This is a genomic window from Sphingomonas chlorellae (assembly GCF_056485145.1).
Map to the genome: position 1 here is coordinate 495,845 of NZ_JBQXXM010000002.1, position 57,671 is coordinate 553,515.

Genomic DNA, 57,671 nt, shown 5'->3' on the forward strand with positions numbered 1-57,671 from the left:
TCTTGTCGGGGCTCCACGGAAAGGCGCCCGCAGGCAGGATCGAGCCGAGGATCACGCGGATGCCGTGCGCGCGCGCCAGTTCGGCCATCGAGCGGATATTGCCCTGGACCACCGCCATCGTCGAGGCGCCGGTATTGCCGGCAATGTCGTTGGCGCCGGCAAGGATGTGGACCGCGCGCGGATGCAGCTCGATCACGTCCTCGCGGAAGCGCACGAGCATCTGCGGCGTCGTCTGGCCGCTGATCCCGCGATCGACCACGCCGCCGGTGAACAGCGACGGATCGGCGGCGATCCAGCCGTCGGTGATCGAATCGCCCATGAACACCACGTCGACGCGCGTGCGCGCGGCGCGCAACGCCGCATTCTGCGCGCGATAGCGGCAATGCTGGCCGAAATCGCGCGTGAGCATGTGGAGATTGGCGATCCGCCACGCATCCCCGTCGGCGGGCGCGGGATGCACGGGGCAGGGATCGTCGACGATCCCCGACGGATCGGCGGCATAGGGGTCGCCGTCGACGCGCGTCTGGGCCGCAGCGGGGGCGGCGAGGCCGAGCGCGAGGCCGGCAAAGGCCAGGGCGGCGGTTGCGACGGGGCGGGAAACGGGCATCGGCGATCCTTTGATTCGGGTTGCGTGCCGGCGCCTTACGCGGCCGCGGCGGCGGAGAAAACGGCGTGGCGGACGCCCCAGGCGTGGAAGAGACCCGGCCATTGCGACGCGGGCATGGCGGGCGACAGCCGCGTGCCGAAGCCGTGGCCGCCCTCGTCGAACAGGTGGAGCGCGGCGGGACGGTGCGCGGCGAGCATCGCCTGATAGAGCAGGATGCTGTTGGCGACGGGGACGGTTGCGTCGTCGCCGGCATGGACGAGCAGCACGGGCGGCGTGTCCGCACCGACGCGGCGTTCGACCGACGCGGCCTGTTCGCGCGCGGCGTCGGGCGCGGCGCCGAGCAGGTTGTTGCGCGAACTGCCGTGCGTGTAGCCGGGCGCCATGCTGACCACCGGATAGACGAGCCCGGCGAGATCGGGCCGGGCCGACAGCGCGTCGGCGGCGTCGACGGGGGCATAGCAGCGTTCGTCGAACCGCGTCGCGAGCGACCCCGCAAGATGCCCGCCCGCCGAGAAGCCGAGCACCGCGATCCGGCGCGGATCGACGCCGAAATCCGCGGCGCGCGCGCGGATCAGCCGCATCGCGCGCTGGGCATCCTGAAGCGGCACGAGATGGCGGTTTTCCCAGCCCTCGCCCGGCAGGCGATAGAGCAGGATGAAGGCGGTGATCCCGCGCGCGTTGAGCCAGTTCGCCTGTTCGACGCCTTCATTGTCGTAGGAGTTGAAGCCATAGCCGCCGCCGGGGACGAGCAGCACCGCCGCCCCGTTGGGGCGCGGCGCGCGGCGGACGACGAGCGCCGGGCGGTCGATGCCGCGAATCCAGCGGTCGGGGCGCGCCGGATCCTTCGACTGGTCCTCGACCCGGCGCCGGATGACGGTGCCGCGCGCGCCCGGAATCGCGCCGGGCCAGAGCGGGACGAGCGGATCGGCGAGCGCCGCCTGATCGGTATGGACAGCGGTGTCGGCAGCGGCCGGGGCGGGGGCCGCCGCGAGCGTGGCGAGCAGCCCGGCGCCGCCCGCGCGGAGCACGCCGCGGCGCGTTTCGACCTGGTCCATCCGCCCCCTCCCATTTCCTACGAATCGGCGATTTTGGTAACGCTAAACCATCGGAAAAGCGCCCTCAATGGCAGGACGGATCGTGCATTTTCGCGCAATTCGGTGTCAATCGGCGTCGTGATCGTGCTTTTCGACGCCGATCCAGATCACATGCGCGTCGATCTGAAGACGCAGAAGCGCACGGTCCGATTCCACCCGTGCGGCGATTTCCGCCCGGCGCGCCTCGGTCGCCTGACGCCGCGCATAGAGCAGTTCGGCAAGGTCGATCTGGCCGAGCGCATGGCCGCGCGCGATGCGGGCGACGGCGGCGTCGGCGCTGGTCACCGCCGCCTCGGCCCGGCGCCACGCGGCGATGCGGTTGCGCGCGTTGGCGAGATCGGTGTCGGCGACCGCGTTGACCCCGCGCTGGACGACGGCGAGTTCGAGCCGCGCGGCATTGGCCTCGGCGCTCGCGCGTTCGGCGGCGGCGCGGCGATGGCCCCCGCCGATCGGGATCGAGGCGACGAGCCCGGCGCCGCGCTCCATCCCGCCGCGTTCGCTGAACAGCCGCACGCCGAACGACGGATCGGCGAGGCGATCGGCGGCGGTGCGCCGCGCGACCACGCCCAGCCGCTGGGCCTCGCGGTCGGCGGCGCGGATTTCGTGGCTGCGGATCACCACCTGGTCGCGCAGCGCCGCCAGATCCTGTGCGGGGAGCGCAGGGACCGGCAATTCGGGCGGTTCGGCGGGCAGCGGCAGATCGGGAAAGTTGGCGGCGATCGCGGCGCGCGCCGCTTCGCGCGCGGCAAGCGACGCCTCGGCCTGCGCGCGCGCGCCGTCGAGCGCGGCCATCGCCTGATCGACGTCGAGCGGCGCGGCGTCGCGCAGCGCGACGCGGCGGCGGATCGCGGCGAGCGCCTGGTCGAGCGCGGCCACCGCCTCGGCATCGCTGCGATAGAGGCTGCCGGCGGCGAGCCATTCGTGCCACAGGTCGGAAAGGCGCAGCGCGACCTGGTGGCGGGCATCCTCCATCTGGTTTTCGGCGACCTCGACCCCGAGCGCGCCCGCGCGCGCATCGAGCGCGGCCTTGCCCGGCAGGCGGAAGGCGCGCGTGACGGTGGCGTCGAATTCGTTGAAATCGCCCTCGCGATCGACGGTGCGGCGGACATAGCTGCCCGTCACGGTGACTTCGTGCGTGCCGCGCGCGAGCATCGTCGCGCCCGCGCGCGCCGCCTCGACCCGTGCGAGCGCGGCGGCGACGGCGGGATGATTGTCGAGCGCGGCGATCACCGCCGGTTCGGGCGGCAGGTCGGCGCGCTGGGCGTGGAGCGGCGCGGTGCCGGCGAGAAGCAGCGCGGCGGCGGCGGCGAGCCGGGCGATGCGCGGCGCCAGGGCGCCGGGGCGGGCGATGCGCGGCGCGAGCGCGAGCGCGCGGGGGGCGGCGCTCATGCGATCCGCCCCGACGCCGCGACGGGAAGCGCGTGCCAGCGCACCGGCTGCGCACATTCGGCGGCGCCGACCGCGCGCACCGCATCGTCGAGCCGGTCCGCCGGCACGATCAGTTCGATCAGCGCGCGGCGGAGCAGGCCCGACACCTGTTCCACCGTCGTCGCATCGTCATAGTCCCAACCGCGCACGGTCCGTTCCCCGATCTGAATGGGCGCGCGGACGACGGTGCGGAGGGCATCGACCACCGCATCGGTATCGCGCCGCGCGCATTGGAAGCTGAGCAACAGGTCAGCCATTGGCGGCCTCCTCCTCGCGGCTTTCGCCGAAGCGTTCGAACAGGATCGGCAGCAGCACCAGCGTGAGCAGCGTCGAGGTGACGAGCCCGCCGATCACGACGATCGCGAGCGGGCGCTGGATTTCCGAGCCCGGCCCGGTCGCGAACAGCAGCGGCACCAGCCCGAAGGCGGTGATGCTGGCCGTCATCAGCACCGGGCGCAGCCGGCGTTCGGCGCCGATCCGCACCGTTTCGGCCATGCTGTGCCCCTGGGCGCGGAGCTGGCGGAAATAGGCGATGAGGACGAGCCCGTTGAGCACCGCGATGCCGAGCAGCGCGATGAAGCCGACCGAGGCGGGCACCGACAGATATTCGCCCGACGCCCAGAGCGACACCAGCCCGCCGACCATCGCGAAGGGGATGTTGACGAGGATCAGCGCCGCCGCGCGCAGCGACCGCAGCGTCGCGAGCAGGACGAGGAAGATCAGCGCGAGCGCGATCGGCACCACCAGCATCAGCCGCGCCGAGGCGCGTTGCTGGTTTTCGAACTGGCCGCCCCAGACGATGCGATAGCCCGCGGGCAGCCGCACCCTGGCCGCGACCGCGGCGCGCGCCTCGTCGACATAGCCGACCAGGTCGCGCCCGGTGACGAACGCCTGGACGAGCGCGAAGCGCGAGCCGTTTTCGTGGTCGAGCTTTACCGGCCCCTCGGTCCGCGCGATCCGCGCCATGTCGCTGACGCGCGCGAGCGTGCCGTCGGGGGTGCGCAGTTGCAGGTCGGCGAAGCGCGCAGGATCGGTGCGCAGCGCCGGATCGCCGCGGATGACGATCGGCACGCGTTTCTGCCCTTCGGCGACGACGCCCGCGCGGACGCCCTCGACCTGCGCGCGCAGCGTGTCCTGGAGCGTGTCGACGGGCATGCCGAAGCGGCCCGCGGCGGCGCGGTCGATGTCGAGCTGGAGATAGTCGACATTGTCGTTGGCGACGGTGAGCACCTCGGACGCGCCGCGCACCTCGGCGAGCGTGCGCTGGACCTGCCCCGCCAGATCGGCGAGCGTCGCGAGGTCCGGCCCGAAGATCTTGACCGCAAGGTCGCCGCGCGCGCCGGTGAGCATTTCGGAGACGCGCATCTCGATCGGCTGGGTGAAGCTGGGCTGGATGCCCGGCAACCCGTCGAGCGCGCGGCGCAGTTCCTCGATGATGTCGGCCTTGGTCCCGCGCCATTCGCTGCGCGGGCGCAGGCGGATGAAGGTGTCGGTCTCGTTCGGCCCCATCGGGTCGAGCCCGATCTCGTCCGAGCCGACGCGGGCGATGACGTCGGCCACCTCGGGCACCTTCATCATCGCGCGCTGCGCCGCCTGGTCGAGCGCGATCGACTGTTCGAGATTGATCGAGGGCAGCTTGGTGAGCTGAACGATCACCGAGCCCTCGTCCATCGTCGGCATGAACGCCTTGCCCACCGCGCCATAGGCGGCGCCGGCGATGACGAGCCCGAGCCCCGACAGCGCATAGACGATGCGGCGGTGCGCGAAGGCGGCGTCGAGCAGCCGGCGATAGCGCGGCGAGAGCATGCGCATGATCCACGGATCGCCGTGATGGCCGCGCCCCAGCCCGAACGAGGCGAGCACGGGCACGAGCGTGAGCGCGATGAGCAGCGACCCCGCCAGCGCGAACACGATGGTGAGCGCGACCGGACCGAACAGCTTGCCCTCGAGCCCCTGGAGCGCGAGCAGCGGCAGGAACACGAGCGCGATGATCGCGATGCCCGCCGAGACGGGGACGATCACCTCGCTCGCCGCCTGAAAGACGAGGTTGAGCCGCGGCCGGTCGGCCTCGCCCGGATGGCTGAGCCGTTCGACGATGTTTTCGACGACGACGACCGCGCCGTCGACGAGCATCCCGATCGCGATGGCGAGCCCGCCCAGGCTCATCAGATTGGCCGACAGCCCGGCGGCGCGCATGAACAGGAAGGTGATGAGCGCCGCCATCGGCAGCGTCGCCGCGACGATCGCCGCCGCGCGCCAGTCGCCGAGGAAGAGGATGAGCAGCACGACGACGAGCACCGTCGCCTCGAGCAGCGCCTCCTCGACCGTGCCGACGGCGTGGCCGATCAGGTCCGAGCGATCGTAGAAGGCGTCGATATGCGTGCCCGCGGGCAGCGTCTTTTGCAGCTCGGCAAGGCGCGCCCGGACGCCGTCGACGACCTGGCGCGCATCGGCACCGCGCAGCGCGATCACCAGCCCCTCGACCGCCTCCTCGCGCCCGTTGCGGCTGACCGCGCCGTAGCGCGTGAGGCTGCCCGTGGTGACGGCGGCGACATCGCCGAGCCGGACGATGCGGCCGTCGCGGCTGGCGACGACGAGCGCCTGGAGATCGGCGACCGACTGGATCGCGCCGACCGCGCGGACGATCAGCGCCTCCTCGCCCGCGGTGAGGCGGCCCGCGCCGTCGTTGCGGTTGCCGCTTTCGATCGCGGTGCGCAGGTCGGCGACGCTGAGATGCGCGGCGGCGAGCGCGAGCGGATCGGGGCGCACCTCGAACGTGCGGACCATGCCGCCGAGCGCGTTGACGTCGGCGACGCCGGGGACGGTGCGCAGCGCGGGGCGGATCGTCCAGTCGAGCAGTTCGCGCTTTGCCTGGAGCGACAGCGGCCCCTCGATCGTGAACATGTAGACGTCGGACAGCGGCGTCGAGATGGGCGCGAGCCCGCCCGTCACGCTGGCGGGCAGATCGCCCATCACCCCCGCGAGCCGTTCGGCGACCTGCTGGCGCGCCCAGTAGATGTCGGTGCCCTCGGCAAAGTCGATCGTGATGTCGGCGATCGCATATTTGGCCGAGGAGCGCAGCACCGCCTGCGACGGGATGCCGAGCATCTCCATTTCGATCGGGGTGATGACGCGCGTCTCGACCTCTTCGGGGGTCATCCCCGGCGCCTTGAGGATCAGCTTGACCTGCGCGGGCGCGATGTTGGGATAGGCATCGACCGGAAGCTGGGAAAAGGCCCAGCCGCCGAGCCCGGCGACGACGAGCGCGAGCGCCATGACGAGCAGGCGATAGGACAGCGAGGCGGCAACGAGCGCGCGGAGCATGAAGCGGGTTCCTCTCCGGCGATCAGCGGGCGAGCGCGAGCGCCTTGAGCGCGCTCGTGCCGTGGATGACGACGCGCTCGCCGGGGCGGACCCCGCCGAGCAGCACGACGCGCCCGTCGGCGGTGCCGCCCGGCGTCACGCGGCGGATCGCATAGCCGCCGGGTGCGGTGACGAACACGACGTCGCGCCCGTCGACCGAGGCGAGCGCCGAGGCCGGGAGCGTGACCGCCCCCGCCGGGGCGGGGCCGTGGACCGAAAGGCTGGTCGCGCGCCCCGCGACGACGCCGGGCGCGGCGGGAATCTCTGCCTTGAGGCTCGCCGAGCGCGTCGCGGGGTCGATCGTGGTGCCGACCGCGACGATCCGGCCCGACAGCGGCGCAGGCGCGGCGCCCGCATCGGCGCCGCCGGGCGCGGGGGCGGCGACGCCGTCGAGGCTGGCGCGCATCCCCGTGCGGACGGTGCCGACAAGGCGTTCGGGAAGCTGGCCGACGACCTCGTACCGGTCGGCGGCGTCGATGACGAAGGGCGCGGTGGTGCCGTCGACGGGGTTGCCCGCCTGGATCGCCGCGCTGGTCACGCGGCCCGCGATCGGCGCGCGCAGCGTGTAGGTGCCGTTGCCGCCATCGGCATTGGCCATGCGCAGCAGCCGCGCCTTTTCGCCCGCATCGACGCGCGCCTCGGTCGCGGCGGCGCCCGCCTCGTCGGCGCGGGCGCCCGCGATGATCCCCTCGCGGCTGAGCTGCGCGAGCCGCGCGGCATTGGCGCGGGCATAGCCGAGCCGGGCCTGTGCCCGCGCGAGATCGGCGCCGAGCGTGAGCACGTCGCGGCTGGCGATCACCGCGAGCGGCTGACCCCGGCGCACCGCGTCGCCTTCGACCACCAGCGTGCGCATGACGACGCCGGGAAAGGTCGCCGCGACCGCGACGCGCGCATTGGCGGGCGGCTGGATCGTCGCGGGGATGCTGGCGATCGGCACGTCCTGGGCGGCGGCGGCGGGCGCATCGGCGATGCCGAGCGCGGCGGCGTGGCGCGCATCGACGCGGAGCAGGTCGCCCTTTGGCGCGGCGGCGGTTTCGTGCGCGGCGGGCGTGTCGGACCGGGCGGGCGCGGCGGGCTGGCGCTGGGTGAACCACCAGAGGCCCGACAGCGCGAGCGCGATCGCGGCGACACCGGCGTAAAGAGCGGGTCGTTTCGGCATGACACCGCGCCTAGGCGGCGAAGCTGACGAATCCCTGACGGATCAGTCGGGAAAGCGCAGCAGCAGCGCGCGCGCGTCGGGATCGGTTTCGAGCGCGCCGCCATGCGCCGCCATGATGCGGTCGACGATCGCGAGGCCGAGCCCGGCGCCGTCGCGGCTGGCATGATCGGCGCGGCGATGGCGGCGGACGAGATCGGCGAGCCGGTCGGCCGAGAGGCCGGGGCCGGCGTCGCACACCGCGAGCAGGGGGCCGGGGCCGACGCGCACCTGGACGGTGCCGCCCGGCGGGGTGACGCGCACCGCGTTTTCGACCAGGTTGCGCAGCGCCGCCGCGATCGCCTCGCGCCGGCCGTGCGCGACCGCGGGCGCGGCGCGGTCGGCATCGAGATCGAGCGCGATCGTGCGGCCCGCGCCGATCACGCCGGGCGCCATCGCGGCGACCAGATCGGTCGCGAGCGCGGCCAGCGGCACCGGCTCGGGCGCAAGCTGCGCGGCGGCGGCGGCATCGACCTGGGCGAGCAGCATGAGCTGGTCGATCAGCCGCTGCATCGCGGCGACGTCGCCCTTGAGCCGCGCGGCATGCGGGCCGTCGAGCCGGTCGAGTTCGAGCGAGAGCAGCGCGAGCGGGGTGCGCAGCTCGTGCGCGACATCGGCGGCGAACGCCTCCTGCCGCAGCGCGGCGTCGTCGAGCCGGCCGAGCAGGTCGTTGACCGCCTGGGTGAAGGGCAGCGCCTCGGTCGGCATCGACGATTCGTCGATGCGGAAGCCGCGTTCGTGGCCGCGCGTCGCCTCGATCCGGCGCGCCGCCGCCTCGAGCGGGACGAACGCCTGCTGGATGACGCGCAGCCCGACGATGCTGACCGGCACCATCAGCACGACCATCGGCAGCCCGACATGCTCGATCACCTCCTTGAGCGCGCGCAGCGCGGCGCGGTCGGCGGGAAGATCGACGAACGACTGCCAGTAGAAGAAGCCGACCGCGCCGAGCAGCAGCACGCTGCCGACCAGGCCGATCAGCCCCAGCCCGCGCCGGAGCCGGTGCGTCACCGAGCGCCGGTGCGTCACGGCTCGACCATGCGCAGCATGTAGCCGACGCCGCGGATCGTGTGCAGGCTGCCGCCCGCGCCCGCCTCGTCGAGCTTGCGGCGCAGGCGCGACACGGTCGCCTCGACCGCGTTGGGGGTGACGGGCTCGCTGAAATTGTAGATCGCGTCCTCGATCAGGTCGCGATGGACGACGCTGCCCGCGCGACGCATGAGCAGTTCGAGCAGGTCGGTCTCGCGCCGCGACAGGTCGAGCGGGCGTCCGGCGGCGGTCGCGGCGCGCGCGGCGGTGTCGAAGCGCAGCGTCCCCGCCTGAAGCTCGGTCGGCGCGCGCGGGCCGGGGCGACGGAGCAGCGCGCGGAGGCGCGCGGCCAGCTCGTCGATCGCGACCGGCTTGACGACATAGTCGTCGGCGCCGGCATCGAGCCCGATCACGCGATCCTCGAGCGCGCCGCGCGCGGTCTGGATGATCGCGGGCGGTGCGCTGCGGTCGCGGCGGCGCGCGGCGAGCCAGTCGATCCCGTCGCCGTCGGGCAGGCCGAGATCGAGCACGATCGCATCGAAGGCGGCGCCCGCCATCGCATCGTCGGCATCGGCAAGGCTGGCGGCGACGTCGCACGCGAAGCCGCGGCGGTGCAGCCCCTCGGCAACGAGCGCCGCGAGCCGGGCATTATCCTCGACGACGAGCACGCGCATGGCGGACGGGCGACCTTTCGAACGGCGGAGCGCGCCGGGGCGGCGCGTCGGGGGGCTATAGCGGCAAAGCGGCGGCGGGCGAAGCGGGTTGGATCAAGGCCGGGCGAGATGCGCCTCGAACGCGGCGATGAAGCGGCGCGTCCGCGCGGGCACGAGCCGCGCGCCGGGGTGCACCGCCCAGACGTCGAGCGGCTCGACCGCAGCGTCGGCGAGCATGATCTCGACCAGCCGGCCCGCGGCGAGATCGTCGCGCACGCTCCATGCCGAGAGCAGCGCGATGCCGCCGCCGTGCAGGCACGCCTCGCGCAGCGCCTCGGGCGAGCTGGCCGAGAAACGGCCCGGCACGCGGCGGCGCAGCGGCTTGCCCGCAGGCGTGACGAACGACCAGCCGGGGCTGCCGGTGACGGTGAGGCAGGCATGGCCGGCAAGGTCGGCGAGGCGCGCCGGGGCGGGATGCGCGGCGAGATAGGCGGGCGCGGCATAGAGCCCGCGCGGATTGGCGGCGAGGCGGCGCGCGATCAGCCCGCTGTCGCGCAGATGCGCGATGCGCAGCGCAAGGTCGATCCCCTGGCCGACCAGATCGACGATGCCGTCGGTGAGCAGCAGGTCGACCTGAACCTCGGGATTGTCGGCGAGGAAGCGGGGAATGAAGGGCGACACGACGCGCAGCCCGAACGGCACCGAGGCGGTGATCCGCAACAGCCCCGCCGCGCCGGCGCCCGACGGGCGGATCGCGGCGCGCGCCTCGGCCTCGTCGTCGAGCATCGCCTGGGCATGGGGCAGGAACGCCTCGCCCTCCGGCGTCAGCGACAGCGCGCGCGTGGTGCGATGGAGCAGCCGCGTGGCCAGCTCGCCCTCGAGCGCGGCCAGCGCGCGCGATGCCGCCATCGGCGCGATCCCGAGCCGCCGCGCGGCCCCGGCCAGCGTGCGGGCGCGCACCGCCTCGACGAACACGGCGACATCGGCGAGATTCATTATATCACCACGCGATATACAGGACGAACACAACGGCTAGCTAATAACCGCAGCACATTCAATCTATCTGGAGGGTCCGCAATCGCAGGAGATTTTGCATGTCGAACCCGTCCGTCGCCGATCCGTTGTTCACCCCGCTGACGCTGGGCGCGATCGCGCTCGACCATCGCGTCGTCATGGCGCCGCTGACGCGGATGCGCGCGCGCCAGCCCGGCAATGTGCCGCACGCGCTCAACGCGCTCTATTACGAGCAGCGGGCGAGCGCGGGCGGGCTGATCGTCACCGAGGCGACCGACATCAGCGAACAGGCGCACGGCTATCCCGGCGTTCCCGGCATCTACAGCGCGGCGCAGGTCGCGGGGTGGCGGCTGGTGACCGACGCGGTCCACGCCCGCGGCGGGCGCATCGTGCTGCAGATCTGGCACACCGGCCGCGTGTCGCACCCGACGATGCAGCCCGGCGGCGCGACGCCGGTGGCACCGTCGGCGGTGGTGCCCGCCGGGCAGCAGCACATGGACGCGACCGGCGCGCCGGTGACGCTGGTGGTGCCGCGCGCGCTGGAAGCCGGGGAGATCGCGGGCATCGTCGCCGATTTCGCCGCCGCAGTGCGCAACGCGCGCGAGGCCGGGTTCGACGGCGTCGAGATCCACGGCGCCAACGGCTATCTGATCGACCAGTTCCTGCAGGATTCGAGCAACCGGCGCAGCGACGCCTATGGCGGGCCGGTCGCCAACCGCGCGCGGTTCCTGCTGGAAGTCGTCGATGCGGCGGCGGCCGCCTGGGCGCCGGAGCGCATCGGCGTGCGGCTGTCGCCCTGGGGCCGCCACAACGGCATGGGCGACAGCGATCCCGCGACGCTGTACGCGCATGTCGGCGCCGAACTGGCGCGGCGCGGGCTGGCCTATCTGCACGTCGTCGAGCCGCGCGCCGACCAGACGAGCGACGTCAACGCGATCGACCCCGATGCGCCCGATGCCGGTGCGCTGCTGAAGCGCGCCTTTGGCGGGCCGGTGATTTCGGCCGGCGGCTATGTCGGCGACACGGCGCGCGCGGCGCTGCGCGAGGGGCGCGCCGACGCGATCGCCTTTGGCCGGCTGTTCATCGCCAATCCCGACCTGCCGCGCCGGCTGGCCGAGGCGTTGCCGATGAACCGTTACGACCGCACGAGCTTTTATGGCGGAACGGCCCGGGGCTATACCGACTATCCCTTCTACACCGCCGCAGCGCCGGCACCGGCGACGACAGGAGCGACCGCATGACGATGACCGCGCAACCGACGGCCGCCCGCGCCGTCCCCCGGAGCGAGCCCGCGACGATCGGCGCCGGGCTGACCTTTGCGATGGCGGCGGCGGCGGGGATCGCGGTGGCCAACATCTATTACAACCAGCCGATGCTGGGCGTGATGACGCGCGACCTGCCGGGACGGGCGGCGGGGCTGATCCCCACCGCGACGCAGCTCGGCTATGCCGCCGGGCTGTTCCTGCTGGTGCCGCTGGGCGACCTGGTCGAGCGGCGGCGGCTGATCGCGATCCAGTTCGGCGTGCTCGCGCTGGCGCTGGTCGCGGCGGCGCTGGCGCCCGACGCCGCGTCGATGCTGGTCGCCTCGCTGTTGCTGGGCGTCGCGGCGACGGTGGCGCAGCAGATCGTGCCGCTGGCGGCGCATCTGGCATCGCCCGCGCGGCGCGGCGCGACCGTCGGCACGGTGATGGCCGGGCTGTTGTGCGGCATCCTGCTCAGCCGGACGCTGGCCGGGCTGGTCGCGACGCATGCCGGGTGGCGCGCGATGTTCTGGCTGGGCGTGCCGATGGCGCTGGGCGCGGGCGCGCTGATGCGCGCGCGGCTGCCGCAGAGCCGGCCCGAGGGCACGCTGCGCTATGGCGCGCTGATCGCGTCGCTGCGTCACCTGTGGGCCGAGTTTGCCGAGTTGCGGACCGCCGCCTGGACGCAGGCGCTGCTGTTCGGTGCGTTTTCGGCCTTCTGGACGATCCTGGCGCTGCACCTGCAGGCGCGTTTCGGACTGGGCGCCGACGTGGCGGGGCTGTTCGGCGTGGTCGGCGCGGTGGGGATCCTGGCGGCGCCGGTCGCGGGCCGGCTGGCCGACCGGCGCGGGCCGCACGGCGTGATCGCGCTGGGCGCGGGCCTGACGCTGGCGGCATGGGCGGTGTTCGCGCTGTGGGACCGCGTGGCGGGGCTCGCCGCGGGCGTGATCCTGCTCGATTTCGCGGTGCAGGGGGCGCTCGTTTCGAACCAGCACATCGTCTATGCGCTGCGCCCCGAGGCGCGCGCGCGGCTCAACACGCTGTTCATGGGCGCGATGTTCCTGGGCGGCGCGGGCGGATCGGCGGCGGCGACCGCGGCCTGGGCGCTGGGCGGATGGCACATGGTGGCGGGGCTGGGCATGGCGCTGTCGCTCGCCGCGGTGGCGATCCAGGCGGGCAGCCGCATCGCCGGGCGACGCTAGATCCGCCGCGCGTGCGTTGTTCCGGCGGCGGCCGCGGCGGGGGGCTTGACTCTGACATGATGTCAGACCCCAGATGTCCGGGCGCTGAAGGAGTTTCGAGATGACCGACGACGCGCGCCTGCCCCATTCGCCCGATGCAGCGCCGCCCCCCGCCGATGGGGGCGGCCATTCGGCGTGCCACGGCGCAGCGACCGCAGCGACCCCGGCGCAGGCGGTACCGGCGGCACCGGCGGCATGTTGTCACGGCCACGGCGCCGGTCACGGCCACGGCCACGACCACGGCCATGCCCATCGCCCGCCGGTGGCGGCGGTACCGGGGGCCGAATGGACGTGCCCGATGCACCCCGAGATCCGCCGCGCGGGGCCGGGAAGCTGCCCGATCTGCGGCATGGCGCTGGAGCCCGAGGCGCCCGCGATCGACGACGCCCCCAATCCCGAACTGGTCGACTTCACGCGGCGGACATGGATCGCGGCGGCGTTCAGCGTGCCGTTGCTGGTGCTGGCGATGGCGCCCGACTGGCTGGGGGTCATGCCCGTGCCGACGGCGTGGAGCGCCTGGGTCCAGCTCGCGCTTGCGCTGCCCGTCGTCGGATGGGCGGGGGCGCCGTTCTTCGCGCGCGGATGGGCGTCGATCCGCAGCGGTCACCTCAACATGTTCACGCTGGTGTCGATCGGCGTCGGCGCGGCCTTTGCCTATAGCCTGACGGCGACGCTGGCGCCGGGATGGTTCCCGCCCGCGCCGGGGATGAACGGGGCGGCGATGAACGGGCCGGGGATGAACGGGCCGGGGATGAACGGGATGGTGCCCGTCTATTACGAGGCGGCGGCGGTGGTGGTGACGCTGGTGCTGCTGGGCCAGGTGCTCGAACTGCGCGCGCGCGCCGCGACGGGCCGCGCGATCCGCGCGCTGATGAAGCTGGCGCCGCAGACCGCGACGCGGATCGGCGCCGACGGCGGCGAGGCCGAGGTGCCGCTGGCCGAGGTGCATCGCGGCGACCGGCTGCGCGTGCGCCCCGGCGCCGCCGTGCCGGTCGACGGCGTGGTGATCGACGGCCGCTCGGCGATCGACGAGGCGATGCTGACCGGCGAGCCCGCGCCGGTCGCCAAGGCCGCCGGCGCGACGGTGCGCGCGGGCACCGTCAACGGCACCGGCAGCCTGGTGATCGAGGCACAGGCGGTGGGCGCCGACACGGTGCTGGCGCGGATCGTGCGGATGGTCGCCGACGCCCAGCGCAGCCGCGCGCCGATCCAGGCGGTTGCCGACCGGGTCGCGGGATGGTTCGTGCCGCTGGTGGTGGCGGTGGCGGCGGCGACCTTTGTCGTGTGGAGCCTGATCGGGCCGGAGCCGCGGCTGGGCCATGCGCTGCTCAACGCGGTTGCGGTGCTGATCATCGCCTGTCCGTGCGCGCTGGGGCTGGCGACGCCGATGTCGATCATGGTCGGCACCGGGCGGGGCGCGCAGGCGGGCGTGCTCGTCAAGCAGGCCGAGGCGCTGCAGGCGCTGGAGCGCGTCGACACGCTGGTGATCGACAAGACGGGCACGCTGACCGAGGGGCGGCCGCGACTGGTCGCGGCGATCCCGGCGGCGGGGTTCGACGCCGACGCGCTGGTCGCGCTGGCGGCCGCGGTCGAGCGCGGGTCCGAGCATCCGCTGGCGCGCGCGGTGGTGGCCGAGGCCGAGGCGCGCGGGCTGCGCATCGCGGCGGCGCGCGACTTTGCCTCGACCACCGGCCAGGGCGTGCGCGCGACGGTGGACGGGCGTGCGGTGGCGCTGGGCAACGCCGCGATGATGGCGGGGCTGGGCGTCGCGACCGGGGAGCAGCCGCCGGCGGCGGGGGGGAACGATCCCGAGGCGGCGGCGGGGACGGTGATCCATGTCGCGGTCGACGGGCACGCGGCGGGGCGGCTGGTGATCGCCGACCCGATCAAGCGCGAGGCATCGGCGGCGGTCGCCGCGCTGAAGGCCGAGGGGCTGCGCATCGTGATGCTGACCGGCGACGCCGCGCCGGCGGCGAACGCGGTGGCGCGGGCGATCGGCGGCATCGACGCGGTGCATGCCGGACTGTTGCCCGAGGACAAGGCCGCGATCGTCGCCGAGTTGAAGGCGGGCGGCGCGCGCGTGGCGATGGCGGGCGACGGGATCAACGACGCGCCCGCGCTCGCCGCCGCCGATGTCGGCATCGCGATGGGGACGGGCACCGACGTCGCGATCGAGAGCGCGGGGCTGACGCTGACGCGCGGCGAGCTGGACGGGATCGTGCGCGCGCGGCGGCTGGCGCGCGCGACGATGCGCAACATCCGGCAGAATCTGTGGTTCTCGTTCGCGTTCAACGGCATCGGCGTGCCGGTGGCGGCGGGCGTGCTCTATCCGCTGACCGGGCTGTTGCTGTCGCCGATGATCGCGGGCGCGGCGATGGCGCTGTCGTCGTTCGCGGTGGTGACCAACGCGCTGCGGCTGAACGCGGTGCGGCTCGACGGCGGGGAGGCGGGCGCATGAACATCGGCGAGGCGGCGACCGCGAGCGGCGTGTCGCAGCGGATGATCCGCCATTACGAGAAGATCGGGCTGATCCCGGCGCCCGCGCGGCGCGAGAGCGGCTATCGCGACTATTCGACCGCCGATGTCGAGCGGCTGCGCTTCGTCGCGCACGCCCGTGACCTGGGTTTTCCGGTCGAGGAGATCCGCGCGCTGCTGGGGCTGTGGCAGGACCGGGCGCGATCGAGTGCCGACGTCAAGGCGCTGGCGACCGCGCGCGCCCAGGAACTGGGCCGCAAGGCGCGCGCGCTGGAGGCGATGCGCGCGACGCTGCTCGACCTCGCCGACCGCTGCCACGGCGACGCGCGCCCCGACTGCCCGATCCTGGCGCGGCTGGCCGGCGAGGCGGGGGCGGCGTGAGGGGTAGCCATCGCTTTCGGGCGTGAGGGCCGGGGCGGTTCCTGGCCGACGCGTCCGGCAGCCGCGCGGCGGCGTCATTTCGCTGCCTTGGCGCGCTGCTCCGATCGGGAGAATTCGGCGACGACTTCCGCGAACGCGCCGGTGCTCACCTCGGCCAGCGGATCTTCCTCGCCGGTGAACGGGATATCGTCGTCCTCGATCGCGGCGGGGGCGGCGTTGCCGGGCGGCATGGGTTGTTGCGGCGGGTTGCCGTCGCTGGACGGGGGCATGCGATTCTCCTCGGGCTGTTTCGGGCGCGCGGGCGCGCGGCGATCCACCGTACAGGGGCCAACGGTCGCGCATGACGTTTGATCCCGTCCCGGCGGGCCCATAGCGGACGCCGCCGGGTCAAGGGTCTGCGCGACGGCTATTCGTAGCGCAGCGCGCGGGCGGGTTCGGCGCGGGCGACGCGCCACGACTGGCCGATCACCGTGGCGACGGCGATGAGCGCGGCGAGGCCGGAGGCGAGCAGGAAATAGAGCGGCGACAGCGCGATCCGGTCGTCGAAGCCCGCGAGCCAGCGCTGCATCGCCGCCCAGGCGAGCGGCCAGGCGATGAGGTTGGCGATCAGCACCGGGCGCAGGAACCGCGCGACGAGCAGGCGGAGCACGTCGGCCGTGGAGGCGCCGAGCGCCTTGCGGATGCCGATCTCCTTGATCCGGCGGGTCGTGTCGAACGAGGCGAGGCCGTAGAGGCCGAGGCAGCCGATCAGCACCGCCAGCCCGGCGCCGAGCGTGAACAGCCGGGCGCGCTGGGAGTCGGCCTTGTAGTAGCGCTCGTACAGGCTCGTCTCGGCGCTGACGGCATCGAACGGCACGGTGGGGGCGGCGCGTTTCCACGTCGCCTCGATCGCGGCGAGCGTGGGGCGCGGATCGTCGCCGGCGTAGCGCGCGATCGCGCTCATCGGCCAGCTCGCCTGATCGGCCCACAGATAGAGCGTCGGGCGGCGCGGCTCGCGCGGCGATTCGAAACGCATGTCGGCGATCACGCCGATCACGCGCGCGGGGCCCATCCCCTCGATCATGTGACCGACCGCGGCGGCGGGGCTGGCATAGCCGAGCTTGCGCGCCGCGCTGGCGTTGAGCACGACGTTGGCCACCCGGTCGTCGCCCGAGCGGCCGGGGGCATAGCGCCAGTCGCTGTTGTCCTCGCCGCGGCTGCGGTCGAACAGCCGCCCGGCGAGCAGGCGCGCGCCGACGGTTTCGAAATAGCCCTCGCCGGTGTCGACGATCGAGATCATCGACTTGCGCGTCGGATCCTCGTTGCGGTGGAGACTGTCGGTGTTGGTGGTGGCCTGAAGCCCCGGCGCGTTGAGGCCGATCGCCGCGCGCGTGACGCCCGGCGTGCGGCGCAGCGCGTCGAGCAACTGCGCGCGCTGTGCCGGGGTGATCGCGCTGTCCGCCGTCGAGCGCACGACGATCAGCCCCGCACGGCGAAAGCCGATATCGGCGCTGGCGACGTGCGCGGTCTGGACGAGCATCACGACCGTGGCGATCGCGAAGGCGATGGCGATGGCGAACTGGCCGACCACGAGGCCGCTGCGCAGCCGCGATCCCGCGCGACCGCCGCCGGGCGTGCGCGACGAGGCAAGGACCGCCGCCGGGCGAAATCCCGAAAGGAGCAGCGCCGGATAAAGCCCCGCCAGCGCCCCGACGACAAGCACGAGCCCGACCAGCGGCAGCAGGATGCCGTCCCAGCCGAGATAGTCGATGGTGAGCGACGTGCCGCCGAGCGTGTTGACCACGGGCAGCGCGAGTTCGGCGAGCGCGAGCCCGATCAGCCCGGCAAGCGCGACGGTGGCGATCGCTTCGGTGAGGAACTGCCCCGTCAGCGCCCGGCGCGAGCCGCCGAGCACCTTGCGCACCGCGACTTCGCGGGCACGCAGCCCCGCCCGCGCGGTCGACAGGTTCACATAGTTGACGATCGCGATCAGCAGCGTGAGCAGCCCGACCAGCCCCAGCGTCGTCACGATCGCGCGGTCGGCCGGATCGGCGAGGTGCAGCGCGGACAGGGGGCGCACGAACTGGCGATACTGGTCCTTGGGGATGTTGCCGGTGCGGAAGGCGTGGCGATCGAGAAAAGCGGCCAGCCGCCGGTCGAAATCGCGCGCGGCGGCCGCATCGGGCAGGCGGACCACGGTGAACACCGCGGTGCTTCCCCAATGGTCGAAGAAACTGTCGGCGAACCGCGTGCGGACCATCGGCAGATAGACGTCCGACTTGAAGGTGACGTTCTGCGGCGGATCGCGCAGCACCGCGCCGACGCGATACTGATATTGCGTCGTGCCGATCACCAGCGTGAGCGTGCGCCCCACCGCGGCGAGCGTGCCGAAATATTTGCGCGCGGCGGTTTCGGTGACGATCAGCCCGTCGGGCCGGCGCAACGTCCGTTCGGGATCGCCGGCGAGGACGGGGAAGGGGAACAGGTCGAAAAAGCCGGGATCGACGATCATCACCTTCTCGCCGGTGACGTTGCCGCCCTGGAGCACCGTCACGCCCGACGGATTGATGCGCGTCGCCGCGAGGTCGGGGAAGTCGGCGCGCAGCAGGTCGAGTTCGCCGCCCATCGTATTGGGGTTGGGATCGCTCGGGTCGCCGGGGCGCAGATATTGCTCGTGGATCAGGTAGAGCTTGTCCCAGCCCGGCAGCACGCGGTCATAGCCGGTTTCGAACCTTACGTAGAGGAACAGCAGCAGGAACACCGCGATGCCGAGCGCGAGCCCGCCGATGTTGAGCGCGGCGAAGAGGCGGTGGCGGGTGAGCGAGCGGTAGAAGCTGGTCAGCGCGGAGGTCATGGCGTCACTCCCGGGTCGCGGGTCTGGGACAGGTGGCGGAGCAGGGCGACGGCGAGGAGCAGCAGCACCAGCACCGTCAGCGCGCGGTCGAGCTTCATGCCGCCCGCCGGACCGCGGACAGGATGCGCCCGTCGAGCATGTGCACGGTGCGCTTGGCGATATCGGCATGGGCGGGCGAGTGGGTGACCATCACGATCGTCGCGCCGTCGGCGTTCAGCCGGGTGAGGATGTCCATCACCTGCGCGCCGTTTTCGGTGTCGAGGTTGCCGGTGGGTTCGTCCGCCAGGATCAGCCTGGGCTCGCCGACGATCGCGCGGGCGATGGCGGCGCGCTGCTGCTGGCCGCCCGAAAGCTGGTGCGGATGGTGGTTGCGGCGATGCGCGATGCCGACGCGGTCCATCGCGGCATCGACACGCTCGCGCTTCTCGCGCGCGGGCATCGACCGATAGGCGAGCGCCAGCGCGACGTTTTCGGCGATGGTGAGCTCGTCGATCAGGTTGAAGCTCTGGAACACGAAGCCCAGCCGGTCGCGGCGCAGCCGGGCGAGCTGTGCTTCGGGCGCCTTCGCGATGTCCTCCCCCTCGAACAGATAGGCGCCGCTGGTCGGCCGGTCGATCGTGCCGAGGATGTTGAGCAGCGTCGACTTGCCGCAGCCCGACGGCCCCATGATCGCGAGGAATTCGCCCGGCTCGACGGTCAGGTCGATTTCGGCAAGCGCGGTCGTTTCGACCTCGTCGGACCGGTAGGCGCGGTGGATGGCGGTGAGCTGGATCATGGCGGGTTCCTATCGGATGAGCAGGGTCTGGTAGGGGGCGTAGGTGGAAAGCGGCGAGGTGATGATGCGGTCGCCGGGCGCGAGGCCGCCGGTCACTTCGACCTGGTCGGGATTGCGGCGGCCGGTGGTGATCGCCCGGCGCACGGCACGCGAATCGCTGGTGAGGACGAAGGCGGTGGTGCCGCCGGCATCGAGCCAGCCGCCCGACGGCGCGACGACCGCGGGGCGATCGGCGCCGAGCGTGAGGCGCACGTCGAGCGTCTGGCCGCGGTTGAGCCCCGCCGGCGGCGCCGTCCTGAAGCCGAGTTCGACGCGGAAGCGGCCGTCGGTGACCTGCGGCAGCACCTTGAGCACGGTGAGCGGCAGGCTGTGCCCGTCGAGATCGGCGACGGCGGCAAGCCCGGTGCGGACGCGGCCGAGATAGAATTGATCGACGTCGGCAGTGAGTTTCCACGCATGTTCGGAATCGACCTGGCCGACCGCGTCGCCGGGCTTGACCATCTGTCCCGGTTGCAGCGTGAAGGCGGTGAGCCGCCCTGCCACCGGCGCGCGAACGACGAGCGCGGCAAGGCCCGCCCGCGTCATCGCAAGGCTTTCGCGCAGCTCGCCCGCGGTCGCGTCGACCCCCGACGCCTGTTCGGCGAGCATCCTGCGCGCCTCCTGCGCGGCGCGGGTGAGCGCGGCGAGGCGCGCGCGCTGATAGACGACCTCGTCGCGCACCGGCGCGAGCGCGGCGGCGGTGACGATCGTCTTGTCGAACAGGATCTGCTTCTGACGCAGCAGCGCCTCGGCCTTGGCGAGATCGTTGCGTGCGGCGGCGATGTCGCGTTCGGTCTGTTCGCGGCTCTGCTGGATCGACAGGCGCTGGCCGCTGATCGAACTGAGCTGTCCCGCGATGTTGGCCGATCGGCTGGCGACATCGAGCGCGAGCGAGGGGTTGGCCAGCCGCGCGAGCGGCGCCCCGGCGGCGACCGACTGGCCGTCGCTGGCGAGCAGCGCCTCGACCTGGCCGCCGCTGACCGCGGTGACGTACACGGTCTGAAGCGGCGCGACCTGCGCCCGCAGCGGGACATAATCGGCGAAGGCGGCGCGCGTGACCGGCGCGATGCGGATCGTCGTCGCATCGACCGCGAGCGATTGCGAACCCGGCATGAACCACCAGCCGATCGCCGCCGCGACGACGACGGCGAGGCCGATCGCCGCGCGGATCGCGGCCCGGCGACGGCGGGCATGCGGGCGCTCGATCCGCCGGTCCATCGCGGCGCCGCTGGTCGGGAGAGAGGAGGCTTCCATGTCCGCCAGCGTACAGGAGGCGAGCGAACAGGGCGAAGCCGCTGCAAATAAAGGATTATCGAGAAAGTGCTGGCGTGCCGGGCGGACAGTCGCCAAGCTAGTGTCCGATTTCGAACACTAGCCTGAGGCCGTCAACATCGTGTCCGCCGAATCGCCCGCCATCCTGGTCATCGACGATGATCCCGACATCGTCCGCGCGGCGACGCTGCTGCTCGAACGGCAGGGCATGCGCGTGACCGGCGCCGCCGACCCCGACGCGGCATGGGTGCGGCTGGCCGAGGCCCCGGCCGACGTCATCCTGCTCGACCTCAACTTCGCGCGCGGGCGGACGAGCGGCGAGGAAGGCTTCCGGATGCTCGACCGGCTGATCGCCGCCGACCGCAACGCCGTGGTGGTGGTCGTGACCGGGCATAGCGGCATCGCGGTCGCGGTGCAGGCGATGCGCGGCGGGGCGAGCGACTTTGTGATCAAGCCGTGGAGCAACGAGCGGCTGCTCGCCACGGTCGAGCGCGCGGTCGCGCTGCGCCGGGCGAAACTGGCCGCGGCGCCGGCGGCGGCGGGGGAAGAGGCATTGCTGCTGCTGGGCGAGGCGCCGGCGATCGAGGCGGCGCGCGGGATCGTCGCCCGTGTCGGCCCGACCGATGCGGCGGTGCTGATTACCGGCCCGGCGGGGAGCGGCAAGACGCTGGTGGCGCAGATGCTCCACCGAGCCTCCCCGCGCGCCGAGCGCCCGCTGGTGACGCTCGACGCCGCGGTGGCCGACCTTGCGACCGTCGCCGCGCGGACCGAGGCCGCCGAGGGGGCCACGCTGCTGATCGAGGCGGTCGACCAGTTGGCGCCCGCATTGCAGCCCGAGCTGGCGCGGCGGCTGGGAAGCGTGCGCGTGCTGGCGACGAGCCGCCGCGACCGGGCGGGAACGCGGGCGGCGCTGAACGACGACCTGCGCTTTCGGCTGAACACGGTGGAGATCGCGCTGCCGGCGCTGGCGGGGCGGGGCGACGACGCATTGCTGCTCGCCCGCCATTTCCTGGCGCTGTTCGCGGGCCGATATGGCCAGCCGCTGCGCCCGCTGACCGACGAGGCGGCGCGGGCGGTCGCGGCCGATTCGTGGCCCGACGGGGTGCATGGGCTGCGCCTTGCGATCGAGCGCGCGGTGCTGCTGGGCGGCGGCGAGGCGATCGACGTCGCCGCGCTGGGGCTTGCGCTTGCCGACGAGCCGGGTGAGCCGCGCGCGATCCGTGCCGACCTGAACCTCAACCGCAGCGAGGCGGCGCTGGTCGCGGCGGCGCTGAAACGGCACGCGTTCAATGTCAGCCGCGCGGCGGCCGAGCTGGGGCTGACGCGCGCGGCGCTCTATCGGCGGATGGCGAAATATGGGCTCTAGGGGATGGCGCGCGCTGCTGCGCGGGCTGTTGCTGCTCGCCGCGGGCGGGCTGTTCGCGCTGGCATGGGCCGCGGGGCTCTATGCCAACGCCCTGGTCGCGGTGCTGGCCGCGCTGTGGGGCGTGACGACGGGCATCGTCGAGGCGCGGCGGCCGCAACCCGGGCCGGCGACCCCGCCCGCGCCCGCACCCGACACCGCGCACCGCGAGCGGCGGCTGACCGCGCTGCTCGACCTGTCGCCCGCGCCGATCGTGACGCTCGACGCCGCGCAGCAGCTCCACGCGATCAATCGCGCGGCGCGGCGGCTGTTCGGTGCGGCCGACCTGATCCCGGCGCCGCCCGCCGCGCTGGTGGCGGCGATCGCCGCCGAAGCGCCCGGCGCCGCGGGCACCGTGGCGATCGACGGGCGGCATTATGCGCTGACGACGAGCGACCTTGTCCTGGGCGGCGCGCCGAGCCGGCTGGCGGCGCTGATCGACATCGATGCCGAGCTGAAGGCGGCGGAGGCCGCCACGCTGCGCGACCTGGTGCAGGTGTTGAGCCACGAGATCGTCAATGCGCTGACGCCGATCGCCTCGCTGAGCCGCACCGCGGCGGACATGCTGGCCGACGACGCGCCGGCGCTGCCCGCGATCCGCGACGCGGTGGGAACGGTGGCGCGCCGCGCGGCGGGGTTGCAGCGGTTCGGCGAGGCCTATCGCTCGCTGGCGCGGCTGCCCGCGCCGCAGTTCGCGCCGGTCGACCTGCGCGAGCTTGTCGCGGACCTGGCGCGGCTGTTCGCGACGCGCTGGCCCGCGCTGCCGCTGACCTGCGACGCTGCGGTGCCGGTGCGGTTGCAGGGGGATGCGGACCAGCTGAGCGCGGCGATCTGGGCGTTGTTGCAGAATGCCGCCGAAGCCGTGGCCGGACGCGACGACGGTCAGGTCGGGCTGACGCTGGAGCGCGACGAGGCGACGGCGCGGCTGTGCGTGTGGGACAACGGCCCCGGCGTGCGCGGCGCCGATGCCGAGGCGATCTTTCGCCCGTTCTTCACCACCAAAGCGCAGGGGAGCGGCGTCGGGCTCGCGCTGGCCCGGCAGATCCTGCGCGCGCACGGCGGCGAGCTGAGGCTGACCGGGGGCGACGGCGGCGCGCGGTTCGAAGCCGTCCTGCGGTACCAGCGCCTTTAGCGAAGGTCAGATGCGCAGCCGTGGCGCCGGCGCGGCCTGCGACGGCGCCAGCGCAGCAGGCCGGTGACGAACAGCGCGATCGGCGCCAGTCCCGCCGCCAGCGCGAGCAGCCGCCCGGCCAGCCCGAACGCCTCGCCGCCATGGAGCGGATGCAGCCAGTTGAGCAGCACGTCGCCGCCGCTCTCGTCCAGCCCGTCGCGCACGGCGACGATCCGGCCGCTATAGGGATCGAGCCATACATTGGTGCGCGGGAAGCGCCGGCTTGGCTCGCCGGGGCGGGCGAGGTTGATGCGGATCGGCGCGGTCGGCCCGTCGGGCGTTTCGATCCAGGCCAGCACCGCGTCCGGGAAACGCTCCTCGGCGCGCCGCACCAGCACGTCGACCGGCAGCGGCGTGCCGGCGGGCGTCACGGTCATGGCAGGCGCGGTGAACAGCGGCGACATCCGGCGGAGCAGGGGCCGCACCTGATCCGGCAGGTCGAGCAGCACGCCGGTGCCGGTGACGACGAGCAGCAGCACCAGCGCGCCCACGCCCGTCAGCTTGTGCCAGTCGTAGAGCCGCCGCACCGGCGCAGCGCGGCGCTTGAAGTGCAGGCCGCGCCGCCAGCCGCCCGGTCGCGGCCACCACGCCCAGAGCCCGCTTGCGATCAGGGCCAGCATCGCGATCCCGAAGATGCCCATCGCTACGCCGCCGGGCTTGTCGAGCAGCAGCCGGTAATGGAGGTCGTAGATCCAGGTGAACGCCGTGTCGCCCCAGAAGCCGGTGCGGATCGTCGTCATCCGCACCGGGTCCACCCAGACGAGCAGCGGCGCGAAGTCGCGGCCCGCGGTCTCGCGCGGTTTGTAGTAGCGTACCGGGATCGCGCCGCCCTGCGGCGTCACTTCGATCCGCCACGCGCCGGTGCGGGCGGGATGCTCGCGATGGAGCGTGTCGACCACCGCCTGCCACGCGGCAGGCCGCGTCCCCGCCGGCACCGCGCGCAGCGCCGGCGACAGCGCGGCGTCGATCTCCGGATAGAAGACGAGCAGGCTACCGGTCAGCCCGGCAAAGGCGAACAGCGCGCCGATCGTCAGGCCGAGCCAGAGATGGACCCGCCGCACCAGCACCCGCAGCGAAGGGCGCGCCGCCGCCATCAGAAGCGGAAGCGCATCGCGCCGTAAAGCGCGCGCGGATCGGCCGGGCCATGCAGCCGCTGGGAGCCGTCGAACCAGACATATTCGTAGCGGTCGTTGGCGAGGTTCTTGAGCTGCGCCGACACCTCGACGTGCGCGTCGATCTGGTAGGCGACCTCGGCGTTGAGCACGACATAGTCGCCGAACCGCCCCTGATTGTTGGCGGCGTTGAGCTGGTAGCTCGACTGGCCGTTGCCGGTCAGCGACAGGCGCAGCTTGTCCGTCGGCGTCACGTCGATACCGCCCGAGAAGACATGGCGGGGGACGTGGTCGATATCGTTGCCCGCCTGCGACGGCGTCGCCGGATCGGGGATGACGATGCGCGCGGTCTGGTAGGAGTAGCTGCCCCACAGGTCGACGCCGCGCATCGGCTTCAGATCGAGCTGAAGGTCGATGCCGCGCCGCCGCGTCTTGCCGAGATTGTCGAAATCGCCCGAGGGATCGTTGAGGCGTCGCTTGAGCTCGCCGCTCGCGGTCTGCTGCCAAAGCGCCACGCGCGCCTCCAGCCAGCGGCCGCGCGCCAGCTTGATGCCCGCCTCATAGCCTTCGTTGATCGAAGGCGCGAGGTCGGCGGTGCGCGGCGGCACCAGATAGGCGCCCGAGCCGACCCCGATCTGGAAGCTGCGGCCATAATTGCCGTACAGCGTCACGCCGCCGCCGGGGGTGATCGCGATGCTCATCTTGGGCTGGCTGATCGTGCCATAGTCGTTGATCGGGGCGGTCGCGCCGTTCAGCCGGTTGGTGAAGTTGCCCGCCACCCGGTCGACACGCCAGGCGGGGGTGAGCTTCAGCCACGCGGTCGGTTCGATCACCGCCTGCAGATAGCCGCCATAGACGGTGAGGTCGAACTTCTGGTCGCGGGTCTGGCTGGTCAACGTCCGGCGATTGGCCAGCCAGCGCAACGACTTGTTGTCCTGCACCTGCACGTCGCCGCCGGCTTCCAGCATCAGCCGGTAGAGGAAATCGACCTGTGGATGGTAATGGAGCGCCAGCGTGCCGCCATATTGCCACTCGTCGGCGAGCCGCCGCTGCTGCGCGACATTGGCCGAATATCGCACATAGCGGTCGTCGCGCAGGCTGTTGGCATAGCCGGTGGCGTTCAGCGCCAGCGTGTCGGTGAGGCCGCTGTCGAGATGCAGGCTGTACTGGCCGATCCGCCGCGTGCCGCCATCGGTTTCCGAGATCGGATAGGCGATGCGGCGGCGGGTATAGGCATCGGCATCGGTGAGATAGCCGGGCTCCTGCGCGGTCGCGTCCGAATAGCGCACGATCGCGCCCAGCCGCGTGCCGCCGAAGTCATAGAACCATTTGCCGGCGAGGTTGAGGCGTTCGAGATCGGCATGGGCGCGGTAGCCGTTGGTCGAGCGATAGCTGACCATATAGTTCTGGCTGAAGCGGCCGCGCTCCAGTCCGGCCGAGAGCTGCCCGTCCATCGTCCCGAACGATCCGCCGAGCAGCCGCGCGTCGAGATAGCTGCCGCCGATCCGGGTGAGGATATTGGCGCTGCCGGCAATCGCGTTGAGGCCCCAGCGCGGATCGGAGGTGCCGCGCACCAGCTCGATTCCGGCGATGTCGAGCGGCGCGATCATGTCGATCGCGGTCATCGCCCCGGCATTGTCGTTGCTCGGCACGCCGTCGACGAGCAGCTTGACCGCGTTGATCTCGCCCTCACCGTTGAAGCCGCGGATCGAGAAGCGGCCGGAAGTGGTGCCCTGGTTGAAATCGGTCAGCACCACGCCGGGCAGCCGGGCGAACAGCTCCCAGGCATTGTCGACGGACTGGCGCTGGGCAACGTCGCCGCCGAGCATGTCGACCGAGGTGAGGACGTTCTCGGTCGAGCGCGCCATGCTGGGCGCGGTGACGACGATCTCGCCGATGGTGAAGCGGGTATCGCTGTCCGTCGCAGCGGGCGACGTGGTCTGGGCAAGGGCGGGGCCGGCGAACGCGAGGCACGCGCCGGTGAGCAGGATGGTCTTCAAGGTTGTGTTTCCCATTATTTGTGGCTCGTGCGGGTGTCAGGTCGCGATCGCGCGCCTGAGCTTTTCCAGCGCGGTGTCTTGCTGTTCCTGGTGATCGATGGTGGCGACGAACCGGCCTTCGCGGTCCATCAGGTAGATCGAGGCGGTGTGATCGATGGTGTAGTCGCCGCCCGGGAGCGGCACCTTTCGGTAATAGACGTGAAACGCCTTCACGATCTGCGCGATCTGGGCATCGGTGCCGGTCAGCCCGATGATCGGCGTGCCGAACAGCGCGAGATAGTTGCCGATGTCCTGGCGCTTGTCGTGGCCGGGATCGACCGAGACGAAGACGATGTCGAACTTCATGCCGTCGGTGCCGAGTTGCTTGCGCAGCTGCGCCATGCGGTTGAGCGAGGTCGGGCAGACGTCCGGGCAGCGGGTGAAGCCGAAGAAGATCGCATAGGCCTTGCCGCGCAGCGACTGGTCGGTGACCGTCCTGCCGTTCTGATCGGTCATGGCGAACGCACCGCCGAAGAGCGCGGCCGTCGTGGCGGACGGGGCTTTGCGGTGCGTCACCCGATAGGCGACCCCGCCCGCCGCCGCGAGCAAGACCAGGATGGCAATCGTCCAGCCGATCCAGCCCCGGCCGATGCTGCCTTCCGATGCGGTATCGGTGTCGGGATCGGGATCGGGATCAATGCCGGTCATGCGCCGCCTTTCCGGTGAAGCTCACCGGCTCGACCTTGAGCGCCACGGTGATCGAGCCCGCCCGTTCGAAGCGCAGCGTCAGCGGCACCATCGCACCGAGCGCGAGCGGCGCCTTCAGGCCGATCAGCATGATGTGGTAGCCGCCGGGCGCGAGCGTGAGCGTGCCGCCCGCCGGGATCGGCAGCCCGCCGACGACCGGGCGCATGCGCATCACGCCGCCGTCCATCGCCATGGTGTGGAGCTCGACCTTGCCCGCGGCGGGCGAGGCGACGCCGATCAGCCGGTCGGCTGTGCGGCCCTTGTTGGTCACGACCAGGAAGCCGCCGCCGTTGCTTTGGCCGGGGGCGGTCTGGCGGGTCCAGGGATGGGCGATTTCCAGGCTGCCGAGCGTGAAATCATGGGCCGGCGCCGGGGCGGCGGCAATCGCGCAGGCCAGGCCGGCAAGAATGGGTTTCATGATGTGTCTTCCTTCCATGAAGGGGGTGCTGACGGGCTGCGTCAGGAAAAGCTGCGGCCCGCAGGCAATGCGGACGGGAGGCGGGGGGTGACGGCGCGGCGCAGACCGAGCCAGCGTCCGACGTCGCGTTCCGATCGGCTGCCGGTTTCGAGCCGCGGCCGGAACGCGGGCAGTACGATCGGTGCGTCGGGCACGATCGCCGCGCCGATGCGCAACAGCGTGCAGGCCGCGATCAGCAGCCAGGCCGAGCGGCGGAGCCTGCGCAGCCAGGCGATGAAACGCGGCAGGGCAGGCGTGGCCGTCGCAACAGGGCGAACGCGCTTGCGACGGGCCGATGCCCGCGCCGGAACAGGATGGAGCATGGATGGCAGTCCTCGACGCCTGCCGGCATCGCGCGGGGGCGATGCCTCGATCAGGCTTTGCTACGAGGCATGACGGCAGACGATGCGGACCGAGCCAAGGCGCAGCCCCTCTTTCAGCCGGTCACGCGGCGTCGTCGATCAGCGTGCCGGTGGACCGCGCAGCGGCGGGCGCAAATAGGGGGGCGCCGCCATGGCCGGCAGCGCCAGGGCGCGGATGCCCATCGCGAGCACAAACAGGATCGCGAGCGCCAGCAGGGCCGGATCGGCCGCTGCCAGCGACGGTGCGGAGAGGCCGGAGAAGGCGCAGGGCTGCTCGTGCTTGTCGTGGTTGCTGTCGTGATCGGTCTTGTTCTGCCCGAATCCGGAAACAGCCATGGCCATCGGCCCCGTGCCCGAGCATAGCCGCACGACCATTCGGCCGTCCGCCACCATCGGCATGAAGCCGGCGGGGATCAGCAGCTTCATCACCAACGCCAGCGCAAGGACCACTCCTGCGACGACACGATGACGGGCAACAAGGCGGCGTAGGCGCTGCACACTGCGCGTCTTAGCCCCGGCGTTCGGGCTTGTCATGTGCCAACAAGGTTGGCCGAGGCGTGCCGCAACGATGCGGCCGTGCGTCGCAGGGACGACGGCGGTGGGGAAGCGCGCCCATCCTTTGCGAAGCGCTGGCCGCGACGCCCTTTCGCACGGGGCGATAGCGAGGCCCCGGTGCTGCAATTCGCATCACCTCCGGCCGCTAGCGGGGGCGAGCGCCGGCGGCGCAGCAATCGGGGCGACGTTTCGGAAACGCGGATCGCCGGACGCCGGCGGGCCGGTGCCGGATGATCCGAGCCGGTACCGGCCGCATTTTCAATCGCCCAGCCACTCGGCGGTGATCCTGCCCCGGTGCCCTTCCGGCGCCAGCGCGGCGCGGAGGGCTTCGAGCAGCGGCGGCAGCGCCTGTGTGAAGGCGTAGGGCGGATTGACGATGAACAGCCCGGCGCCGTTATAGAGCTCGGGCTGATCGGCATCATAGAGCCAATGCTCGACCGAAAGGAATTTCGGGATGCCGAGGTTGCGCAGCTTTCGCTTCCACTGCTGATGCGTCGCGCGGTCTTTGAGCGGATACCAGATCACCGTCACGCCATGCGCCCATTTGCGGTGCGCGGCGGCAAGGGTTGCGGTGATGCGGGCGCGTTCATCGGTCTGCTCGTAGGGCGGGTCGACCACCACCACGCCGCGCGGCGTTCGGGTGGGCAGCATCGCCAGCCAAAGCTCATAGGCGTCACGCTCGTGCACGGCGGCAGGCGATCCGCGCATCGCGCCGCGCAGGGCCTGCGCGTCTTCGGGATGCTTTTCGTTGAGGATCAGCAGGTCCTGCGGGCGGAGGAGCTGCGCGAGGAACTGCGGCGAGCCGGGGTAGCGCTGCGGCTCTGCCCCGACATTCACGGCCCGCACGGCGGCGCGATAGTCGTCGAGCAACGGGTTCGTGTCGGCAAAGGCCCGCAACACGCCCTGTGCGGCCTCGCCGGTGCGCTGGGCCTGTTCGCCGCCCAGATCATAGAGCCCGCAGCCGGCATGGGTGTCGATCAGCGTCAACGCCCCCGGCTTCTGCTGGAGCGCGCGGACAAGCGCGATCAGCAGGCTGTGCTTGACGACATCGGCGCTGTTGCCGGCATGGAAGGAATGTCGATAGTTCATTGAAACCCAGAAACTGCCTGCCCTTGTACACGCTCCTTGCGCGATGGAGCCGGTCGCGAGACGATGGGAGCAACCCGGCGCGCCTGTACGCGGTCGAGCCCCCCAGCGCGAGGCTTCAAATCAGCTTTCGCGGCCGGCAGCAACCGGCGGCAGTCACGGCGACGCGCCGCAGTCGCCCGCCAGACGGCGCCACAGGCGTGTGTGCCACTGGTACCATCGGCTTTAGACGCATGTATGCGCAACGGCAGGAAGCGCCCAGTTGCGGACGTTGGAATCTAATGCAAGCTTAAGCCTGTGAAGGCACGTCTCCTCCTCGCTTTGCTCTTGGTCGGTGCAGCGCCCGTCGACCGTCCTCGCACCTACCTGCTTTCGATCGGGAGCATTCCGCTCAAGGGCACCGAAAGCATCGAAGCGTTTTCCATCAAGACCTGGGGAGTTCAATTTCGGGCTGTATGTAGAATTCCCCCCGGTTGGAGGATCAAAGCGGGCAGCAGCGCTACTCCGAACGGTCAACTTGAAGGAGAAGGGAGCCAAGGCGCGACATGGTTCAATCATGGCAGCCCGAAGGAGCTTCGATCATTCGTGCTGGTCACACTCACCGCACCAGTTCAGCGTATGGGCAGAGGATCACCTGACAACGGCGTTCCTGCGACTTTTCAGGGAACCGCAACGATCAGCACGGATGACGGCGACGTACAGCGCTCGCTGACCTATAGGAATATCACTCTTACGCCGGCGCACGCCTGCCCCAGCAGATAGCGTCCGCTCTCTACCAACTCCGGACATTCGCGCGCACGGTCAATACCGGGCGTAGCCTTCACCCCTGCCTCCGGCGCAGGCCCTCCGCAAACTCCCCCGGCGCGATCCCGGCGACGGACCAGTCGCCGATCGACCAGCGGACCAGCCGCAGCGTGGGCAGGCCCACCGCCGCGGTCATGCGGCGGACTTGCCGGTTGCGCCCTTCACGGATGGTGATTTTCAGCCAGCTATCGGGGATCGACTTGCGCTGGCGGATCGGCGGGTCGCGCTCCCACAGGTCCGGCGCGTCGATCCGCGCGACCTCCGCCGGCAGGGTCATGCCGTCCTTGAGCAGCACGCCGCGCCGGAGCGGCTCGAGTTCCGCGTCCTGCGGATCGCCCTCGACCTGCACCAGATAGGTCTTGGGCATCTTGAAGCGCGGATCGGCAATGCGCGCCTGCAGTCGCCCGTCGTCGCAGAGCAGCAGCAGGCCCTCGCTGTCGCGATCGAGCCGCCCGGCGGGGTAGACGCCCTTTACCGCAATGAAATCCGACAGGGTCGACCGCACCGTCGGCGAGCCGCGGTCGGTGAATTGCGACAGGACCCCGAAGGGTTTGTTGAACAGGAGCAGCCGGGGCATGCCGCGCGCATAGCGTTTGGCTGCGGCGATGTCTCCCGGCGCGTGCCGTCGCCGGAGAGGCTATGCGCGCCGGGGCTGCCCGGAAGCGGCCGGCTGCCGGTGGGGGCGCGCGGTCATCCGGCGCATGATCGTGTCAGTTCATCTGGCCGCGCAGGAAGGCGATCAGTTTCGGATCGCTGTCGGTGCGTTCGAGGATCGGCAGGATGACGCGCCATCCGTTGTCGCTGTTGGTCAGGATGACGATCCCGTCGCCCGTAGCGCGATTGATGGCGGCGAAGGTGAAAGAACCGGCGTCCTTGCCGGTGTGGAGCATCGTCGTCCCGTCAGCGAAGCCCAGGAGCTGCCAGCCCAGACCGAAGCCGATCCAGGGCGGGCAGGTGCTCGCCCTGGCGCCGGCGCATGTCCCGGGTCCGAGATCCGCCTGTAGCCGGCTGCGCTCTGCGGCGACCGAAGCGGTCATCCCTTCGTCCGTTCGGACCCTGATGAGGAACCGCGCGTAATCGCGCGCCGTCGCATGGGCCAGATCGGCGGCATTGTAGCGCGTCACCGGTTCGACAGGCAGCGGCTTGCCCGCGTCGTCATGGGGCACGGCGATCGGGATCGTGGCGCCTTGCCCGGACACGTAACCCGATGCGCGCATCGCCGCCGGGGCGAACAGCCAGCGCGCAGCGAGCGCCTCGAACGGCTGTCCGGTGCGACGCTCGGCGTAACGCGCGGCATATTGATAGCCTTCGCCGGAATAGCCTGTGGTCGTGCCCGGATCATGCTCGAAGGCCAGCCCCTTCGCATCACGCCAGTTGGGCAACCCGGTACGGTGACTGAGCGCCATGCGGACCGTCAGCTTCATCCGCCGGGGATCGTTGGCCAGGTCAGGGTCGCGCCAATAGCGATCCATCGGTTCATCGAGCGAAAGCCTGCCTGCCGAGACCAGCCGCAAGACGATTTCCGCCGTCAGCGGCTTGGTCAGCGAGGCGAGATTATAGGGCGTGGCGACGGTCGCCGCGCGGCCCGGGCCAGCCATGCCCCAAGCGCCCGTCGCGACGATCCGCCCGTTGCGGATCAGGGCGACCGACGCACTTTCGACCCGCTGATCGCGCAAGACGGCGGTCATGTCCGGGAGCGACGCACGCGGCCGCGCCGCCGCCGCCGCCGAGGTGCAGGCGAGCAGGGCGATCATCGCGCCGGCGACCGTTCGTTTGAGCGAGCGGGTGACTGTATTGTCCATGTACGACAGTTAGCCGGATCGGCGCCCGGCAGCAATCCGGGGCGCCCGAAACCGTCGCGCAGGTCGCGGTTCAGGCGTCGAGCGTCGCCCGGATCGCACGCGCGAGATCGGCCTCGGTGAACGGCTTGCGCAGCAGCGGGGCGTCGCCTTCGCCCTCGATCAGATGTTCGGGGGCATAGCCGGTCGTGAAGAGCAGCCGCGTTTCGGGCCAGTCGCGGCGGACGAGCCGCGCGAGCGTCGGGCCGTCCATTTCGGGCATGACGATGTCCGAAAAGACCAGCCGGACGCCCGGACAGCGCGCGAGCGTGCCCAGCGCCTCGGCACCGCCGCCGGCGTGGAGCGCAGTGTAGCCGAGGTCGCGCAGCATCTGGACGGTGGTGGTGCGGACCTGGGCGTCGTCCTCGACCACCAGCACCACATCCTCGGGCCGGCCGGTGGGCACTGCGCCGCGCGGCACGTCGGTGATCGCGACCTCGTCGCCCTGATAGGCGGGAAGCAGGATGCGGATCGTCGTGCCCGCGCCCGGCGCGGTGGCGATCGCCACATCGCCGCCCGACTGGCGCACATAGCCGAGCACCTGGCTGAGCCCCAGTCCGGTGCCGCGCCCGACGCCCTTGGTGGTGAAGAACGGATCGAAGGCATGCGCCAGCACGGCGGCATCCATCCCCTCGCCGGTGTCGGTGACGGTGATTTCGACCCAGCCATGCGGCGCAGGCGCAAGATCGAGCCCGGCGGGCGGCGTTTCGACGTGCGCCGTGGCGATGGTGAGCGTGCCCCCCGCCGCCATCGCGTCGCGACCGTTGACGGCGAGGTTGACGATCGCGCTTTCGAGCTGCGCCGCGTCGGCGCGGATGCGGAGCGGCTCGGGAGCGAACAGCGTGCGCAGGCGCACCTGCTCGCCGAGCGTGCGCGCGAGGAGGTCGGTCATCTCGCGCACCAGCCGGTTGGGATCGAGCACGCGCGGCACCAGCGCCTGCTGGCGCGAAAAGGCGAGCAGGCGCTGCGTCAGCTCGGCAGCGCGGGTGGCGCCGCCCGCCGCCTGTTCGATCAGCCGCGCGACGGCTGCCGGATCGTCGACGCGGCGGCGCGCAAGGTCGAGGCTGCCGATGATGACCGCGAGCATATTGTTGAAATCATGCGCGATCCCGCCGGTCATGCGACCGAGCGATTCGATCCGCTGCATATGGTTGAGCTGGGTTTCGGCGCGTTCGCGCGCCTCCGCTTCGGTGCGGAGCTGGTCGTTCGCCAGCGCGAGTTCGGCGGTGCGTTCGCGCACCTGATGCTCGATGCGGTCGGCGGCGCGTGCCTGTTGCCAGCCGAGCGCGGCGGCGAGCAGGCTGACGACCAGGCCGCCGATCCCGACCCAGAGCGCCGATTGCAGCGGCGAGCGGCCGTCGAAGCCGGGCGGCGCCGCGACCACGAGATGCAGCGTGCGGCCGCCGGCGAGCAGCCGCCGCGTCGTTTGCAGCGTGTCGGCGGGCGTGACGGCGGCGCTCTGGTAGAGGAGGCTCGCCGCGCTGGGCGGTCCGTCATACACGGCGATCCTGACGTCGCGGGTGATGCCGTCGCGGAAGGTCGCGTTGAACAGGTCGTCGGCGCGCAACGGGCTGTAGACCCAGCCGTAGAAGCCCCGGCGGGCCGGGCGATCCCGGAACAGCGGCGTATAGAGGAGGAAACCGGCCTGTTTGGCGGGGTCGATCTCCTGCACGAGCCGGACGCGGCCGGTCATCGCGGTGAAGCCGGTTTCGCGGGCGCGCAGCATCGCGGCCCGGCGCGTCGCTTCCGACGTCATGTCGAACCCCAGCGCCGCGCGGTTCCGGCGGTTGAGCGGTTCGAGGTAGAGGATCGTCGAATAGCGCGTGCGCGGGTCGGCAGGCCACAGGCGGAAATCCGGCCCCTGTTCGGCGCGCCCGCGCGCGAGCACCGCGGCGCCGGGACCGTCGCCCGCGCTGACCGGCGCATAGCCGAGGCCGAGCACCCCGGGATAGTTGGCATCGAGGTTGAGCCGGTCGACATAGGCACGGAACGCGTCGCGATCGACATTCCCATCGGCCTCGAACAGCCCGGCGAGCCCGCGCAGCAGCGTCGCCTGCGTGGCGAGCTTTGCCTCGATATCCTGTTGGGCAGAGGCGGCGATGCTGTGGAACCGCGCGACCGTGCGCGCCTGTTCGGTCCGCGCGATCTGCACGGCGGCGAGCACCGAGGCGAACGCACCGAGCAGAAGCAGGATCAGCGGGAGCGCGGCGTGGCGAAGTCGATGCATGAACGGCCTTTGTGGCTGGGACGGCAAAGGGCAACGCGGCGGCGACTGATCCGGAGCCGTGATCGCACGAAAATCAGATGCGCGTTACTCCGGGAGGACCGCAAATGCCCGCCGTCGACGCGGTTCGGGACTCGCGGACGTTCGCGGAAGTGCGCCCGTCGCGGCGGATGTCGATCCGGTCCATTCCTTACCCGGCGCGTAACGATAAATTCGCCCGCGGCGCCAAGGCCCTCGGCCGGCCTCCTATAAGGAGCGGGTAACAAGGTCGCGTTTGGGGTTGCAGATGAGGATGGATGCGGGGCGTGCCGGCGGATTTGGCCGGGACGGATCGAGCCCCGTCCCGGCGCCGGAGTCGTTGTCGCTTCCGGCTTTTCCGCCACATATGGCGCACGAGCCGAGCGGCCCGGGCGACGCCTTTGCCGCGATCACCGATTGCACGGCGCGCCTGTTGGGCGGCGACACGGCGCTGGTCTGGATCGACGCGCCGCACCGCGACTGGTTCACGGCCCAATGCGGGCCGCTCCCCAGGGCGGCGGCGGGGGCGCTTGCGCTGTGCGCGCGGGCCTTTGGTGCAGGGCCGGCGCTGATCGTTCCCGACGCGGCCGAGGATGCGCGGCTGAAGGCCGACCCGATGGTGGCGACGCCCGACGGCGTGCGGTTCCTGGCGAGCGTTCCGCTGACCAGCCGCCGCGCCGATGCCGACCAGGTGATCGGCACGCTGTGCGTCATCGGGCAGGAACCGCGCCTGCCGAGCACGTCCGAGCTCAAGATGTTCCGTCAGCTCGGCCATCTGGTCGAGACGCTGATCGACGCGCGGCGGACGGCAGCCGAGCACCGCGTCGCGGCGGAGACCGCCGAGCGGCGGCTGCGCGAGCGCGAACGCGGGCTGGGCACGTTCGAACAGGCCGAACGGCTGGCGAGCGTGGGATCGTGGCGGCTCGACCTGGGCAGCGCCGAACTCGCCTGGTCGCCGCACAGCTATACGCTGTTCGGACTCGATCCGGCCAAGGGGCCGCCTGCGCTGGAGGAACTGTTCGGATTCTATCCGGTGCAGGACCGCGACCTGATCATGCAGGCGATCGACCGCGCGATCGCGACCGGCGCGGGTTACGATGTCGAGACCGATATCGTCACGGGCACGGGCGAGCGGCGGCGCGTCCGCAATGTGGGCGAGGTCGAGTGTCGCGACGGCGAGGCGGTGGCGCTGATCGGCATCTGCCAGGACGTGACGTCGCGCTATGACTTCGAAAAGGCGCTCGAACGATCGGCGCGTTATGACGAGCTGACGCAGCTGCCCAACCGCAGCGCGCTCGACGCCTATCTGCACGAGCATGTCGAGCGCAATCGCATGGCCGACCGCGCGCTGGCGGTGCTGTTGATCGACCTCGACAACTTCAAGACCGCGAACGACACCTATGGCCATGCCGCGGGCGACGAGGTGCTGAAGGCGATCGGCGCCAAGCTTGCCGCGCAGGCCGAGGCGCTGGGCTTCGCCGCGCGACTGGGCGGCGACGAGTTCGTGCTGGCGATCACCGATGCCGAGGCGCTGGCGGCGATCCGCCCGCTGCTCCATCGCCTGCTGGGCGAACTGGTGGTCGCGGTGCCGGGGCCGAAGGGCGTGATCCGCGTCGCCGCGACGATCGGGTGCTGCGTGCTGACCGACGGCATCCATTCGAAGAGCGAACTGCTCAAGCGCGCCGACCTCGCGCTTTACAGCGCCAAGGCGCTGGGCAAGGGGCGCGCGATCGTTTCGGGCGACCTGCGGCCGATTTCCGCCGACGACGATACCGTCGATCCGACCCAGCGGCACGAGGTGCCGCACGACTGAGGCGGCGCGGTCAGGCGGGGAGCGCGAGCGCGCGCAGCGTTCCCATGCCCGTCGTCACCCAGCCCCGGGTGGTCCCGGTCGCGGAGGCTGCGGTGATGGCCGCCCCGGGCGCGGCGGCGCCGGTTTCGATCCCGGTCGGCTCGATCCGCGAGGCGATGCCGAGGCATTTGGCGTGCGCCTCCTTGGCCACCCAGCAGGCGAGCCAGGCGTGCGGCGGGGCGTCGGCGAGCCTGCGGGCTTCGGCGGGGGTCAGCGCATCGGGTGGCGGCGGATCGGCGTCGAGCGGCTCGAGATCGACCCCCACCGGCTGACGAGCCAGCCCGATCAGGCAATGCGGCCAGCGCCCGGCGACGCTGACGTGCCAGCCGTGCAGCGCCCCGCCGCCGGTGTGGGGCGCGTCGAGATGGAGCGCACCGAGCGCATCGCGCCGGATGTCGATCGCGGCCGGATGGACCCCGGTGACGCGCGCGACGAGCAGCCGGGTGAGCCGGCGCCGCATCCCGCGCATCGCCGAATCGGGGCGGTCCGCAAGATCGCGGAGATCGGCAGCGGTGAGCGGCGCCTGCCCCGCCGCCGCCTCGACCGACGGGTCGTCGAGCCGCACCTGCCACGCAATCGCGTCCGCCGGAGGGACGGGCGCGGGCGCGAGCGGCCCGTCGATCCAGACGGGCCGCGTCACTCGGCGCGCGCCGGACGGGCGGGGAGCCCCTCCCACGACGTGCCGGGCGGCAGCGCCTCGCCCTTCATCACCACCGAAAGGTCGCCGAGCTGCGCGTCCTCGCCGATTTCGGCATCGTAGAGGACGATCGCGTAGGAGCCGATCGTCGCACGGTCGCCGACGCGGACGCCGCTGACCTTCATCACGCGATCCTCGAACAGGTGTGTCTGGAGCCCCGCGAAATCGTTGAGCGCCGCGTCGTCGCCGATCTCGACCAGGTCGGGTTCGGTGAAGTCGGTGGTGTCGATGTAGCAGCGCCGGCCGATCCGGCAGCCGAGCAGCCGGAGATAGGCGGCCAGCCATGGCGTGCCGCGCAGCGGCTCGAGCAGGTTGGGCACGGCCAGATTCTCGTAGGTCGCCGTCACCAGTTCGGTTCGCCACACGAACGGGCTCCACAGCGGCTGGGTGGTGGGCTTGTAGCGCCCCATCACCAGCCACTTGAGCAGCACGACCGACAGCCCGCAGGCGAGCGCGAAGCCGATATAGAGGAAGGGGAAGGTGACGAGGATCCAGTAGCCGCCGTTGCGCAAATCGTCGAGCTCGCCGACTGCCGAGAGCAGCAGGCTGAAGAAGGCGATGAACAGCGTGAGCGAGAGCGTGACGCGCACCGCCTCGATCGCCAGGCGCGTCGCCACCAGCCGGCGGCCGGGATTGAAGCGCGCGCCCTCGTCGAACAGTGCGACCGTCTGGCGGACGGGGAGCGAGATGGGGGGCGAGCCGAACCAGGTGCCGTCGGGTGCCGCGGCACCGTCGTCGGCGGGCGGTTTGGACAGCACGCCGATCAGCACGCCGTCGCCGATCGTCGCGCCGGTGGGCAGCAGCGCCGAATTGCCGATGAACGAACGCCGGCCGATCCGGGTATGCGCCAGCCGGATCGCGCCCGGCTCCATCCGCGCCGCGCCGAACAGCACGGCGTCGGCGATGAAGCTTTCGGGGCCGATGTCGACGAGATCGGGCACGATCGCCGCCGCGGTCGAGATCTCCGCCCGGCGGCCGACGCGCACGCCGAGCGCCCGATACCAGGGGATGACGTAAAGCGTGGCATAGATCGGGTGGAGCAGCCGCAGCGCGAGGTCGTTCACCTGCTGCACGAACCAGAAGCGGACGTAGAACCAGCTGTGGATCGAATAGCGCCCCGGCCGGACGGAGCCGAGGATCAGCCGCTTGGCCGCCACGGTGAGCGTGCACATCAGCAGGATGTAGGTGAGCGCGAGCAGCGGCGAGATCAGCAGATAGCTGTAGCTTTCGGTGTTCCAGTCGATCTCGATCATCGCGATCAGACCGGGCGCGATGGGCAGGATCGCGACGAGCGGCAGGATTGCCGCGGCGACGGCGAGGCCGAAGCCGGTCAGCAGCCGGCGCACCGGGCCGGCAGCGTCGTCGCGACGGCGCTCCAGCCCGCTTTCGACGCGCTGGGCGGGCGACCCGCTCCACGCCTCGCCCGCCGGGATCGCGGTGCCGACGGGGATCGCCGAGAGATCCTCGAGCATCGCGCCTTCGCCGATCGTGCAGTCGCGCCCGACCACCGCCATCGAACCGAGAAAGGCGCCGTCGCCGACACGGATCGCGCCGAGCCGAAGCAGCCCGCGTTCGACCGAGCTGGTGGCGAACATCGCATAGTCGCTGATGACGGCATCGTCGCCGATCTGGACCAGATCGGGCGTGTCGATCGCGCAGCGGCCCAGGAACGCGCGCTTGCCGATCCGCGCACCGAGCAGCCGGTAATAGGCGCGCAGCATCGGCGTCCCGGCGAGATAGGGCGTCGCGATGACTTCGGAGAAGCGTCGGACGAACCACCAGCGGAAATAATAGAGACCCCAGAGCGGATAGTCGCCCGCGCGGAAGCGACCGATCACCACCCATTTGACCAGGATCGAGGCGAACATCGCGAGCGGCGGGATGGCGATGAAGCTGAGCCCGCTGAACGCCAGCGCCGTGACGCGGTTCATGTCGTCGCCCGACAGGTGCGTATAGGCGACATAGGGGAAGAACCATTGCAGACCCGCGATTGAATAGATCGGGATCAGCGCGATCGTCTGCGCGATCCAGCACAGCCAGCGCTGTGCCGCGGGCACGCGATGAAAGCTGCGATCCTCGACCATCGGCGCGGCGGCGACCCGGTCGTGCAGCCGGGCGGCCAGCGCGCGGATGCTGGGCGTGGCATAGACGTCCTGGATCGACACGCCCGCGAGCCCGGGTGTCTTGCGCATCGCCGAGACGAGCCGTGCCGCCTTGAGCGAGTGACCGCCCAGATCCTCGAACAGATCGTCGAGCACCGACACCTTTTGCGGGGCGAAGGCTTCCGACCAGATCGCATGGAGCTGTTCTTCGAGCGGGGTCGCGGGCGGCACGGTCTCGCGCGCTTCGGCCGGCGTGGCGGCGGGCCGCTGCAACGCCTTGCGGTCGACCTTGCCCGAGGCCGGGAGCGTCGGCAGTGCGTCGAGCAGCTGATAGGCCGCAGGTCGCATGTAATTGGGCAGGCGTTCGCGGACGCGCGCCCGCGCGGCGTCAAGATCGACCGTGGCGCCGCTGCGCGCGACGACGAAGGCCGCGAGGAACTCGGCGCCGTCGTCGTCGCGGAACAGGTGGACGACGGCCTGGGCGACCGCCGGGTCGTCGGCGATCACCGCCTCGATCTCGCCCAGTTCGACGCGGAAGCCGCGGATCTTCACCTGCGTGTCGATGCGGCCGATATAGTCGATGTCGCCGACCGCATCGAGCCGGACGAGATCGCCCGAGCGGTAGACGAGCACCGGTTCGCCGTCCGGCCCCGCAAAGGGCGTCATCACGAACTTTTCGGCCGTGAGATCGGGGCGGTTGAGATAGCCGGCACCGACGCCGGGACCGCCGATCACCAGCTCGCCTTCGGCCCCGGCGGGGACGGGCCAGAGCTGCTCGTCGACGATCCACGCGGTATAGCCGGGCAGCGGGCGGCCGATCGTGACGCGACGGCCCGGCTGAAGCTCGGTCCAGGTCGCGGTGACGGTGGTTTCGGTGGGGCCGTAGGTGTTGAGCAGCCGCAGCCCCGGCCGGAACCAGCGGTTGACCAGATCGGGCGGGCACGCCTCGCCGCCCAGGTTGAGCAGGCGCAGGCTGGGCATTTCGGTTTCGACCAGCGACAGCAGCGACGGGACGACGTGCCAGATGGTCACGCCCTCGGCCGCGAGCACGGGGGCCATGTCCGGCCCGGCCTTGGCCAGCGCCTCGTTGGCGACGAGCAGCTCGGCGCCGACGAAAAATGCGCTCCACATCGTTTCGACCGACATGTCGAAGGCGAGGCTGAACCCGCCGAACACGCGATCGTCGCCGTCGAGCGCCAGGATCGCGCTTTCCGACCGGACGAGATGACAGGCGTTGCGGTGGGTGATCGCCACGCCCTTGGGACGGCCGGTCGTTCCCGAGGTGTAGATGATATAGGCAAGATCGTCGGGCGCCGCGCCGCTTTCGTCGCGCCCGATCGGCAGCGGTTCGCGCGCGGCGAGATCGCCGAGCTTGCGGTCGAGCACGAGCGTGCGGACGGGCATGGCGTCGGCGCGTTCGCTTTCGGTGACGATCAGGACGGCACCGCTGTCCTGCGCGATATAGTCGATCCGGTCCTGCGGATAGGTCCAGTCGACCGGGACATAGCAGGCGCCGGCCCAGAGCGTGCCGAGGATCGCCATATACTGATCGAGCCCGCGCGGCAGGCAGAGCACGACCTTGTCGCCGCGCTTGACCCCCATCGCGCGGAGCTGGCGGGCGAACCGCAGCGCGCGCTCGCGCAGTTCGGCATAGCTGAGCGCGGTGCGTCGGCTGTGTTCGGGATCGTCGCCGATCAGCCGGATCGCGCAGCGCGGGCCGAACGCGGCCGCCGCGGTGTCGAAGATTTCGTGCAGCAACTCGTCGCGGGCATAGGGGGCGTCGTCGCGCAGCGCCGGCGTCGGCGCAATCGGCGCGAAGGCGGTGGGGGCGGGAACATCGTCGGCGCGCGGTGCGCCCGGCGCGGGCTGGGTGGACATGCGATCGTCTCTTGTCGTCGGTTCATGAACGGGGCGTGTCCCGGCGGGCCTGATCGTTCAACGCGTGAACGATGGAAGCGTTGGCATTGCGCCGAGATTGGTCGAGTCCGCCCCTTCTTTACTTGCTCGCATCATGCGGCACTTCGTGGCGCCTATCGCCTTTGTTTCGGATCGTGGCAACCGTCGGTGTAGTCCAAGCGCGCCCGATCGGCGCCTCCGGATGTGCCCGGAAATGCGGCGCGTCGGCGCGAAGCGGTTGAAAGGGAGGCGCTTTCCCAACATAGGCGGCGGGATGGTTGTGAAGGTTCGATCCCCGCGCGTGTCGACAGGGCTGTGCCGTTTGCGGGTGCAGGCGGCGGTGGCTGCGCTAGGGGTGGCGATCGCGGGGACGGTTCCCGCGCGGGCGCAAGGCGATGCCGCCGCAGTGCTGGCCGAGCGCCGCGCGGCGGTGGCGCGGGCACCGGACGATCTTGGCGCGCGCGCGGCACTGGCCCGCGCGCTCCTCGCTGCCGGTGATCGCGCCGGAGCCGAGGCCGAACTCGACGCGATCGAGGCACGCGATCCGGCCAATGCAGAGGCCGCGGCGATCCGGCTTGACCTGGCGCCGATCGCGCCGGTGATGGGTGAGGCCGGCGACGCGACCGATCCGGCGACGCGGCCGCGGCGCCGGCTGACGCTGAGCCCCGAGGCCGAATTGGCGCGGGTTACGGGGCGCGCAGACCGGTCCGCCGCGACCTGGTCGACCCTGAAGCTGGGCGTCAACTGGCGCGCGGGCGAGGCGACGACGGTCTCGGGCGAGGTCGATCGCGAGGACCGGGACGTTTCGACCGATACGCGGCTGGCATTGCGGCTCGATCGACGGCTGTCGCCGTGGCTGCGCGGCTATGTCGCCGCATCGGCGACGCCCGATGCGGATTTTCGCGAGCGCTGGCGGGTCGCGACCGGCGGTGAAGCGGACCTGATCGGTCCGCTCACGCTGCGGATCGACCTGCGCCGGGCCGATTTCGCCGCGGCGAATGGCGACGTCCAGACCAGCGCGATCGTGCCGGGAATCGCCGTGTCGTCGCAGCCGCTGCGGAGCAGCTTCCACCTGGCGATGACCAACCTGTGGGACGAGCGCGGCCGCCATCGTACCGGCTGGTCTGGCGGCGTCGAGACGCAGTTGCGACCCGAATTGCGGCTGAGCGCCACCCTTGCGAGCGTGCCCGAGACCGAGGCGGGGATCACGCGGACGACGCGTTCGGCGAACCTGACGGCGGCCTGGACGATCGAGCCGGGCATGACCTTGCGGTTCGGCCTGACGACACTTCGACGTGTCGACACCTATACGCGGCGGGGCGCGACGCTGGGGCTCGACCTGCGCTTCTGAGGCGCGGCTAGGGCCGGCGCGGGGTGCGGTGGTCGAGGTCGAAGCGGTCGCCGTCGCTGAGCACGTGCAGGCGGACATCGTGCATCGACAGCGTTCGTTCGGGGCTTGCCTCCGCGATGTTCGAATGGGTGACGCCCGACCCGTCGACGATGTAGACCGCCCCCGACCCGACCACGCGGAACTGCGAGCCCTCGAGCACGATCGCGCTGTCCTCGTCGATGCCGATGCCGAGCACGCGCGGATTCTGCGCGACCGCGCCGAGCAGCCGGCCGATCCGGCCCCGTTCGGCGAAGTGCTGGTCGATGATGACATCGCGAACCAGGCCGAGCCCCGGCGCCATGTGAAGGTCGCCGATCCGGTGCGATTCCTGGCTCGAGCCCTTGACCAGCATCGTCTCGCTCATCACCGATGCCCCCGCCGACGTGCCCGCGATCAGGCCCCCGCGACGGTGGATCTCGCGCACCATCTTTTCGACGGGCGTGTCGCCGATCTGGCTGGAGATGCGCAGCTGGTCGCCGCCGGTGAAGAAGATGCCGACCGCGTCCTCGAAGATCTCGAACGCGTGCTGTTCGAGCGTCTCGCCGCGTTCGTGGACATAGAGTTCGACAAGGTTGTGGACGCCGAGTGCGCCGAATGCCTGTTGATAGGCTTCGAAATAGCCGTCCGGCTGATGGCTGGCGACGGTGGCGATCACCAGCCGCCCCTCGCCGACGCGGCTGGCGATTTCCTTGAGGATGCGCTTGTCGCCGTCCTTGTCCTCGTGGCCGCCGATGATGATGAGCGGGCCGCCGCCTTCGGTCATTCGTGGTGCTCCGTGCTTGCGGGGATGCGCGCGCTGTCCCCCGCGAACCAAACCCGGCGCGCGCGCCCGCGATCCATCGGCGTGACGCGGCACCGGCTCAGGCGGACGCGGCCAGGCCGGGCGACGTCGTCGCGGCCGGTTCGACCCGGGCGGGGTCGGGGCGGAAGGCGAGGATCTGGTGCCAGACCTGTTCGACCGAGGTGGGCATGAGCACGATCAGGTCGCCGGGCGCGCCCATGCGCAGCGTCGCCGCCACGGCCTCGGTCTCGTCGACGATGCGATGGATGCGGTGGGGCTCGACCTCCGCGCGCATGGCGCCTTGCGACATCAACCCGTTGATCTCACCCGCGGGGCGCCCGCGTCCGTCGGGGGATTCGCGGAACATGATTTCGTCGAACAGGCCGCCGGCAAGCTCGCCCATTTCGAGAATGTCGCAGTCGCGGCGGTCGCCGGGAATGCTGACCATTCCGATCACGCGGCGGTAACGCGGCCGCATGTGCGCGATGACCTCGCCCAGCGCGATCAGCCCGGCGGGATTGTGCGCGTAATCGAGGATGATGCGCATGCCGTGCGCGTCGTGAACGTTGAGCCGTCCGGGCGTGTCCTCGAACGCGTTGCTGAACCCGTGCAGCGCGGCACGGATCGTCGCGAGCGAGACGCCGTACGCCGCGGTCATCGCGATCGCCGCGAGCGCGTTGGCGATGTTGAAGCCGGCGATGCCGCCGAGCGTCGCCGGCACCTCGGCCGCGGGCATCACCTCGACCCGTTCGCCGTCGCGGTGGAGGACGATCGTGCCGCCATAGCTGCCCGCCTCGCGCACCACCGCCATGCCGCCCGCCGCGACGTGCCGGCGGACCAGATCCGACATCAGCGGGCCGCCGTTGAGCGAGAACCAGACCGGCCGTCCGCCCGCGTGACGGGCGATGCGAACGCACATCGGATCGTCGGCGTTGAGGATCGAATGGCCCCGGCGCGCGACGCTTTCGACGACGACGCCCTTCACGTCGGCCAGCGCCTCGACCGTGTCGATCCCCTTGAGCCCGAGATGGTCGGCCGTCACGTTGAGCACCGCGCCGACATCGGCCTCGTCGAAGCCTAGGCCTTCGCGAAGAATGCCGCCGCGCGCGGTTTCGAGCACCGCGACGTCGACATGCGGATTGCGCAGCACGGCGCGCGCACTCCTGGGGCCGCTCGCGTCCGATTCGACCATCAACTGCCCGTCGACATAGATGCCGCTGGTCGTCGTCATGCCGACATGGTGCCCCGCCGCGCCGAGGATGCGCGCCACCATGCGTGCGGTGGTCGACTTGCCGTTGGTGCCCGTGACGGCGAAGATCGGGATCCGCCCGCGACCGCGCGGGAAGAGCATGTCGATTACCGGCCCCGCGACGTCGCGCGGCGTGCCGCTCGACGGTTCGAGGTGCATGCGGAAGCCGGGCGCCGCGTTGACCTCGACGATCCCCCCGCCGGTTTCCCGCACCGGCCGGCTGATGTCCGGCGACAGAAAGTCGATTCCGCAAAGGTCCAGCCCGACGACTGCGGCAGCCTGTTCGGCGACGGCAACGTTGTAGGGATGAATGACGTCGGTGCGATCGACGGCGGTGCCGCCGGTCGAAAGATTGGCGGTGTCGCGCAGCCTGACCACCTCTCCCGCCGCGGGAATCGTGGCAAGCGTTCGGCCCGATTTCGCGAGCAGTGCCGTCATCGCGGCATCGGCGACGATCCGGGTGAGCACCTTTTCATGCCCTTCGCCGCGGCGGGGATCCGCGTTGAGGAAGTCGATCAACTGGGCGATGCTGTGGAAACCGTCGCCGATCACCTGCGCGGGCACGCGTTCGGCAACCGCGACGACGCGCCCGCCGACGACGAGGATGCGATGATCGTTGCCCGGCACCTGTCGTTCCACGATCACCCGCCCGCTGTGTCGGACCGCAAGCGCGAAGGCGGCGCGCACCCCCGCCTCGTCGGCGAGATCGGTCGTGACGCCGCGGCCATGATTGCCGTCGAGCGGCTTGACCACCACCGGCCAGCCGAGGCGAAGCGCCTCGCGCACGGCATCGTCGACCCGGCGGACGACGCTTCCCTGCGGCACGGGCAAGCCCGCTTCGCCGAGCAGCCGCTTGGTCAGGCTCTTGTCGCCTGCGATGTCGACCGCGATCTGGCTGGTGTTGCCGGTGATGCTGGCGCGCATCCGCCGCTGGGCGCTGCCATGGCCGAATTGGACCAGGCTGTGCTCGTCGAGGCGCATCACGGGAATGCCGCGACGGCGTGCCGCATCGACCAGCGCCTGCGTGGTCGGGCCGAACGAATTCGCCCGCAGCGTCGCGCGCAACTCGGCGGCGATCGCGCCAACGTCGAGCGGGTCGGCGACGCGGGTCGGGGGCAAGAGCGCAAGCCCGCGGACGTGGCCCAGCCCTTCGGGCAACAGCGCGGCGACGAGGCGGATCGCATGGGCGCCGGCCGCGAGGCCCATCGCCTCGTCCTGATAGGCGAACAGGATATTGTAGACGCCCGGGCGACCGCGGACCGAGCGCGTCTTGCCCCGCGTGACGGGGGCGCCCGCGATCGATTGCAACTCGAGTGCGACGTGCTCGATGACATGGCCGAGCCAGGTGCCCTCATTCACGCGGCGCATGAACCCGCCGGGCTGCTGGTAGCTGCAGCCGTGGCCGGCGAGCCCGGGAAGCAATGCGCGCAACCGTCCGCCGAATTGCGGCAGGCGGCTGGTCGGCCAGTCTTCGAGCGCGCCCAGATCGAGCTGGATGCGCACCATCGGGCGCGCGCTGAACAGATGGGGGCCGCGATAGACGCTGCGCTCGAGCACGCGCATTGCCGATGCGTCGCCATCGCCCAGGCGGATGAACGCCGCCTGCTCCGTCTGCGCTGTCATGACTTGCCTCTACGATCCCGGCGCCGAGGACCGGCGCGCGGCGACATCAACGGGCGGCGCAGGCGTCCGTTCCCGCCATCCCTCCGGTAACCTGTTGAAGATTTGAGATGTTTCGGAACGAATGCGCGTCGTGTGAGGGCGACGCCATCGCGCGGAACAAGCTGGAACAAGAATGTCACAATTGGCGCCTAACCGGATTGGTTAAGTGCTGCGTGACCGGGGTCACCGCCCGGGGCGCCTTGCTGCTGCCGCGCGGCAGGATTTTCATGGAGGGACGTTGATGGTTTTGCAGGTCGATCGCCGCCGCCTGGTGCTGACGGGGAGTCTGGGGTTCGGCGCGCTGATGCTGCCGGGCGGAAGCGCCATTGCCGCCGAGGTGATCGGTGCCACCGGCTTTACCCACAGCGTCGCAAGCGGCGAGCCGGGCCCCGACTCGATGCTGCTATGGACGCGCTATGTGCCCGCGGTGAGCGATGCGATCGTGCGGCTTGACGTCGAGGTGGCGGCCGATCGCGATTTCGCCAAGGTGATCGCGGGCGGCAGCGTGCGGACCGGCGGCTATCGCGACTGGACCGCCAAGATCACCGTCGACGGGCTGCGCCCGGGCACGGTTTACTGGTATCGTTTCGTCGCGCCAGACGGCACGCGCTCGCCGGTCGGGCGGACCAAGACGCTGCCCGCCGATGATGCCGCGCGGTTCGGGCTGGGCGTGTTCTCGTGCTCGAACCTGCCCTATGGCTGGTTCAACGCCTATGGACATGCCGCGGCGCGCGACGACCTCGACCTCTGGCTGCACGTCGGCGATTATCTGTACGAATATGGCGCCGACCATGGTCCGGCCGACCTTGCGGCGGCGCGCGTCGTCGTCCCCGATCACGAGATGCTCGCGATCAGCGACTATCGGCTGCGCTATGCCTGCTATCGGGCCGATCCCGATCTGCAGCGGCTGCACCAGATGGCGCCGATGGTGGCGCTGTGGGACGACCATGAAAGCGCGAACGACAGCTGGGAGGGCGGGGCGCAGAACCACCAGCCCGCGACCGAGGGCGACTGGAACCTGCGCCGTGCGGCGGCGATGCAGGTCTATCGCGAATGGATGCCCGTTTCGGACGAGCCGTGGAAGGCCTATCCGCTGGGCCGGCTGGCGACGCTGTACCGTACCGAATCGCGGCTGCTCGCGCGGACGCGCCAGGCGGACATCGGCGCAGCCTATCGGGCCGGCGATCCCGACGCGGCGCTGCGCACCTTTCGCGATGATGTGTGGCAGGATCCGTCGGCGACGATGCTCGGCACGACGCAGGAAAGCTGGCTGGCACACGCGTTGCGTACCAACGCGCGCAATACCGCGTGGCAGCTCATCGGGATGGGCACCATCCTGGGCCGCACGATGATGCCGGCGGATGCGCCGGGCTGGCTGCGCCCCGATGCGAGTGAGAAGACGCAGCGCAGCTTCCGCAACGACGTGCGCGCTGCGAAGGCGGGGCTGCCGATGTGGATGGACCGCTGGGACGGCTATCCCGCGGCGCGCGCGCGGCTGCTCCACGCCGCACAGCAGGCCGATGCCGATCTCGTCATGCTGTCGGGCGACAGTCACAACGCCTGGGCATACGCATTGACGCAGGACGGCCGCGCGGCCGGCGTCGAGTTCGCGGGGCACAGCGTCACGTCGAACGGGATGGAGGGCAATTTCGCTGCGGATCCCCGGACGGTCGCGCGCGGGTTCGTCGCCGCCAATCCCGAACTCAAATGGGCCGACACCAGCCGCCGCGGTTATATGATGATCGAGGTCACGCCGCAGCGCGTGACCGGCGAATGGCTGTTCATGGAGACGGTGAAGGCGCGCACGACGCGTGTTGCCGATACGCATCGCATGTCGGTGGATCGCGGACGCCGCGTGTTCAACGCGGCTTGAGCGTCGCGCGCGCCTAGCCCTGAACGGCGAAGCGCGCGACGGCGATGCCGATCACGGTCAGCAGGCCGAGCGATACGAACACGGCTGCCGTCACCCGCCCGCCGGCGCGGGTGACGGTACGCAGGTCGACGCCGAGGCCCAGTGCCGCCATCGCGACGACGGTGAGCAGGCTTGCCGCAGCGGCCAGCCATGGCAGCAGCGCGGCGGGAACCAGCCCTGCGCTGCGCAGCCCCATCAGCATCAGGAAGCCGACCAGGAACCAGGGTACGAGCCGGGCAATGCCGGGACGACGACGTACCGCGGCGGGCGACGCATCCGCCGGTGCCGCCGTGCGCGCCAGAACAATACAGACCGGACCGAGCATCAGCACGCGGACGAGTTTGACGAGCGTGCCCATCTGCACCGCCGAAGGGCCGAAGGGGGCGGCGGCGGCGAGCACCTGGGGCACCGCATAGACGGTAAGCCCGGCGAGGGCGCCATAACGCAGCGGGTCAAGGTGCAGCACGGCGCCGAGCAGCGGCAGCCCGAGCACGACGCCGACGCCGAGGACTGCGGTGAAACCGATCGCCGGTGCAACCTCGTCGCCATGCGCGCCGATCACGGGCGCGACCGCGGCGATCGCCGAATTGCCGCAGATCGCATTGCCGCAGGCCACGAGCAGCGCCAGCCGCGGGGGCAAGCCCAGCATCCGGCCGACCAGCAGGCTGGCGCCGATCGCGGTCGCGACCGTCATCGCGATGGCGACGAACAACACCGGACCTGCGGCCGCGATCGTTGCCGCGCTGACCGACGCGCCGAGCAGCACCACCGCGATTTCGAGGAGCAGCTTCGCGCTATGCTCGATCCCCGGCGTCCAGCGCGGGCCGGGCGCCCAGCAACTGCGGACCCCGGCGCCGATCAGGATGGCGAGCACCAGCGCCTCGACCCAATTGCGGCCGAGCAAGGCCCGTTCGCCGCGTTCGAGCAGCATCGCCGCGCCGGCCAGCGCCATGCACAGGACGATTCCGGGAATGGGTGAGCGGCGAGGGGGAAGCGGGAAGGCGGGGGATGGCATCGCAACACTCCTTGGGCAGAGCAGAGCGATGCGCGCGGGGATTCAATCATTCCAACGGATTATAAGTCTATAAATAATCGCAATACGTGATGAATCTCCGGTCTGTTGATGTCGCCGTTCCGGCATCAAGAAGCTGATTCAGAACATTATCTTGTAAGAGCCGGATGGCGGCGGGCGGATGGTCGGTCACCCATTCCTGACGATTGGCGGCTTTGGATGCCGACGGATACGATCGAAACGATCGTACTGGCAGATCAGATCACCCAGTCGCCGTGGCGATCATAATCCTCGATCAGCATCAGCAGAGCTTCGGCGGCCTTGCTGCGGTGTCGTTCGGGGTGACGAAGCGCATAGAAAGGGCGTTCGGGCAGGTCGAGAGGGAGTGCGAAGAGCGCGCGCATTGCCAGCGCGGGCGCCACGACCAGCCGTGACAACACCGCCGCACCGGCCCCGGCGCGTACCGCCGACAACACGGCTTCGTTCGAGGGAAGGGTAAGCGCGATCGGGAGCGTGCGCGGATCGATACCGCGCGCGGCGAGCGCCTCCTCGAACCGCGCGCGCGTTCCCGATCCGGGTTCGCGCATGATCCACGGGGTTCGGGCGAGCCAGTCATTGTCCACCGTCGCCACCGGAGCGGCGGCGACGAGTTGAAGTCGATCGGTGCCGACGACGCGGTGGACCAGTTCGGGCGCCTCGAGATTGCCTTCGATGAACCCCAGATCGGCCTCGCCCGCGGCGACGCGCCGCGCCGCGCCCTCGCTGTTGGCGATGCCGACGCAGAGTTCGATGCCGGGATAGCGCGTATGGAAACGCGCCAGTCTTTCGGGCAGCCAATAGCCGGCGATCGTCTGGCTGGCGACGAGCCGCAGCGTCCCGCGCTTCAACCCGCCATGCTCTGCGAGCGCGCGTTCTGCATCGGCGGCGCGCGCGAGGACGGCGCGCGCCTCGTCGAGCAACAGCCGTCCGGCATCGGTGAGGACGATGCCGCGACCGACGCGATCGAACAGCCGCACGCCATGCTGCGCCTCGAGCGCGGCGATTGCAGCGCTGGCGGCCGATTGGGTGATGTTGAGCACCTGAGCGGCGCGGGTCACATGCTCGCGTTCGGCGACCGCGATGAAGATCCGCAACTGGTCGAGCGTGATGGCCGGGTTCCTTTCGCCTTTTGCCCATGATCGGGCGTGGGCGAGTCCCCTGCAACCGTGAAATGGCGCGCAGCCGCAGCGTAGGGGGATTCAGCGGCTGCGCGCCGGCTCAGCTTCCGGTGAGTGCCGCCAGAAGCTGCGCCTGAACCTGCATGTCGGCGGCGGCAGCCGTCTTTGCGCCTTCGGCCGCGCCCGCCTCGCGCTCGGCGTCGAGCAACGCAAGCATCGGCTTGGCCCCGGTCTGAACCTCGAGCCGGGTGCCGCGCAGCGCCGCCGCCGCGGCTTCTGCCCGCGCACTTGCCGCATCATAGGTGGCGCGGGCGCTGACCAATGCCGCGTGGGCGGCGATGGTGCGCCGCTCGATCTCGGCACGTTCGGCGCGCAGCCGGGCTTCGCGTTCGGCCATTTCGGCCTGGGCGCCGCGGACGCGCGCGCCGGTGCGGCCGCCGTCGAACAGCGTCCAGCGCGCGCGGATGCCGACGCTGGCGGTATCGGCTTTGTACCCGGGGAAGAACTGGTCGCGCACGCTGCCTGCCTCGGCATAGGCGCCGACAACCGGCATCCGCGCTGCCCGGGCGCCGTCCAGCCCGGCGCGTGCGGCCGCCAGCAGGCGCTCGGCCGCGCGGACGCGGGGATTGTGCGCGATCGCCAGGGCGACCGCAGCCTGGGGCGTCATTGCGGGCTGTGCCGGCACCGGCAGGCCGGCGTCGGGCGTCACCTCCATGCCCGACAGGGCGCGGAGCATCGCGCGGGCTTCGGTTTCGGCGCCTTCGGCGGCGGACAGTCCGGCACGCGCCTCGGCCAGGCGCGCCTCGGCCTGCGCGACCTCGGTGCTCGTGCCGTCGCCCGCGCGGAAGCGGAGCCGGGTATCACGAAGTGCCGCCTCGAGCGTCGCGATCATGCGCGCCTGCGTCGTCGCCTGCTGATGCGCGGCGATTGCACCGGCATAGGCGCGGACGACCTGGACGCGCAGTTCCAGCGCCATCGCCTCCGCACCTGCGCGCGCGGCGTCGATGCCGGCCCGCGCCTCGGCTTCGGCGGCGCCGATGCGGCCGCCGGTGAACAGCGGCAATTCGGTGCCGAACTGGATCGAGCGGGGCGTGACATTGTCCGCCGCCAATCCGAAAAAGCCTTGCGGGTCGATACGCCCGGTGGCGACCTGACCCTGAACGGTCGCGCTGGGCATTCGCTCGGCGCGGGCCGCATCGAGACGGGCGTTCGCGCCGGCTTCACGCGCGCGGGCAGCGGCCAGTTCGGGCGACTGTTCGAGCGTGGCGGCGATCACCGCCTCCAGCGACTGGGCGTGGCCCGGCGTCGCGATCATCGCCGAAGCACCCGCAGCCAGCAGCAGGGCGAACCGCGCCGGGGCGGCCCGGGAGCGGAGCCGCCGGTTCACCGGAACACCGTCCCCGGTCGCACGCCCAACGCCCTGAACACGATCGCCGCCGGGCAGAAGCCGGTAAATGCGGCCTGGAGCATATTGGCACCGGCGAACAGCGTCAGGGCGATCCACCACGGATGCACGGTCAGCGACAGGATCGCGCTGAGCAGAACGATGCAGCCGGCAAAGGCCAGTACGGCACGATCGAGATTCATGATCCGGTCTCCTTCAAAACACGGCGCGTCGGCCATGCCGATATAAATCAGCATTGACGAATATAAGTCAAGACGTATATTAGCGTTATGCCATAGGAGGAATGCGATGTTTGGTTTCGGTAAGAGGCGGGTGGTGCGCACGGTCGATGCCGCGACGCTGAAGACGATGCTCGATCAGGATGCGGCGCTTGTCGTCGACGTGCGCGAGCCGGGCGAATTCGCCGACGGGCATATTGCCGGGGCGATCAACCTCCCCTTGTCGTCGTTCGATCCGGCGGCGCTTCCGGATGCCGGGGACAAGACGCTGGTGCTCAACTGTGCCGGCGGCAAGCGGTCTGCCATGGCGCTCGAACGGTGCGCGGTCGCGCAAGCCGCGGTGGACACGCATCTGGCAGGCGGCATCGGCGCATGGAAGGCCGCCGGCCTGCCGGTCGTGCGGGGGGCCTGACGATGCGAGGGGGCGTGCTGCTGGTCGCGATGGTCGCTGCGACGCCGCTGGCGGGTTGTGGCGGCGAAACCAAGGCACCGGCCGGTGCGTCCGCGCGCTATGCGGGGCCGACGATCACCGTCGCCCCGGTGCCGGCGCCCGACTGGCGTGCGGTGAGCGCGAGCGTCACCAGCGTGCAGCAGGCGCAGGTGATGGCGCGGATCCCCGGTGTCCTCGTCTCCATCTCGGTCAAGGAGGGGGATCGCGTCGCCAAGGGACAGGTGATCGGCCGCATCGTCGACAGTCAGCTCGGCCCCCAGAGCGGTGCCTATGCCGCCCAGGCCGCCGCCGCAGAAGCGCAAGCCGCCAATGCGCAAGCCGAATTGTCGCGCACCCGCTTCCTGTATGAAAACGGTGTCTATGCCCGCGCCAGGCTCGACCAGGCGCAGGCCGGCGCCCGCGCGGCCGAGGCCCAGATCCGCGCCGCACGCGCGCAACAGGCGGCCGTCAATGCCGTTGCCGGCCAGGGCGCCGTCGTCGCGCCTTCGAGCGGGCGTGTCCTGCTTGCACCCATCCCGGCCGGATCGGCGGTTGCGCCCGGCATGGCGATTGCGACGATCACCGCCGGAGCGGTGGTGCTTCGGCTCGAACTGCCCGAAAGCCTGGCGGCGACGGTCCAGCCGGGCGCGGGGGTGCTTGCCCGGATCGATGAAAAGGCGGCTCCGGTCCGCGGGACCGTCACCAAGGTCTACCCGGCCGTCAATGGCGGGCAGGTCGCTGCCGACGTCACGGTCGCGGGGATCGACGATCGGCTGATCGGCCGCCGGATCGCTGCGCAGGTTGAGGCCGGGCGCCGCATGGCGCTGATCGTTCCACGCCGCGCGGTGACGACGCGGTTCGGCGTGGACAGCGTAACGCTGGTCAACAAGGACGGTTCGACCGCGACGGTGCCCGTCCAGACGGCGCCCGTCGCTGACGCCGCGCAGGTCGAGATCCTGTCGGGTGTCGCGGCCGGCGACCGGCTGGCGATCGGGGGCAGCCGATGACGCTGGGCATTTCGGGTCGGCTGGCGCGCGGGTTCATCGCCTCGCCGCTCACCCCGCTGGCACTGCTCGCCGCAATCCTCGTCGGGCTGATCGCGACGATGACGATCGCGCGCGAGGAGGAGCCGCAGATCAGCGTTCCGATGGTCGACATCCGCGTCGCCGCGCCGGGCCTGACGGCCTCCGATGCCGTGGAACTGGTCGGCAAGCCGCTGGAAACGATCGTCAAGTCGGTCGACGGCGTCGAGCATGTCTATACGCAGGCCGAGGCCAACGGCGTGATGGTGACGGCGCGCTTCCTGGTCGGATCGCGGCCCGAGGACGCGGCCACGCGGATCGACGAGAAGATCAAGGCCAATATCGATCGCATCCCGGTCGGCATCCCGGCGCCGCAGGTGACGGTGCGCGGCATCAACGACGTGCCCGTCGTGGTGCTGACGCTGACCCCCAGGCCGGGAGCGCCGGGGCAGTGGAACGACCAGGCGCTCTATCAGCTTGCCGGCCGGTTGCGTTCGGAGATCGCCAAGGTCGACAATGTCGGCCTGACCTTTCTGGTCGGCGGGCAGCGCGAGGCGATCCGCATCGCGCCCGACCCGGCGCGTCTCGCAGCGATGCAGGTGCCGCTGCAAAGCGTGGTCGAGGCGGCTTCTCAGGCCAATCGCGCGTTTCCGACCGGGATGGTCCGCGAAAGCGGCCAGGCCGCGCAACTGGTCGCCGGGCGCACATTGGCGAGCGCGGATGAAGTCGGCGCGCTGGTGGTCCGGTCGGTCCGCGGCGCGCCGGTGTTGCTGCGCGACGTCGCCAAGGTCACGCAGGCCCCCACCGAGGATCAGGCCCGCGCCTGGCGATGGTCGCGCGAGGCATCGGGTTGGGCGAGCACACCTGCGGTGAGCCTGGCGATCGCCAAGCGGGCGGGCGCCAACGCCGTCACCGTGTCGCAGTCGGTGGTCGACCGGGTCGCGGCGCTGCAAGGCACGCTGATCCCCGATACCGTCAGCGTTGCGGTGACGCGCAATTATGGCGAGACCGCGAACCACAAGGCGAACGAGCTGCTGTTTCATCTTGCGCTCGCCACGGTTTCGATCGTGCTGTTGATCGGCCTTGCGATCGGCTGGCGCGAGGCAGGCGTGACGGCGATCGTGATCCCCACCACGATCCTGCTGACGATGTTCGCGTCGAAGCTGATGGGGTTCACGATCAACCGCGTCAGCCTGTTCGCGCTGATCTTTTCGATCGGTATCCTGGTCGACGACGCGATCGTGATGATCGAGAATATCGCGCGGCACTGGGCCATGGGCGACGGGCGCAGCCGCGTCGATGCCGCGGTGGATGCCGTGGCCGAAGTGGGCAACCCCACCATCGTCGCGACGCTGACCGTCGTCGCCGCGCTGTTGCCGATGCTGTTCGTGTCGGGGCTGATGGGGCCGTATATGGCGCCCATCCCGATCAACGCGTCCGCGGCGATGGTGTTTTCGTTCTTCGTCGCGGTGATCATCGCGCCGTGGCTGATGGTGCGCTTTGCGCGCCGGACGCTGGCGGCGGGCGCGCATCACGACGCGCATGGCGGCAAGCTGGGGGCGCTCTACGGACAGGTCGCGGCGCGCGTGATCCGCAGCCGGGCGAGCGCGCGCAATTTCCTGATCGCGGTCGGCGTCGCGACGCTGCTCGCCTGTTCGATGTTCTATTTCAAGGCGGTGACGGTGAAGCTGCTTCCCTTCGACAACAAGTCGGAGATCCAGCTTGTCGTCGATCTGCCCGAAGGCACCAGCCTGGAGACGACTTCGCGCACGCTCGAACAGGCGGCCGCCATCGCGCGCGGCGTGCCGGAGGTGGTGGCGATGGAGGCTTATGCCGGCACATCGGCGCCGTTCAACTTCAACGGCTTGGTCCGCCACTATTTTCTGCGCGCCAAGCCGTGGCAAGGCGATCTGATGCTGACCCTGGCGCCCAAGGAGGAGCGCGCGCGCGCCAGCCACGCGGTTGCCGTGGCGTTGCGTGATCGCCTGAAGGCGCTGCCGATGCCGGCGGGCGGTTCGATCAAGGTTGTCGAGACCCCGCCGGGGCCGCCGGTGCTCGCGACGCTGCTCGCCGAAATCTATGGCCCTGACGAGGCATCGCGACGCGCGACGGCGGCAGAAGTCGAGAAGCTGTTCAGGACGGTGCCGTTCATCGTCGACGTCGACAACAGCTTCGGCCAGCCGGCGCCCGAATTGCGGCTGGTGCCGCAGCGCGATCGGCTCGACCATTATGGCGTGTCGGAGCGACAGGTGTTCGATTCGGTCGCCGCGCTGATGGGCGACAATGTCGTGGGCTATGCGCCGCAAGGCGACGGGCGCGACCCCTTGCCGATCCAGATCGGGCTCGACCAGTCGCAGCGCAACTGGAGCCAGGCGCTCGCCGCGACCCCCGTCGCCGTCGCGCAGGCCCCGGGCGGGCCGCAGTTGCTGCCACTCGGCGAGCTCGTCGAGGCACGGATGGAAAAGGCCGAGCCGACCCTGTTCCGGCGCGACGGGCGCGGCGCCGCCATGGTGACGGCCGAGCTTGCCGGCCGCTACGAGGCGCCGATCTATGGGATGCTCGCGGTCAATGACGCGATCGCGCGGCATGACTGGGCGGCCAAGGGACTGCAAAAGCCCGAGATTCGCCTGAACGGCCAGCCCGAGGACGAACGCCACCCGTCGCTGTTGTGGGACGGCGAATGGGAAATCACCTGGGTGACGTTCCGCGACATGGGGGCCGCCTTTGGCGTCGCGCTGCTCGCGATCTATGTGCTGGTCGTTGCGCAGTTCGGCAACTTCAAGTTGCCGCTGGTGATCCTGACGCCCATCCCGCTGACGCTGGTGGGGATCGTCGCCGGACACATGCTGTTCGGTGCGCCGTTCACGGCGACATCGATGATCGGCTTTATCGCGCTGGCGGGGATCATCGTGCGCAATTCGATCCTGCTCGTCGATTTCATCCGACATGCCCGCAGCCCCGACAAGTCGTTGCGCGATACGCTGATCGAGGCCGGCATGATCCGCTTCAAACCGATCGTGCTGACCGCGGCGGCGGCGATGATCGGCGCGGCGGTGATCCTGACCGACCCGATCTTTCAGGGGCTTGCGATTTCGCTCCTGTTCGGCTTGGCCTCGTCGACGCTGCTGACCGTCCTCGTGATCCCCGCCATCTATGTGGTGCTTCGCGACGATGGCCGGCCGATGCGCGTTGGGGGGGATGTGGGGCAGTGACGATGGTGCGGACGGGGTGCGGGAACGAATGACGAGGGTGTCGCAGTGAAGATGGAGCTCGGCCTCGACCAGATGCGGGACCAGGCCGAAGGGCTGTCGCGCAACCTGCGTGCGATGGCCAATCCGGCGCGGTTGATGATGCTGTGCCGGCTTTCGGCGGGTGAGGCATCGGTCGGTGAATTGATCGAGGTGACCGGGCTGTCGCAATCGGCCGTGTCGCAGCATCTGGCGGTGCTGCGCGAGGCGGGGGCCGTGGCGGCGCGCGCCGAACAGCAGTCGCGCCTCTATTCGATCGCCGATCCCCAGGTGCAGCGCATCTTTGACGCCCTGTGCAGCGTGTGCCGGCCGGACGCCGAGGAGGCCGGGAAATGAACGATCCCCGCGCGCAATGGGAGGCGCGTTTCGGCGCGACGGCCGATTATGTGTTCGGCACCGCACCCAACCACTTCCTTGCCGAGCAGGCGTGGCGGCTGCCCCCCGGCGCGCGCGTGCTTGCGGTGGCCGATGGGGAGGGACGAAACGGGGTGTGGCTGGCCGAACAGGGGCACGCCGTAACGGCCGTCGATATCGCGCCAGCGGGGCTTGCCAAGGCGGCCCGGCTGGCGGCGGGGCGCGGCGTCTCGCTCGACCTGATCGAGGCCGATTTGGCCCGGTGGGAGTGGCCCGAGAGCGCCTATGACGCCGTGATCGGCATCTTCATCCAGTTCGCCGGCCCCGCGCTGCGCGACGGGATCTTCGCCGGAATGAAGCGCGCGACGCGTCCGGGGGGCCTGATCCTGATCCAGGGCTATCGGCCCGAACAGCTCGACTATGGCACCGGCGGCCCGCGGGCGGTCGAGAATCTCTATACCGAACCGATGCTCCGCGCGGCCTTTGCCGGCTGGACGATCGAACATTTCGCGTCGCATGACAGCGTGATTTCGGAGGGCGCCGGCCACCACGGCATGTCGGCGCTGATCGACCTGGTGGTTCGTCGGCCGCTCGGCTGAGCGGACGCAAGGCTGCGATCTTTATGCCTTCTTTACGCGGGGCGATACGCCTTCGCGTGGAAGCTTAACGCCCATCGCCGCCATATCCCCGGTACGGGCCTGGGCCCGGCCAAACGGGGATGATGCCCATGACTTCGGTTCCTGACGATCCGCCGTTCGGCGTCCGCGGCGCGATCGCGCTGCGAGCGCTCGGCGCGGTGCTGGTATCGGCGGCGCTTGCGCTGGGCGGCGTGCTTCACCGGCTTTCGGGGGGCGTGCCGACGCATTTCGCCGTCCGTTTCGCGCTGGCA

46 protein-coding genes (2 of these 46 running past the window's edge) are annotated in these 57,671 nt (G+C 71.1%); 15 read left to right on the top strand and 31 right to left on the bottom strand.

The genetic code is table 11. The features are described 5' to 3' along the window. The 9 genes from ACT3CF_RS08375 to ACT3CF_RS08415 form a co-directional block, all read right to left on the bottom strand. Positions 1-607, bottom strand: the 5' portion of a protein-coding gene (locus ACT3CF_RS08375) for an SGNH/GDSL hydrolase family protein (protein ID WP_478421791.1). The gene continues 218 nt to the left of window position 1, outside the view; only the first 607 of its 825 coding nucleotides appear in the window; it begins with the start codon at positions 605-607; its stop codon lies beyond the left edge, outside the window. Between the two features lie 35 nt (positions 608-642). Beyond that, positions 643-1,662 carry an alpha/beta hydrolase gene (locus ACT3CF_RS08380; protein ID WP_478421792.1) on the bottom strand — a complete coding sequence of 340 codons (1,020 nt, stop codon included), beginning with the start codon at positions 1,660-1,662 and terminating at the stop codon, positions 643-645. A gap of 105 nt (positions 1,663-1,767) precedes the next feature. Beyond that, positions 1,768-3,090 (bottom strand): TolC family protein, encoded by a 1,323-nt coding sequence (locus ACT3CF_RS08385; RefSeq protein ID WP_478421793.1) that lies wholly within the window; start codon positions 3,088-3,090, stop codon positions 1,768-1,770. Then, the gene (locus tag ACT3CF_RS08390; protein WP_478421794.1) at positions 3,087-3,386 is read right to left on the bottom strand and encodes a DUF3240 family protein; all 300 of its coding nucleotides are present in this window, start codon (positions 3,384-3,386) and stop codon (positions 3,087-3,089) included. Before ACT3CF_RS08390 ends, ACT3CF_RS08385 begins: the two co-directional genes overlap by 4 nt. Further along, a complete protein-coding gene (locus ACT3CF_RS08395) occupies positions 3,379-6,453 on the bottom strand; it encodes an efflux RND transporter permease subunit (RefSeq protein WP_478421795.1) in 3,075 nt (1,024 codons plus the stop codon). Before ACT3CF_RS08395 ends, ACT3CF_RS08390 begins: the two co-directional genes overlap by 8 nt. Positions 6,454-6,475: 22 nt before the next feature. Next, positions 6,476-7,651: an efflux RND transporter periplasmic adaptor subunit gene (locus tag ACT3CF_RS08400; protein WP_478421796.1), complete on the bottom strand. Its 1,176-nt coding sequence runs from the start codon at positions 7,649-7,651 to the stop codon at positions 6,476-6,478. A gap of 42 nt (positions 7,652-7,693) precedes the next feature. Beyond that, entirely contained in the window at positions 7,694-8,716 is a 1,023-nt protein-coding gene (locus ACT3CF_RS08405; RefSeq protein ID WP_478421797.1) for a sensor histidine kinase, read from the bottom strand. After that, a complete protein-coding gene (locus tag ACT3CF_RS08410) occupies positions 8,713-9,390 on the bottom strand; it encodes a winged helix-turn-helix domain-containing protein (RefSeq protein WP_478421798.1) in 678 nt (225 codons plus the stop codon). The genes ACT3CF_RS08405 and ACT3CF_RS08410 overlap by 4 nt, the downstream gene beginning before the upstream one ends. Before the next feature lie 93 nt (positions 9,391-9,483). Continuing rightward, entirely contained in the window at positions 9,484-10,365 is an 882-nt protein-coding gene (locus tag ACT3CF_RS08415) for a LysR family transcriptional regulator (protein WP_478421799.1), read from the bottom strand. Between the two features lie 98 nt (positions 10,366-10,463). On the opposite strand from ACT3CF_RS08415, the gene ACT3CF_RS08420 reads away from it, so the two are divergent. From ACT3CF_RS08420 to cueR, 4 genes are all read left to right on the top strand, one after another. Beyond that, the gene (locus ACT3CF_RS08420) at positions 10,464-11,624 is read left to right on the top strand and encodes an alkene reductase (protein WP_478421800.1); all 1,161 of its coding nucleotides are present in this window, start codon (positions 10,464-10,466) and stop codon (positions 11,622-11,624) included. Then, positions 11,621-12,826, top strand: coding sequence for an MFS transporter (locus ACT3CF_RS08425; protein ID WP_478421801.1), 1,206 nt, complete (start codon positions 11,621-11,623; stop codon positions 12,824-12,826). Before ACT3CF_RS08420 ends, ACT3CF_RS08425 begins: the two co-directional genes overlap by 4 nt. A gap of 100 nt (positions 12,827-12,926) precedes the next feature. Continuing rightward, positions 12,927-15,323 (top strand): copper-transporting P-type ATPase, encoded by a 2,397-nt coding sequence (locus tag ACT3CF_RS08430; RefSeq protein WP_478421802.1) that lies wholly within the window; start codon positions 12,927-12,929, stop codon positions 15,321-15,323. Then, positions 15,320-15,721, top strand: coding sequence for a Cu(I)-responsive transcriptional regulator (cueR, locus tag ACT3CF_RS08435; RefSeq protein WP_478421803.1), 402 nt, complete (start codon positions 15,320-15,322; stop codon positions 15,719-15,721). The genes ACT3CF_RS08430 and cueR overlap by 4 nt, the downstream gene beginning before the upstream one ends. Before the next feature lie 74 nt (positions 15,722-15,795). Here cueR and ACT3CF_RS08440 read toward each other — a convergent pair whose 3' ends face one another. The 4 genes from ACT3CF_RS08440 to ACT3CF_RS08455 all read right to left on the bottom strand — a co-directional run bounded on the left by ACT3CF_RS08440 (position 15,796) and on the right by ACT3CF_RS08455 (position 20,622). Next, positions 15,796-15,990, bottom strand: a complete 195-nt coding sequence (locus ACT3CF_RS08440; protein WP_478421804.1) for a hypothetical protein — start codon at positions 15,988-15,990, stop codon at positions 15,796-15,798. 137 nt (positions 15,991-16,127) lie between these two features. Next, positions 16,128-18,554: an ABC transporter permease gene (locus ACT3CF_RS08445; RefSeq protein ID WP_478421805.1), complete on the bottom strand. Its 2,427-nt coding sequence runs from the start codon at positions 18,552-18,554 to the stop codon at positions 16,128-16,130. Positions 18,555-18,648: 94 nt separating this feature from the next. Beyond that, a complete protein-coding gene (locus ACT3CF_RS08450) occupies positions 18,649-19,329 on the bottom strand; it encodes an ABC transporter ATP-binding protein (protein WP_478421806.1) in 681 nt (226 codons plus the stop codon). A gap of 9 nt (positions 19,330-19,338) precedes the next feature. Further along, positions 19,339-20,622, bottom strand: coding sequence for an efflux RND transporter periplasmic adaptor subunit (locus ACT3CF_RS08455; protein ID WP_478421807.1), 1,284 nt, complete (start codon positions 20,620-20,622; stop codon positions 19,339-19,341). Positions 20,623-20,761: 139 nt separating this feature from the next. On the opposite strand from ACT3CF_RS08455, the gene ACT3CF_RS08460 reads away from it, so the two are divergent. After that, positions 20,762-22,006, top strand: a complete 1,245-nt coding sequence (locus ACT3CF_RS08460; RefSeq protein WP_478421808.1) for a sigma-54-dependent transcriptional regulator — start codon at positions 20,762-20,764, stop codon at positions 22,004-22,006. Beyond that, positions 21,996-23,174, top strand: coding sequence for a sensor histidine kinase (locus tag ACT3CF_RS08465; protein ID WP_478421809.1), 1,179 nt, complete (start codon positions 21,996-21,998; stop codon positions 23,172-23,174). The genes ACT3CF_RS08460 and ACT3CF_RS08465 overlap by 11 nt, the downstream gene beginning before the upstream one ends. On the opposite strand, the gene ACT3CF_RS08470 is transcribed toward ACT3CF_RS08465, so the two are convergent. From ACT3CF_RS08470 to ACT3CF_RS08515, 10 genes are all read right to left on the bottom strand, one after another. After that, on the bottom strand, positions 23,171-24,307 hold the full coding sequence (locus ACT3CF_RS08470; RefSeq protein ID WP_478421810.1) for a PepSY-associated TM helix domain-containing protein: 1,137 nt from the start codon (positions 24,305-24,307) through the stop codon (positions 23,171-23,173). The two genes, ACT3CF_RS08465 and ACT3CF_RS08470, sit on opposite strands and share 4 nt — an antisense overlap. Then, positions 24,307-26,325 carry a TonB-dependent receptor gene (locus ACT3CF_RS08475; RefSeq protein ID WP_478421811.1) on the bottom strand — a complete coding sequence of 673 codons (2,019 nt, stop codon included), beginning with the start codon at positions 26,323-26,325 and terminating at the stop codon, positions 24,307-24,309. The genes ACT3CF_RS08470 and ACT3CF_RS08475 overlap by 1 nt, the downstream gene beginning before the upstream one ends. A 36-nt stretch (positions 26,326-26,361) precedes the next feature. Further along, entirely contained in the window at positions 26,362-27,012 is a 651-nt protein-coding gene (locus ACT3CF_RS08480) for an SCO family protein (RefSeq protein WP_478421812.1), read from the bottom strand. After that, complete coding sequence (locus tag ACT3CF_RS08485; RefSeq protein WP_478421813.1) at positions 26,999-27,469, bottom strand: copper chaperone PCu(A)C; 471 nt, start codon at positions 27,467-27,469, stop codon at positions 26,999-27,001. Before ACT3CF_RS08485 ends, ACT3CF_RS08480 begins: the two co-directional genes overlap by 14 nt. Positions 27,470-27,510: 41 nt before the next feature. Then, the gene (locus tag ACT3CF_RS08490; RefSeq protein ID WP_478421814.1) at positions 27,511-27,831 is read right to left on the bottom strand and encodes a hypothetical protein; all 321 of its coding nucleotides are present in this window, start codon (positions 27,829-27,831) and stop codon (positions 27,511-27,513) included. Positions 27,832-27,969: 138 nt separating this feature from the next. Then, positions 27,970-28,296, bottom strand: coding sequence for a hypothetical protein (locus ACT3CF_RS08495; protein ID WP_478421815.1), 327 nt, complete (start codon positions 28,294-28,296; stop codon positions 27,970-27,972). 387 nt (positions 28,297-28,683) lie between these two features. Continuing rightward, on the bottom strand, positions 28,684-29,514 hold the full coding sequence (locus ACT3CF_RS08500; RefSeq protein WP_478421816.1) for a 23S rRNA (adenine(2030)-N(6))-methyltransferase RlmJ: 831 nt from the start codon (positions 29,512-29,514) through the stop codon (positions 28,684-28,686). Between the two features lie 817 nt (positions 29,515-30,331). After that, positions 30,332-30,892, bottom strand: a complete 561-nt coding sequence (locus tag ACT3CF_RS08505; protein ID WP_478421817.1) for a pseudouridine synthase — start codon at positions 30,890-30,892, stop codon at positions 30,332-30,334. Between the two features lie 133 nt (positions 30,893-31,025). After that, a complete protein-coding gene (locus tag ACT3CF_RS08510) occupies positions 31,026-32,117 on the bottom strand; it encodes a serine hydrolase domain-containing protein (protein WP_478421819.1) in 1,092 nt (363 codons plus the stop codon). A 70-nt stretch (positions 32,118-32,187) separates the two neighbouring features. Then, complete coding sequence (locus ACT3CF_RS08515; protein WP_478421821.1) at positions 32,188-34,380, bottom strand: CHASE domain-containing protein; 2,193 nt, start codon at positions 34,378-34,380, stop codon at positions 32,188-32,190. 382 nt (positions 34,381-34,762) lie between these two features. On the opposite strand from ACT3CF_RS08515, the gene ACT3CF_RS08520 reads away from it, so the two are divergent. Beyond that, positions 34,763-36,208 (top strand): sensor domain-containing diguanylate cyclase, encoded by a 1,446-nt coding sequence (locus ACT3CF_RS08520; protein WP_478421822.1) that lies wholly within the window; start codon positions 34,763-34,765, stop codon positions 36,206-36,208. A 10-nt stretch (positions 36,209-36,218) separates the two neighbouring features. On the opposite strand, the gene ACT3CF_RS08525 is transcribed toward ACT3CF_RS08520, so the two are convergent. Further along, complete coding sequence (locus ACT3CF_RS08525) at positions 36,219-36,887, bottom strand: 4'-phosphopantetheinyl transferase family protein (RefSeq protein WP_478421824.1); 669 nt, start codon at positions 36,885-36,887, stop codon at positions 36,219-36,221. Beyond that, complete coding sequence (locus ACT3CF_RS08530; RefSeq protein WP_478421826.1) at positions 36,884-40,924, bottom strand: Pls/PosA family non-ribosomal peptide synthetase; 4,041 nt, start codon at positions 40,922-40,924, stop codon at positions 36,884-36,886. The genes ACT3CF_RS08525 and ACT3CF_RS08530 overlap by 4 nt, the downstream gene beginning before the upstream one ends. A 358-nt stretch (positions 40,925-41,282) precedes the next feature. Here ACT3CF_RS08530 and ACT3CF_RS08535 point away from each other — a divergent pair, with 358 nt between their 5' ends. After that, complete coding sequence (locus tag ACT3CF_RS08535; RefSeq protein ID WP_478421828.1) at positions 41,283-42,293, top strand: YaiO family outer membrane beta-barrel protein; 1,011 nt, start codon at positions 41,283-41,285, stop codon at positions 42,291-42,293. A 7-nt stretch (positions 42,294-42,300) separates the two neighbouring features. On the opposite strand, the gene ACT3CF_RS08540 is transcribed toward ACT3CF_RS08535, so the two are convergent. Together ACT3CF_RS08540 and cphA are read right to left on the bottom strand one after the other, a co-directional pair. Next, positions 42,301-43,095 (bottom strand): cyanophycinase, encoded by a 795-nt coding sequence (locus tag ACT3CF_RS08540; RefSeq protein ID WP_478421830.1) that lies wholly within the window; start codon positions 43,093-43,095, stop codon positions 42,301-42,303. A gap of 97 nt (positions 43,096-43,192) precedes the next feature. Further along, entirely contained in the window at positions 43,193-45,985 is a 2,793-nt protein-coding gene (gene cphA, locus ACT3CF_RS08545) for a cyanophycin synthetase (RefSeq protein ID WP_478421832.1), read from the bottom strand. Between the two features lie 280 nt (positions 45,986-46,265). Between cphA and ACT3CF_RS08550 the strand changes: the two genes are divergently transcribed. After that, positions 46,266-47,897, top strand: coding sequence for an alkaline phosphatase D family protein (locus ACT3CF_RS08550; RefSeq protein WP_478421834.1), 1,632 nt, complete (start codon positions 46,266-46,268; stop codon positions 47,895-47,897). Positions 47,898-47,910: 13 nt separating this feature from the next. Here the strand turns inward: ACT3CF_RS08550 and ACT3CF_RS08555 are convergent, their stop codons facing one another. The 4 genes from ACT3CF_RS08555 to ACT3CF_RS08570 all read right to left on the bottom strand — a co-directional run bounded on the left by ACT3CF_RS08555 (position 47,911) and on the right by ACT3CF_RS08570 (position 51,692). Further along, a complete protein-coding gene (locus ACT3CF_RS08555) occupies positions 47,911-48,951 on the bottom strand; it encodes a YeiH family protein (RefSeq protein WP_478421836.1) in 1,041 nt (346 codons plus the stop codon). Positions 48,952-49,205: 254 nt separating this feature from the next. Next, positions 49,206-50,096 (bottom strand): LysR substrate-binding domain-containing protein, encoded by an 891-nt coding sequence (locus ACT3CF_RS08560; RefSeq protein WP_478421937.1) that lies wholly within the window; start codon positions 50,094-50,096, stop codon positions 49,206-49,208. Between the two features lie 109 nt (positions 50,097-50,205). Further along, the gene (locus ACT3CF_RS08565) at positions 50,206-51,492 is read right to left on the bottom strand and encodes a TolC family protein (RefSeq protein ID WP_478421838.1); all 1,287 of its coding nucleotides are present in this window, start codon (positions 51,490-51,492) and stop codon (positions 50,206-50,208) included. Then, the gene (locus tag ACT3CF_RS08570; protein WP_478421840.1) at positions 51,489-51,692 is read right to left on the bottom strand and encodes a YgaP family membrane protein; all 204 of its coding nucleotides are present in this window, start codon (positions 51,690-51,692) and stop codon (positions 51,489-51,491) included. Before ACT3CF_RS08570 ends, ACT3CF_RS08565 begins: the two co-directional genes overlap by 4 nt. Positions 51,693-51,798: 106 nt before the next feature. Between ACT3CF_RS08570 and ACT3CF_RS08575 the strand changes: the two genes are divergently transcribed. From ACT3CF_RS08575 to ACT3CF_RS08600, 6 genes are all read left to right on the top strand, one after another. Then, complete coding sequence (locus ACT3CF_RS08575) at positions 51,799-52,140, top strand: rhodanese-like domain-containing protein (RefSeq protein WP_478421842.1); 342 nt, start codon at positions 51,799-51,801, stop codon at positions 52,138-52,140. A gap of 2 nt (positions 52,141-52,142) precedes the next feature. Continuing rightward, positions 52,143-53,165, top strand: a complete 1,023-nt coding sequence (locus ACT3CF_RS08580) for an efflux RND transporter periplasmic adaptor subunit (RefSeq protein ID WP_478421844.1) — start codon at positions 52,143-52,145, stop codon at positions 53,163-53,165. Then, positions 53,162-56,392, top strand: coding sequence for an efflux RND transporter permease subunit (locus ACT3CF_RS08585; RefSeq protein ID WP_478421846.1), 3,231 nt, complete (start codon positions 53,162-53,164; stop codon positions 56,390-56,392). Before ACT3CF_RS08580 ends, ACT3CF_RS08585 begins: the two co-directional genes overlap by 4 nt. Before the next feature lie 51 nt (positions 56,393-56,443). Next, positions 56,444-56,764 (top strand): ArsR/SmtB family transcription factor, encoded by a 321-nt coding sequence (locus tag ACT3CF_RS08590; protein ID WP_478421939.1) that lies wholly within the window; start codon positions 56,444-56,446, stop codon positions 56,762-56,764. Next, positions 56,761-57,381: an SAM-dependent methyltransferase gene (locus tag ACT3CF_RS08595; protein WP_478421848.1), complete on the top strand. Its 621-nt coding sequence runs from the start codon at positions 56,761-56,763 to the stop codon at positions 57,379-57,381. The genes ACT3CF_RS08590 and ACT3CF_RS08595 overlap by 4 nt, the downstream gene beginning before the upstream one ends. A 128-nt stretch (positions 57,382-57,509) precedes the next feature. Further along, positions 57,510-57,671, top strand: partial view of a hypothetical protein gene (locus ACT3CF_RS08600; RefSeq protein WP_478421849.1) — the 5' portion only. 93 nt of this gene lie beyond the right edge of the window; 162 of the gene's 255 nt are visible here — the first part of the coding sequence; its start codon is at positions 57,510-57,512; its stop codon lies off the right edge, out of view.

Excerpts from the sequence above, each read along its gene's own strand:
- ACT3CF_RS08380 (WP_478421792.1), bottom strand. The coding sequence starts at position 1,662 with ATGGACCAGGTCGAAACGCGCCGCGGCGTGCTCCGCGCGGGCGGCGCC.
- ACT3CF_RS08385 (WP_478421793.1), bottom strand. The coding sequence starts at position 3,090 with ATGAGCGCCGCCCCCCGCGCGCTCGCGCTCGCGCCGCGCATCGCCCGC.
- ACT3CF_RS08390 (WP_478421794.1), bottom strand. The coding sequence starts at position 3,386 with ATGGCTGACCTGTTGCTCAGCTTCCAATGCGCGCGGCGCGATACCGAT.
- ACT3CF_RS08395 (WP_478421795.1), bottom strand. The coding sequence starts at position 6,453 with ATGCTCCGCGCGCTCGTTGCCGCCTCGCTGTCCTATCGCCTGCTCGTC.
- ACT3CF_RS08400 (WP_478421796.1), bottom strand. The coding sequence starts at position 7,651 with ATGCCGAAACGACCCGCTCTTTACGCCGGTGTCGCCGCGATCGCGCTC.
- ACT3CF_RS08410 (WP_478421798.1), bottom strand. The coding sequence starts at position 9,390 with ATGCGCGTGCTCGTCGTCGAGGATAATGCCCGGCTCGCGGCGCTCGTT.
- ACT3CF_RS08415 (WP_478421799.1), bottom strand. The coding sequence starts at position 10,365 with ATGAATCTCGCCGATGTCGCCGTGTTCGTCGAGGCGGTGCGCGCCCGC.
- ACT3CF_RS08420 (WP_478421800.1), top strand. The coding sequence starts at position 10,464 with ATGTCGAACCCGTCCGTCGCCGATCCGTTGTTCACCCCGCTGACGCTG.
- ACT3CF_RS08425 (WP_478421801.1), top strand. The coding sequence starts at position 11,621 with ATGACGATGACCGCGCAACCGACGGCCGCCCGCGCCGTCCCCCGGAGC.
- ACT3CF_RS08430 (WP_478421802.1), top strand. The coding sequence starts at position 12,927 with ATGACCGACGACGCGCGCCTGCCCCATTCGCCCGATGCAGCGCCGCCC.
- cueR (WP_478421803.1), top strand. The coding sequence starts at position 15,320 with ATGAACATCGGCGAGGCGGCGACCGCGAGCGGCGTGTCGCAGCGGATG.
- ACT3CF_RS08440 (WP_478421804.1), bottom strand. The coding sequence starts at position 15,990 with ATGCCCCCGTCCAGCGACGGCAACCCGCCGCAACAACCCATGCCGCCC.
- ACT3CF_RS08445 (WP_478421805.1), bottom strand. The coding sequence starts at position 18,554 with ATGACCTCCGCGCTGACCAGCTTCTACCGCTCGCTCACCCGCCACCGC.
- ACT3CF_RS08450 (WP_478421806.1), bottom strand. The coding sequence starts at position 19,329 with ATGATCCAGCTCACCGCCATCCACCGCGCCTACCGGTCCGACGAGGTC.
- ACT3CF_RS08455 (WP_478421807.1), bottom strand. The coding sequence starts at position 20,622 with ATGGAAGCCTCCTCTCTCCCGACCAGCGGCGCCGCGATGGACCGGCGG.
- ACT3CF_RS08465 (WP_478421809.1), top strand. The coding sequence starts at position 21,996 with ATGGGCTCTAGGGGATGGCGCGCGCTGCTGCGCGGGCTGTTGCTGCTC.
- ACT3CF_RS08470 (WP_478421810.1), bottom strand. The coding sequence starts at position 24,307 with ATGGCGGCGGCGCGCCCTTCGCTGCGGGTGCTGGTGCGGCGGGTCCAT.
- ACT3CF_RS08480 (WP_478421812.1), bottom strand. The coding sequence starts at position 27,012 with ATGACCGGCATTGATCCCGATCCCGATCCCGACACCGATACCGCATCG.
- ACT3CF_RS08485 (WP_478421813.1), bottom strand. The coding sequence starts at position 27,469 with ATGAAACCCATTCTTGCCGGCCTGGCCTGCGCGATTGCCGCCGCCCCG.
- ACT3CF_RS08490 (WP_478421814.1), bottom strand. The coding sequence starts at position 27,831 with ATGCTCCATCCTGTTCCGGCGCGGGCATCGGCCCGTCGCAAGCGCGTT.
- ACT3CF_RS08495 (WP_478421815.1), bottom strand. The coding sequence starts at position 28,296 with ATGAAGCTGCTGATCCCCGCCGGCTTCATGCCGATGGTGGCGGACGGC.
- ACT3CF_RS08500 (WP_478421816.1), bottom strand. The coding sequence starts at position 29,514 with ATGAACTATCGACATTCCTTCCATGCCGGCAACAGCGCCGATGTCGTC.
- ACT3CF_RS08505 (WP_478421817.1), bottom strand. The coding sequence starts at position 30,892 with ATGCCCCGGCTGCTCCTGTTCAACAAACCCTTCGGGGTCCTGTCGCAA.
- ACT3CF_RS08510 (WP_478421819.1), bottom strand. The coding sequence starts at position 32,117 with ATGGACAATACAGTCACCCGCTCGCTCAAACGAACGGTCGCCGGCGCG.
- ACT3CF_RS08515 (WP_478421821.1), bottom strand. The coding sequence starts at position 34,380 with ATGCATCGACTTCGCCACGCCGCGCTCCCGCTGATCCTGCTTCTGCTC.
- ACT3CF_RS08520 (WP_478421822.1), top strand. The coding sequence starts at position 34,763 with ATGGCGCACGAGCCGAGCGGCCCGGGCGACGCCTTTGCCGCGATCACC.
- ACT3CF_RS08530 (WP_478421826.1), bottom strand. The coding sequence starts at position 40,924 with ATGTCCACCCAGCCCGCGCCGGGCGCACCGCGCGCCGACGATGTTCCC.
- ACT3CF_RS08540 (WP_478421830.1), bottom strand. The coding sequence starts at position 43,095 with ATGACCGAAGGCGGCGGCCCGCTCATCATCATCGGCGGCCACGAGGAC.
- cphA (WP_478421832.1), bottom strand. The coding sequence starts at position 45,985 with ATGACAGCGCAGACGGAGCAGGCGGCGTTCATCCGCCTGGGCGATGGC.
- ACT3CF_RS08550 (WP_478421834.1), top strand. The coding sequence starts at position 46,266 with ATGGTTTTGCAGGTCGATCGCCGCCGCCTGGTGCTGACGGGGAGTCTG.
- ACT3CF_RS08555 (WP_478421836.1), bottom strand. The coding sequence starts at position 48,951 with ATGCCATCCCCCGCCTTCCCGCTTCCCCCTCGCCGCTCACCCATTCCC.
- ACT3CF_RS08570 (WP_478421840.1), bottom strand. The coding sequence starts at position 51,692 with ATGAATCTCGATCGTGCCGTACTGGCCTTTGCCGGCTGCATCGTTCTG.
- ACT3CF_RS08575 (WP_478421842.1), top strand. The coding sequence starts at position 51,799 with ATGTTTGGTTTCGGTAAGAGGCGGGTGGTGCGCACGGTCGATGCCGCG.
- ACT3CF_RS08580 (WP_478421844.1), top strand. The coding sequence starts at position 52,143 with ATGCGAGGGGGCGTGCTGCTGGTCGCGATGGTCGCTGCGACGCCGCTG.
- ACT3CF_RS08585 (WP_478421846.1), top strand. The coding sequence starts at position 53,162 with ATGACGCTGGGCATTTCGGGTCGGCTGGCGCGCGGGTTCATCGCCTCG.
- ACT3CF_RS08590 (WP_478421939.1), top strand. The coding sequence starts at position 56,444 with ATGGAGCTCGGCCTCGACCAGATGCGGGACCAGGCCGAAGGGCTGTCG.
- ACT3CF_RS08595 (WP_478421848.1), top strand. The coding sequence starts at position 56,761 with ATGAACGATCCCCGCGCGCAATGGGAGGCGCGTTTCGGCGCGACGGCC.